The organism is Cupriavidus sp. 05N40, from assembly GCF_056397305.1.
In genome coordinates this window covers 1-51,645 of sequence record NZ_JBFTND010000015.1, presented here as the reverse complement: position 1 = coordinate 51,645, position 51,645 = coordinate 1, and the positions used below count along the sequence as shown (strand labels likewise).

48 protein-coding genes are annotated in these 51,645 nt (G+C 68.8%); 24 read left to right on the top strand and 24 right to left on the bottom strand.

The window, feature by feature from the left end; genetic code table 11:
- The 4 genes from minC to AC1DO7_RS05990 form a co-directional block, all read left to right on the top strand.
- Nucleotides 1–437, top strand: a 437-nt coding sequence (minC, locus tag AC1DO7_RS06005; protein ID WP_477115881.1) for a septum site-determining protein MinC, incomplete at its 5' end; no start/stop codon positions are given.
- Between the two features lie 61 nt (nucleotides 438–498).
- Nucleotides 499–1,314 (top strand): septum site-determining protein MinD, encoded by an 816-nt coding sequence (gene minD / locus AC1DO7_RS06000; RefSeq protein WP_477115880.1) that lies wholly within the window; start codon nucleotides 499–501, stop codon nucleotides 1,312–1,314.
- 15 nt (nucleotides 1,315–1,329) lie between these two features.
- Nucleotides 1,330–1,584, top strand: coding sequence for a cell division topological specificity factor MinE (minE, locus tag AC1DO7_RS05995; RefSeq protein ID WP_006164360.1), 255 nt, complete (start codon nucleotides 1,330–1,332; stop codon nucleotides 1,582–1,584).
- A gap of 269 nt (nucleotides 1,585–1,853) precedes the next feature.
- Nucleotides 1,854–2,936, top strand: a complete 1,083-nt coding sequence (locus tag AC1DO7_RS05990; RefSeq protein WP_441620049.1) for a porin — start codon at nucleotides 1,854–1,856, stop codon at nucleotides 2,934–2,936.
- Between the two features lie 94 nt (nucleotides 2,937–3,030).
- Here the strand turns inward: AC1DO7_RS05990 and AC1DO7_RS05985 are convergent, their stop codons facing one another.
- Nucleotides 3,031–3,786 (bottom strand): histidine kinase, encoded by a 756-nt coding sequence (locus tag AC1DO7_RS05985; RefSeq protein ID WP_441650281.1) that lies wholly within the window; start codon nucleotides 3,784–3,786, stop codon nucleotides 3,031–3,033.
- Nucleotides 3,783–4,481, bottom strand: coding sequence for a response regulator transcription factor (locus tag AC1DO7_RS05980; protein ID WP_441650285.1), 699 nt, complete (start codon nucleotides 4,479–4,481; stop codon nucleotides 3,783–3,785). Before AC1DO7_RS05980 ends, AC1DO7_RS05985 begins: the two co-directional genes overlap by 4 nt.
- Before the next feature lie 253 nt (nucleotides 4,482–4,734).
- Here AC1DO7_RS05980 and AC1DO7_RS05975 point away from each other — a divergent pair, with 253 nt between their 5' ends.
- Nucleotides 4,735–5,424 carry a response regulator transcription factor gene (locus AC1DO7_RS05975; protein ID WP_441650280.1) on the top strand — a complete coding sequence of 230 codons (690 nt, stop codon included), beginning with the start codon at nucleotides 4,735–4,737 and terminating at the stop codon, nucleotides 5,422–5,424.
- A gap of 126 nt (nucleotides 5,425–5,550) precedes the next feature.
- Here AC1DO7_RS05975 and AC1DO7_RS05970 read toward each other — a convergent pair whose 3' ends face one another.
- Genes AC1DO7_RS05970 through AC1DO7_RS05960 form a run of 3 tightly spaced genes read right to left on the bottom strand, consistent with a single transcriptional unit; the run spans nucleotide 5,551 to nucleotide 7,850 of the window.
- Entirely contained in the window at nucleotides 5,551–6,546 is a 996-nt protein-coding gene (locus AC1DO7_RS05970) for a Bug family tripartite tricarboxylate transporter substrate binding protein (RefSeq protein ID WP_441650279.1), read from the bottom strand.
- Between the two features lie 42 nt (nucleotides 6,547–6,588).
- Nucleotides 6,589–6,921: a hypothetical protein gene (locus AC1DO7_RS05965; protein ID WP_441650284.1), complete on the bottom strand. Its 333-nt coding sequence runs from the start codon at nucleotides 6,919–6,921 to the stop codon at nucleotides 6,589–6,591.
- A 38-nt stretch (nucleotides 6,922–6,959) separates the two neighbouring features.
- The gene (locus tag AC1DO7_RS05960; RefSeq protein ID WP_441650278.1) at nucleotides 6,960–7,850 is read right to left on the bottom strand and encodes an EamA family transporter; all 891 of its coding nucleotides are present in this window, start codon (nucleotides 7,848–7,850) and stop codon (nucleotides 6,960–6,962) included.
- Between the two features lie 329 nt (nucleotides 7,851–8,179).
- Here AC1DO7_RS05960 and AC1DO7_RS05955 point away from each other — a divergent pair, with 329 nt between their 5' ends.
- Both AC1DO7_RS05955 and AC1DO7_RS05950 read left to right on the top strand, forming a co-directional pair.
- Nucleotides 8,180–8,701 (top strand): MarR family winged helix-turn-helix transcriptional regulator, encoded by a 522-nt coding sequence (locus AC1DO7_RS05955; protein WP_441650283.1) that lies wholly within the window; start codon nucleotides 8,180–8,182, stop codon nucleotides 8,699–8,701.
- Nucleotides 8,702–8,844: 143 nt separating this feature from the next.
- Entirely contained in the window at nucleotides 8,845–10,134 is a 1,290-nt protein-coding gene (locus AC1DO7_RS05950; protein ID WP_441620058.1) for a M20/M25/M40 family metallo-hydrolase, read from the top strand.
- Nucleotides 10,135–10,409: 275 nt separating this feature from the next.
- On the opposite strand, the gene AC1DO7_RS05945 is transcribed toward AC1DO7_RS05950, so the two are convergent.
- Complete coding sequence (locus AC1DO7_RS05945; protein WP_441620060.1) at nucleotides 10,410–11,666, bottom strand: MFS transporter; 1,257 nt, start codon at nucleotides 11,664–11,666, stop codon at nucleotides 10,410–10,412.
- A 110-nt stretch (nucleotides 11,667–11,776) separates the two neighbouring features.
- On the opposite strand from AC1DO7_RS05945, the gene AC1DO7_RS05940 reads away from it, so the two are divergent.
- On the top strand, nucleotides 11,777–12,673 hold the full coding sequence (locus AC1DO7_RS05940; protein WP_441650277.1) for an AraC family transcriptional regulator: 897 nt from the start codon (nucleotides 11,777–11,779) through the stop codon (nucleotides 12,671–12,673).
- 291 nt (nucleotides 12,674–12,964) lie between these two features.
- On the opposite strand, the gene AC1DO7_RS05935 is transcribed toward AC1DO7_RS05940, so the two are convergent.
- From AC1DO7_RS05935 to AC1DO7_RS05925, 3 genes are all read right to left on the bottom strand, one after another.
- Nucleotides 12,965–14,221, bottom strand: coding sequence for a M20 aminoacylase family protein (locus AC1DO7_RS05935; RefSeq protein ID WP_477115879.1), 1,257 nt, complete (start codon nucleotides 14,219–14,221; stop codon nucleotides 12,965–12,967).
- 306 nt (nucleotides 14,222–14,527) lie between these two features.
- Nucleotides 14,528–15,376, bottom strand: a complete 849-nt coding sequence (locus AC1DO7_RS05930) for a fumarylacetoacetate hydrolase family protein (protein ID WP_477115878.1) — start codon at nucleotides 15,374–15,376, stop codon at nucleotides 14,528–14,530.
- Entirely contained in the window at nucleotides 15,373–16,101 is a 729-nt protein-coding gene (locus AC1DO7_RS05925; RefSeq protein WP_441650275.1) for a GntR family transcriptional regulator, read from the bottom strand. Before AC1DO7_RS05925 ends, AC1DO7_RS05930 begins: the two co-directional genes overlap by 4 nt.
- A 262-nt stretch (nucleotides 16,102–16,363) precedes the next feature.
- On the opposite strand from AC1DO7_RS05925, the gene AC1DO7_RS05920 reads away from it, so the two are divergent.
- The 4 genes from AC1DO7_RS05920 (at nucleotide 16,364) to AC1DO7_RS05905 (ending at nucleotide 20,737) form a co-directional block, all read left to right on the top strand.
- Nucleotides 16,364–17,662 (top strand): MFS transporter, encoded by a 1,299-nt coding sequence (locus tag AC1DO7_RS05920; protein ID WP_441650274.1) that lies wholly within the window; start codon nucleotides 16,364–16,366, stop codon nucleotides 17,660–17,662.
- Between the two features lie 98 nt (nucleotides 17,663–17,760).
- Nucleotides 17,761–18,489 (top strand): maleate cis-trans isomerase family protein, encoded by a 729-nt coding sequence (locus tag AC1DO7_RS05915; protein ID WP_441620071.1) that lies wholly within the window; start codon nucleotides 17,761–17,763, stop codon nucleotides 18,487–18,489.
- Nucleotides 18,490–18,502: 13 nt separating this feature from the next.
- Nucleotides 18,503–19,918, top strand: coding sequence for a dihydropyrimidinase (gene hydA / locus AC1DO7_RS05910; protein ID WP_441650273.1), 1,416 nt, complete (start codon nucleotides 18,503–18,505; stop codon nucleotides 19,916–19,918).
- Nucleotides 19,919–19,999: 81 nt separating this feature from the next.
- The gene (locus AC1DO7_RS05905; protein ID WP_441650272.1) at nucleotides 20,000–20,737 is read left to right on the top strand and encodes an aspartate/glutamate racemase family protein; all 738 of its coding nucleotides are present in this window, start codon (nucleotides 20,000–20,002) and stop codon (nucleotides 20,735–20,737) included.
- 16 nt (nucleotides 20,738–20,753) lie between these two features.
- Here the strand turns inward: AC1DO7_RS05905 and AC1DO7_RS05900 are convergent, their stop codons facing one another.
- Nucleotides 20,754–21,617, bottom strand: coding sequence for a Rossmann-fold NAD(P)-binding domain-containing protein (locus tag AC1DO7_RS05900; RefSeq protein WP_441650271.1), 864 nt, complete (start codon nucleotides 21,615–21,617; stop codon nucleotides 20,754–20,756).
- A 246-nt stretch (nucleotides 21,618–21,863) separates the two neighbouring features.
- Here AC1DO7_RS05900 and AC1DO7_RS05895 point away from each other — a divergent pair, with 246 nt between their 5' ends.
- Nucleotides 21,864–22,757 (top strand): LysR family transcriptional regulator, encoded by an 894-nt coding sequence (locus tag AC1DO7_RS05895; RefSeq protein WP_441650270.1) that lies wholly within the window; start codon nucleotides 21,864–21,866, stop codon nucleotides 22,755–22,757.
- Nucleotides 22,758–22,784: 27 nt separating this feature from the next.
- On the opposite strand, the gene AC1DO7_RS05890 is transcribed toward AC1DO7_RS05895, so the two are convergent.
- Nucleotides 22,785–23,696, bottom strand: a complete 912-nt coding sequence (locus tag AC1DO7_RS05890) for a LysR family transcriptional regulator (RefSeq protein ID WP_441650269.1) — start codon at nucleotides 23,694–23,696, stop codon at nucleotides 22,785–22,787.
- A 153-nt stretch (nucleotides 23,697–23,849) separates the two neighbouring features.
- Here AC1DO7_RS05890 and gstA point away from each other — a divergent pair, with 153 nt between their 5' ends.
- Nucleotides 23,850–24,476 (top strand): glutathione transferase GstA, encoded by a 627-nt coding sequence (gene gstA / locus AC1DO7_RS05885; protein ID WP_441650268.1) that lies wholly within the window; start codon nucleotides 23,850–23,852, stop codon nucleotides 24,474–24,476.
- Nucleotides 24,477–24,560: 84 nt separating this feature from the next.
- Here the strand turns inward: gstA and AC1DO7_RS05880 are convergent, their stop codons facing one another.
- The gene (locus tag AC1DO7_RS05880; RefSeq protein ID WP_441650267.1) at nucleotides 24,561–25,505 is read right to left on the bottom strand and encodes a LysR family transcriptional regulator; all 945 of its coding nucleotides are present in this window, start codon (nucleotides 25,503–25,505) and stop codon (nucleotides 24,561–24,563) included.
- 216 nt (nucleotides 25,506–25,721) lie between these two features.
- Between AC1DO7_RS05880 and AC1DO7_RS05875 the strand changes: the two genes are divergently transcribed.
- Nucleotides 25,722–27,008, top strand: coding sequence for an MFS transporter (locus AC1DO7_RS05875; RefSeq protein WP_477115877.1), 1,287 nt, complete (start codon nucleotides 25,722–25,724; stop codon nucleotides 27,006–27,008).
- Here AC1DO7_RS05875 and AC1DO7_RS05870 read toward each other — a convergent pair.
- The 4 genes from AC1DO7_RS05870 to AC1DO7_RS05855 all read right to left on the bottom strand — a co-directional run bounded on the left by AC1DO7_RS05870 (nucleotide 26,992) and on the right by AC1DO7_RS05855 (nucleotide 30,981).
- Nucleotides 26,992–27,624, bottom strand: a complete 633-nt coding sequence (locus AC1DO7_RS05870; protein WP_477115876.1) for a glutathione peroxidase — start codon at nucleotides 27,622–27,624, stop codon at nucleotides 26,992–26,994. The two genes, AC1DO7_RS05875 and AC1DO7_RS05870, sit on opposite strands and share 17 nt — an antisense overlap.
- Before the next feature lie 94 nt (nucleotides 27,625–27,718).
- On the bottom strand, nucleotides 27,719–29,209 hold the full coding sequence (locus AC1DO7_RS05865; protein WP_441650004.1) for an MDR family MFS transporter: 1,491 nt from the start codon (nucleotides 29,207–29,209) through the stop codon (nucleotides 27,719–27,721).
- Between the two features lie 563 nt (nucleotides 29,210–29,772).
- Nucleotides 29,773–30,216 (bottom strand): CBS domain-containing protein, encoded by a 444-nt coding sequence (locus AC1DO7_RS05860; protein ID WP_441620087.1) that lies wholly within the window; start codon nucleotides 30,214–30,216, stop codon nucleotides 29,773–29,775.
- A gap of 204 nt (nucleotides 30,217–30,420) precedes the next feature.
- Nucleotides 30,421–30,981, bottom strand: coding sequence for a TetR/AcrR family transcriptional regulator (locus AC1DO7_RS05855; protein WP_441650003.1), 561 nt, complete (start codon nucleotides 30,979–30,981; stop codon nucleotides 30,421–30,423).
- A gap of 153 nt (nucleotides 30,982–31,134) precedes the next feature.
- Here AC1DO7_RS05855 and AC1DO7_RS05850 point away from each other — a divergent pair, with 153 nt between their 5' ends.
- Entirely contained in the window at nucleotides 31,135–32,253 is a 1,119-nt protein-coding gene (locus tag AC1DO7_RS05850) for a DUF2855 family protein (protein WP_441650002.1), read from the top strand.
- 113 nt (nucleotides 32,254–32,366) lie between these two features.
- Here the strand turns inward: AC1DO7_RS05850 and AC1DO7_RS05845 are convergent, their stop codons facing one another.
- The 6 genes from AC1DO7_RS05845 to AC1DO7_RS05820 all read right to left on the bottom strand — a co-directional run bounded on the left by AC1DO7_RS05845 (nucleotide 32,367) and on the right by AC1DO7_RS05820 (nucleotide 38,867).
- Nucleotides 32,367–33,215 (bottom strand): PA4780 family RIO1-like protein kinase, encoded by an 849-nt coding sequence (locus tag AC1DO7_RS05845; protein WP_441650001.1) that lies wholly within the window; start codon nucleotides 33,213–33,215, stop codon nucleotides 32,367–32,369.
- 67 nt (nucleotides 33,216–33,282) lie between these two features.
- The gene (gene dbpA / locus AC1DO7_RS05840) at nucleotides 33,283–34,713 is read right to left on the bottom strand and encodes an ATP-dependent RNA helicase DbpA (RefSeq protein ID WP_477115875.1); all 1,431 of its coding nucleotides are present in this window, start codon (nucleotides 34,711–34,713) and stop codon (nucleotides 33,283–33,285) included.
- A 38-nt stretch (nucleotides 34,714–34,751) separates the two neighbouring features.
- Complete coding sequence (locus AC1DO7_RS05835) at nucleotides 34,752–35,702, bottom strand: DUF72 domain-containing protein (protein WP_441649999.1); 951 nt, start codon at nucleotides 35,700–35,702, stop codon at nucleotides 34,752–34,754.
- A 55-nt stretch (nucleotides 35,703–35,757) separates the two neighbouring features.
- On the bottom strand, nucleotides 35,758–36,828 hold the full coding sequence (locus AC1DO7_RS05830; protein WP_441649998.1) for a WD40/YVTN/BNR-like repeat-containing protein: 1,071 nt from the start codon (nucleotides 36,826–36,828) through the stop codon (nucleotides 35,758–35,760).
- A gap of 152 nt (nucleotides 36,829–36,980) precedes the next feature.
- Complete coding sequence (locus AC1DO7_RS05825; RefSeq protein ID WP_441649997.1) at nucleotides 36,981–38,459, bottom strand: M81 family metallopeptidase; 1,479 nt, start codon at nucleotides 38,457–38,459, stop codon at nucleotides 36,981–36,983.
- 81 nt (nucleotides 38,460–38,540) lie between these two features.
- On the bottom strand, nucleotides 38,541–38,867 hold the full coding sequence (locus tag AC1DO7_RS05820) for a nucleotide pyrophosphohydrolase (protein WP_441643451.1): 327 nt from the start codon (nucleotides 38,865–38,867) through the stop codon (nucleotides 38,541–38,543).
- A 166-nt stretch (nucleotides 38,868–39,033) separates the two neighbouring features.
- On the opposite strand from AC1DO7_RS05820, the gene AC1DO7_RS05815 reads away from it, so the two are divergent.
- Nucleotides 39,034–40,098: a helix-turn-helix transcriptional regulator gene (locus tag AC1DO7_RS05815; protein ID WP_441649996.1), complete on the top strand. Its 1,065-nt coding sequence runs from the start codon at nucleotides 39,034–39,036 to the stop codon at nucleotides 40,096–40,098.
- Nucleotides 40,099–40,107: 9 nt separating this feature from the next.
- Here the strand turns inward: AC1DO7_RS05815 and AC1DO7_RS05810 are convergent, their stop codons facing one another.
- Nucleotides 40,108–40,872 (bottom strand): hypothetical protein, encoded by a 765-nt coding sequence (locus AC1DO7_RS05810; protein WP_441649995.1) that lies wholly within the window; start codon nucleotides 40,870–40,872, stop codon nucleotides 40,108–40,110.
- Nucleotides 40,873–40,875: 3 nt separating this feature from the next.
- Between AC1DO7_RS05810 and AC1DO7_RS05805 the strand changes: the two genes are divergently transcribed.
- Nucleotides 40,876–41,199: a hypothetical protein gene (locus tag AC1DO7_RS05805; RefSeq protein WP_441649994.1), complete on the top strand. Its 324-nt coding sequence runs from the start codon at nucleotides 40,876–40,878 to the stop codon at nucleotides 41,197–41,199.
- Here the strand turns inward: AC1DO7_RS05805 and AC1DO7_RS05800 are convergent.
- Nucleotides 41,100–42,902: an NERD domain-containing protein gene (locus tag AC1DO7_RS05800; RefSeq protein ID WP_477115874.1), complete on the bottom strand. Its 1,803-nt coding sequence runs from the start codon at nucleotides 42,900–42,902 to the stop codon at nucleotides 41,100–41,102. The genes AC1DO7_RS05805 and AC1DO7_RS05800 overlap by 100 nt on opposite strands.
- Before the next feature lie 216 nt (nucleotides 42,903–43,118).
- Here AC1DO7_RS05800 and AC1DO7_RS05795 point away from each other — a divergent pair, with 216 nt between their 5' ends.
- From AC1DO7_RS05795 to AC1DO7_RS05770, 6 genes are all read left to right on the top strand, one after another.
- Nucleotides 43,119–45,212, top strand: a complete 2,094-nt coding sequence (locus AC1DO7_RS05795; RefSeq protein WP_477115873.1) for an AAA family ATPase — start codon at nucleotides 43,119–43,121, stop codon at nucleotides 45,210–45,212.
- Nucleotides 45,213–45,383: 171 nt separating this feature from the next.
- Entirely contained in the window at nucleotides 45,384–46,355 is a 972-nt protein-coding gene (locus tag AC1DO7_RS05790) for a helix-turn-helix transcriptional regulator (protein WP_441649991.1), read from the top strand.
- Nucleotides 46,352–47,890 (top strand): DUF262 domain-containing protein, encoded by a 1,539-nt coding sequence (locus AC1DO7_RS05785; RefSeq protein ID WP_441649990.1) that lies wholly within the window; start codon nucleotides 46,352–46,354, stop codon nucleotides 47,888–47,890. Before AC1DO7_RS05790 ends, AC1DO7_RS05785 begins: the two co-directional genes overlap by 4 nt.
- Entirely contained in the window at nucleotides 47,887–50,067 is a 2,181-nt protein-coding gene (locus AC1DO7_RS05780; protein WP_441649989.1) for a DUF262 domain-containing protein, read from the top strand. Before AC1DO7_RS05785 ends, AC1DO7_RS05780 begins: the two co-directional genes overlap by 4 nt.
- A 29-nt stretch (nucleotides 50,068–50,096) precedes the next feature.
- A complete protein-coding gene (locus tag AC1DO7_RS05775; protein WP_441649988.1) occupies nucleotides 50,097–50,924 on the top strand; it encodes an SIR2 family NAD-dependent protein deacylase in 828 nt (275 codons plus the stop codon).
- Nucleotides 50,925–51,078: 154 nt separating this feature from the next.
- On the top strand, nucleotides 51,079–51,645 hold a 567-nt coding region (locus tag AC1DO7_RS05770), incomplete at its 3' end, for a hypothetical protein (protein ID WP_477115872.1).

Sequence of the window (51,645 nt, the reverse complement as noted above, 5' to 3'; positions counted from 1 at the left end):
GGCAGGCGCAAGCCCCGGCCGAGCCGGCTCCCGGGGCGGCCCCGGCGGCGGCTACGGCCGAGGCGGTGGCCGCCACCGTGGCGCAAGCCGCCGCGCGCAGCGTGCCCACCCTGCTGATCGACAAGCCGCTGCGGTCGGGCCAGCAGATCTACGCCGCCGGCGACGTGGTGATCCTCGACCTGGTCAGCTACGGCGCCGAGGTCATCGCCGAAGGCAACATCCATATCTATGCCCCGCTGCGCGGCCGCGCGCTGGCGGGCGTCAAGGGCGACGCGCAGGCGCGCATCTTCTGCACCTGCCTGGAGCCCGAACTGCTTTCCATCGCCGGCATCTACCGCACCGGCGAACTGTCCTTGCCCGCCGATGTGCTGGGCAAGCCCGCCCAGGTAAGGCTGGCCGGGGAAAAACTGATCCTCGAACCGCTMCGGATGAAGTAACACCGCCGCAGAGCACCGACCACAGCAGCGCAAGCTTCAACCATTACTGGATCCAAGAGCCATGGCAAAAATCATCGTTGTGACCTCCGGCAAGGGGGGCGTAGGCAAGACCACCACCAGCGCCAGCTTCTCTGCCGGCCTGGCCCTGCGTGGCCACAAGACTGCCGTGATCGAYTTCGACGTCGGCCTGCGCAACCTAGACCTGATCATGGGKTGCGAGCGCCGCGTGGTCTACGACCTGRTCAACGTSGTACAGGGCGAAGCCAACCTGAACCAGGCCCTGATCAAGGACAAGAAGTGCGAGAACCTGTTCATCCTGCCGGCCTCGCAGACGCGTGACAAGGACGCCCTGACCAAGGAAGGCGTGGAGAAGGTCATCAACGGCCTGATCGACATGGGCTTCGAGTTCATCGTGTGCGACTCGCCCGCCGGCATCGAGTCGGGCGCCCTGCTGGCCATGTATTTCGCCGACGAAGCGCTGGTCGTGACCAATCCGGAAGTCTCCTCGGTGCGAGACTCTGACCGCATCCTCGGCATCCTGGCCTCGAAGACCAAGCGCGCCAGCGAAGGCGGCGAGCCGATCAAGGAACACCTGCTGATCACGCGCTACAACCCGAAGCGCGTGCATGGCGGCGAAATGCTGTCGCTGACCGATATCCAGGAGATCCTGCGCATCAAGCTGATCGGCGTGGTGCCGGAATCGGAAGCGGTGCTGCATGCGYCCAACCAGGGCACGCCGGCCATCCACCTGGAAGGCAGCGACGTGGCCGACGCCTATGGCGACGTGGTCGACCGCTTCCTCGGCAAGGACAAGCCGATGCGTTTCACCGACTACCAGAAGCCGGGGCTGCTCTCCCGCATCTTCGGCAACAAGTAAGGAGGGCCTGCCATCATGTCGATTCTGTCCTTCCTGCTCGGCGAGAAAAAGAAATCCGCCTCCGTTGCCAAGGAGCGGCTCCAGATCATCCTCGCCCATGAACGCACCGGCCATTCGGCGCCGGCCGACTATCTGCCCGCCCTGCAACGCGAACTGGTCGCGGTGATTTCGAAATACGTGAAAATCAGTGACCAGGACCTGCGCGTGAGCCTGGAGCGCCAGGACAACCTGGAGGTCCTCGAAGTCAAGATCGAGATCCCGCAGGGCTAGGCGAAGCGCCGCTCCGGGGCTTGCGCGCGCCCCTTTGGCGGTAGGGTTGACAGGTAGCGCCAACGTCATGCGGCGACGCACTAAATTGAGAAATTGTCGCGGCGCCACAACGCTTTATGCACCATTTGCAAGTCTGTGGGCGTTCTGCAACGTTGATTAGTGTCTTAATCTTTTCTGTTTTGTTAAATTTTCGCGGCGTTTACACGAAACGTAAACTCGTCCGCCGCCGCGATCCGGCCGCGGACACGACAGAACAGAAAAGGAGCACTATGAAGAAATCAGCCCTGACCCTTGCAATTGGCACGCTGCTGGCCGGCAGCGCGTACGCACAATCCTCCGTCACCCTGTACGGTATCGTTGACCAGAGCATCCGCTACACCAGCAACTCGAACGGCGCCAACGATAACCTGTTCCAGCTGACCAACGGCGCCATCACCAACAGCCGCTGGGGTATCAAGGGCAGCGAAGCCCTGGGTAACAACCTGAAGGCGATCTTCCAGCTGGAAAACGGCTTCGATCCTGATACCGGCCGCGCCAACCAGAGCAACCGCCTGTTCGGCCGTCAAGCCTACGTCGGCCTGGCCGGCGATTTCGGCACCATCAAGCTGGGCCGCCAGTACACCGAAGGCTTTACGCTGTTCGGCGACTTCGACCCGCTGACCATCGGCAACTACACGGGCAACGCCTGGCCGTTCTTCCTGACCAACTTCCGTAACGACAACGTCGTCAGCTACGACGGCAAGTTCGGCGGCCTGAACGTGGGCGCCAGCTACGGCTTCGGTGAAAAGGCAGGCAGCTTCACGACGTCGCAATACTGGGGCACGCGCGCTGCGTACGCCTTCGGTCCGTTCGGTATCGGCGGCGTGTACCAGGAAACCCGCGACGCCAACGGCAACAAGCAGCAAATGTGGGGCGCAGCCGGTAAGTACAGTTTCGGCGCAGCCAAGGTGTTCCTCGGCTACGTTGGCGGCAAGGACCGTACCGGTTCGGTCGACGCCAGCCTGAACGGCGACGCACTCGCTGCCGGCTCCATCAACGCGGTGCCGGCCGGCAACTTCACTGCCAACCCGCGCAAGGACATCATCGGCTACCTCGGCATGACCTATCAGGTCTCCCCGGCGCTGGCGCTGACCGGCGTGTTCTACGGCGATCACGTCAAGGACGTGAACGGCGTTGCCAACAGTTCGGGCAACCGCTACACCGGCGTGCTGCTGGCCGAGTACTCGCTGTCCAAGCGCACCCAGGTCTACGGCACCGTGGACTACAACAAGCTGACCGGCGGCACGAAGACCGAACTGCCGGGCAAGAACAATCAGACCGGCGCAGCTGTCGGTATCCGCCACATTTTCTGATTGCGCTTGATCTGATCGCCTTCACGGGCACGTCCCCGCCCACGCGGGGGCGCTTCAGACCGCAAGAAAGCCCCTTCGGGGGCTTTCTTGCTTTCTACGGCAGCATGGGCAGCTCGATATGCCAGGCGTCGGTTTCCGTGCGCAGCAGGCCGCCGTGGCGCAGCAGCACCCGCTTGCAGAACTGCATGGCACCGGCATCCGCTGCACCGGCACCGCCAGCGTCACCGGCCTCGGCGATGCGCGTCCCGGACAGCCGGCAGACGCCCCCGCAGATGCGCTGGTGCAGCCGCGCCGGCGAGCCCTCGCGGGCGGCATCCAGCGACAGTGCCATCAGCACGCGCAGCAGTTCGGACAGCATGGCAGGGTCGCCATGCACCGCAACCTCCTGCGGCAGCGGCGAGAGCACGATATGCCGGCCGGGCTGTTCCGCGTTCCAGGCCGCCTGCGCCGCCGGGCCCGCCAGCGCATTCCACTCCAGCCGCTCCATGCGGTAGTCATGCTGCAGCTCGCGCAGCAGCCGCGCGAGATCGTCGACCAGGCGCAGCGAGGCCCTGGCGCAGCCGGCGGCCTGCGCGGCGAATTCCCCGGATGTCAGCAGCGGCGGCGCAGCGAGCCTGAGCTCCACGAGCGCCAGGATCGCGCTGTGCGGCGTGCGCAGGTCGTGCGACAGGCCGTGCCGGATGATCTGCCAGGATGCCTGCGCCGCTTCGTCGTACCGGGCCTGCGCGGATTTTGCGGGCGTGCCTCCCGCCCTCCCGGAGACAAGCTCCCCGAGCCGTTCGAGACGGTGCGCGGCCGCCAGCAGGCAGCGCGCCATGCGCACGGCCTCCCGGCCCAGCCAGGCCATCATGCGGCCGCCGGCGTCAGTTCGAGCCGGTAGCCATGCGTGTAGACGGGCAGCAGGCGCAGCCCGTGCTCCGGGGTCAGGCCCAGCTTGCTGCGCACGCGCGACATGTGGGTATCGATGGTGCGCGACAGCGGCGAGATCTCGCGCCCCCACACCGCCGCCACGATATGGTCGCGCGACACGATGCGCCCTTCGTTGCGGAACAGCAGCACGGCGAGGTCGAACTCCTTGGGCGTAAGCCTGAGCGGCGTGGCCCGGTGGACCACCGTGCGCGCGGCGCAATCGAACAGGTAGCCGGCCAGCGCGACGCGCGCGCCACCGCCGCCGGGCTCCGGATAGGCGCGCCGCAGCAGCGACTCGGTGCGCGCCAGCAGCTCGCCGCGCCGCACCGGCTTGAGCATGTAGTCGTCGGCGCCGGTGGCGAGGCCGTCGACGATGTCTTCCTCGGCCGTGCGGCCGGTCACGAACATCACCGGCACGCGGCGGTCCAGGTTGGCCCGCACCCAGGTCAGCACCTCCTTGCCGGAGAGATCGGGCATGTGCCAGTCGAGCAGCAGCAGGTCGAAGTTTTCCTCGCGCAGGCGCAGCAGCATCTCGCGGCTGCGCGAGAAGGTCATGCACTCATGGCCCGCCTCGCCGAGGATCTGCCGGATCAGGGCTGCCTCGGCGGGCTGGTCTTCCAGTGAAGCGATCTTCATTCCCATGGTATTTGGCCGGTCTCGCGTTGTTTCGGGGGGATTTCACCCCGGGGGACGACCCGACGATGCGGGGCTTCCGGAATTAGATGCCCCGGCCGCGCGCGGGCACGTGAGAGTTTTCGCATTCGACGGCGGGCAACGCGCCGGCACATCCGCCGCGCCCCGGGGCGACGCTAAGATTTCCCGCACGGCCTTCGCCGCGCAAGCCCGCGGCGGCGGCCATCACCGCACATCACCACGAGGAGAGGACTGCATGCGAATCGCCGTACTGGAGGACGATCCGGCCCGGGCCATCCTGCTGGAGCAGGCACTCACGCTGAGCGGGCATGATTCGCGGCGCTTTCGCGAGGGCGGCGCGCTGATGCAGGCGCTGCGCAGCGAGCCTTACGCGCTGCTGCTGATGACGTGGGAGATCCCCGGCATCTCGGCGCGGGATGTCCTGCTGTGGGTGCGGCGCACCCTGGGCGAGGAACTGCCGGTGATGCTGCTGAGCGCTCAGGACGGCGATGCGCATATCGCCGACTGCTTTGCGCTCGGCGCCGATGCCGTGCTGCCGGCGCCGGTCCGCCGCGCGGAGCTGGCGGCGCGCGTGCGGGCGCTGCTGCGCCGCGTGCCGGTGGTGCAGGCCCGCAGCGAGTTGACGCTGGGGCCCTACCGCCTGGCGCTGGCCGAGCGGCGCGTCTTCGTCAACGAGCGCCAGGTCAGGCTGGCGCCCAAGGAATTCGAGCTGGCGGCACTGCTGTTCCGGCATGCCGGGCAGTTGCTGCTGCGCCAGACCATCGAGCAGGCCGTGTGGCGGCGTGCGATGCCGCCGGCGTCGCGCACGCTGGACAGCCATCTGTCGCGCGTGCGCACCAAGCTGGCGCTGGAGCCGCGCAATGGCGTGCGGCTGTCATCGGTCTACGCCACCGGCTGCCGGCTCGACCTGGTCGAGCCGGGCTGAGCGGACGCGCCCGGCGGGCGCCCGGGACGGCGCGAGGCGGTCCTGGCCAGTCACGCGGCCGCGGGCGGCACGCGCATGCCGCGCGCCGCGCAACGACGCCAGGACCGGTCGTCCCGATATGGCTGCTTACTCGGCCTTGATGCCGGCTTCCTTCACGATGCGGGCGTTGTCGTCGTACTCAGCGCGGATTGCCGCGGCGAATTGCGCGGCGGTGCCGCCGGTGGGCACCTCGCCGCCCTTGAGCAGGCGCTCGCGCACCTCGGGCTCGGCCAGGGCCTTGTTCAGCTCGGTATTCAGCCTGGCGATGATGGCCGGCGGCGTGTGCGCCGGCGCGAAGATGCCGAAGGTCGAGGTCAGGTTGGCCTTGGGATAGCCCAGCTCGGCCAGTGTCGGCACATTGGCCATCGAGGCGATGCGCTTGGGCGCGCCCACCGCCAGCGCACGCAGGCGGCCAGCCTGCATGTGCTGGGTCAGCACCGGGCTGGCGTTGGTGCTCATCACCTCGAACTGCCCGCCGAGCGCGTCGTTCATCTGCTGGCCCGCGCCCTTGTAGGGAATCAGCGTCAGGTCGGCCTGGGCCCTGGACTTGACCTGCTCCAGCATCACGTGGCCGACCGTGCCGAGGCCGGAGGTGGCCCAGCGCACCGAGCCGGGCCGGGCCTTGGCCTGCGCCAGCAGGTCCTGGAAAGTCTTGCCGGCGAAGCTTTGGGTGGCCACCAGCAGCACCGGCGAGTACATCACGCTCATCACCGGCGCGATATCGCGCTGCGGGTCGTAGTTGACGTGGCCCACGTGCGGGTTGAGCGTGAGCGGGCTGGTCGAGGCGAAGCCCAGCGTGTAGCCGTCCGGCGCGGCCTTGGCCACGGCGTCGATGCCGATGCTGCCGCCGGCGCCGGCCTTGTTCTCCACCACCACCGAGCCGCCCATCTGCGCCGACAGGCGCTCGCCGAGCGCGCGCGCCACGGCGTCGCTGATGCCGCCGGTGGGGTAGGCCACGATCAGGCGGATCGGACGCGAGGGATATGCGTCGGCGGCGCGGGCGGGCACGGCAGACAGGCTCGCCACGGCGGCGGCAAACACGGGCGCGGCGGCCAGCAAGGGAAATCGGCGGGAAACGGACATTGGCGGGGAAACGGCAGGGACGGTAAGAGACGAAGGCGGAGTTTATCCGATCGGGGATGCGTCACCGCCCGTGCCTGGTCCCGCCACCAGGGCACATTCGGGCACCCACGACACGAACAGCTCGTTGGCGCGGTCATAGAGGTGCCACACGGTGCCGCACTCGCGGCAGGTGAAGGTAAGCATGCTGAATGGCACGCCGGCGGCGCTCTGGCTTACCAGCGGCGCGGTGTGCTTGAGCGCCAGGCGCTCGTGCGGCTCGCGGCGGCGCGAATCCGCGGCCAGCGCCAGGCAGTGGCCGCAGGCGGCCCGGGCGGGGCGCGCGGGCGGGGGCCGGGAAGGGAGGGGGGGAGGCACAACAGACGTCATGCCCGCCATGATGCCGCAAAAACGGCGCGCCATTCATCCCGGCGCGTTCACCGCGGCTGCGCGGACGGCGCGCGCTGGCCCAGCCACACGCTGGCCAGCACCAGCAGCGCGCCCGCCATCTGCGCCGCGCTCAAGGTCTGGCCGAGCACCGCGAAGCCGAGCACGGTCGCGCTCACYGGGCTCAGCAGGCCGAGCGCCGACACCGCCGCCGTGGGCAGCCGCCCGATGCCGCGGAACCACAGCGCGTAGCTGATACCGGCGCCGGCGATGCACAGCCACGCGTAGCCCAGCACATTGGGCAGCGTCAGCCGTGCCGGCAGCGTCTCGAACGCCAGTGCGAAGGGCAGCAGGAACAGCGCGCCGGCGGTCAGCTGCCACGCGGTCAGCACCAGCGGCGAGACCGGCGGGCGCCAGCGCTTGGCCAGCACCGTGCCGAGCGCCATCGACACCGCCCCGGCAGCTGCCGCCGCCACGCCCACCGCATCGAGCCTGGCGGCCGGCCCGAGCACCAGCAGGGCCACGCCGCCGATGCCGCCAAACCCCGCCAGCCACGCCGCCAGGTGCGGCCGCGCGCCGAGCAGCAGCCATGCCAGCGCCACCACCAGCAGCGGCTGGATCGCGCCCACGGTGGCCGCCACCCCGCCCGGCAGGCGATAGGCCGCGATAAACAGCATGGCCTGGAACAAGCCGATATTGAGCACGCCCAGCACCGCCGCCTTCCACCACCAGCCGCCGGACGGCAGTTGCCGGCCCCAGGCCAGCATGGCCAGCCCCGCCGGCAGCGCGCGGATGACGCCGGACAGCAGTGGCTGGCCGGGCGGCAGCCACTGGCTGGTGATGAGGTAGGTGCTGCCCCAGACCAGCGGGGCGGAAGCGGTCAGCAGCACGTCGGCCGCGCGTACCCGCCCCTGCCGGGAAATCGCGGCGAGTGCCGGCATGGCAGGCGCCGCGGGGGATGCCGCCTGCGCCGGTGGGACGGGCGGGGCTATCGGAGTGATCGGAGTGATCGGAGTGATCGGAAGGGGCGGTGCGTCGGGCTTCATGCGGCTGGCCTCCGTGGCAACTCTTCTTCACAAGAAGAATCTTGATATCAAGATAAAATCCACTTTACGAAGTGAAAGGCTTGATGTCAAGATTCTTGCCATCCGCATCAATCGCAAATCGCAATACACATCCCATGGCCACCCGCGGCAAACCCAAGGCCACACCCCCTGCCGCGCCTCGCAGCGCCGGCAAGGAAGACGCGCCCGCGCTGCATCCCGCAAGCATGGGCGAGCCGGACCCTGCCGCGGACGGCGACCGCGTCGACCGCATCCTCGCCCAGTGGGCACGCGAGCGCCCCGATCTCGACGCCTCGCCGATGGGCATCATCGGCCGTGTCTGGCGCCTGGCGCGCCATACCGACCGCGCCGTGGAAGCCGCGCTGGCGCCCGTCGGCCTGAACAGCTGGGAGTTCGACGTGCTGGCCACGCTGCGCCGCTCGGGACCGCCCCATGCGCTCTCGCCGGGCGCGCTGATCGACTCGCTGATGATCACCTCGGGCACCATGACCAACCGCATCGACCATCTCGAACGCGCCGGCCTGGTGCGCCGCTGCCCGAATCCGGACGACAGGCGCGGGCTGCTGATCGAGCTGACAGGCGAGGGCCGCGGCCGCATCGACCACGCGGTGGAGGTCCACGTGGCCAACGAGCACCGCCTGCTGGCGCGCCTCACGGCCGCCGAGCGCAAGCAGCTCGCCGGCCTGCTGCGGCGCTGGCTGCAGGGCTTCGAGCCGCCCGGCGAATAGGGTATCCGCCGCATCGGCGCCGGCACTGGCACGAAGCCTGCGATCCACACTGCCCTTTGACCGCATCGCCACCGCTTTCCATCGCCCTCCATCGCTTTCGATCCATTTCACCTTCCCCCCACCGTATTTCCGGAGACACCCGCATGCCCCCGCATTTCCGCCCGCGCGCCAGCGCACCCGCCCTCATGCTCGCCGCCCTCCTCTGCGCCGGTGCCGCGCAGGCCGCGCCGGTCGAGCCGGCCTACCAGTTGTCGCAGCAGGAAAAGCCCGCGCTGATCGCCACGCTCAAGGACCTGGTCTCGATCGAGTCCGGCAGCAAGGACATCGAAGGCCTGGACCGCATCGCCACGCTGATCCGCGACCGGCTCTCGGCCATGGGCGGCGACGCGAAGCTGATCGAGCCCACCGAGGTCTACCGCATGGAAGACACGCCCAAGCAGGTGGGCAAGATGGTGATGGCGCAGTTCAAGGGCACGGGAAAGCGCAACATCATGCTGATCGGCCACATGGACACGGTCTACCTGCGCGGCATGCTGGCGCAGCAGCCGTTCCGCATCGACGGCGAGCGCGCCTACGGCCTGGGCATCGCCGACGACAAGAACGGCGTGGCGGTGATCCTGCACACCGTGGCCATCCTGCAGAAGATGGGCTTCAAGGACTACGGCACCCTGACGGTGCTGATCAACGGCGACGAGGAAATCAGCTCGCCGGGCGCGCGCGCCATGCTGACCAAGATGGGCAGCCAGCAGGACGCGGTGTTCTCGTGCGAGGCCACGCGCGTGACCGGCGACCGCCTGTCGCTGGCCACCAGCGGCATCGGCGCGATCTCGCTGACCGTGCACGGCAAGTCCTCGCACGCCGGCAGCTCGCCCGAGCAGGGCCGCAACGCGCTGTACGAACTCTCCCACCAGATCCTGCAGATGCGCGACCTGTCCAACCCGGACACCGGTCTCAAGGTGAACTGGACGATCTCCTCGGCCGGCTCCAACCGCAACGTGATTCCCGCCATTGCCACGGCGCAGGCCGACGTGCGCGTGCTGCGCACCGCCGACTACGACGGCCTGGAGCGCACGCTGCAGGAGCGCGTCAAGAAGCAACTGATCCACGACACCAAGGTCGAGGTCAAGTTCGAGCGCCGCCGCCCGCCGCTCGAGGTCACCGATGCGGCACGCAAGCTGGCCGCCCACGCGCAAGGCGTGTATGCCGAGATCGGCGAGAAGCTGGCGGTCTACGACACCGCCGAAGGCGGCGGCACCGATGCCGCCTTCGCCGCGGCCGCCACCAAGGCGCCGGTGATCGAGCGCTTCGGCCTGCGCGGCTTCGGCGCGCACTCGAACGACGCCGAATACGTCGACCTCAACTCGGTCACGCCGCGCCTGTACCTGCTGACGCGCATGATCATGGACGTCTCGCAGGACAAGACCGGGAACTGAGCCGGCGCGCCGGTCCACGCGCCGGCCTTGCCGCGGATGCCGGCCCCCGCAAGGGGCTGGCACGTTTCTCGCCTGCATCTCCCGCAGGCAGGAGCGCGGCAGGACAACCGGTGCGGCCGGGGTGCAACCTGCACGACCGGCCCGAATCTCCGCCCGTATCCCCGCGCATGCGCATGCCAGTGTAGGAAGTGCAGCGTGCGCAGTGAAGCCCGCGCTGCGTGGCGTCGGCCACGCAGCGGCCGGCCCGGTGGGAACCGGACCCCGGCCGGCTAGCGTCAGGCCGGTTTCTTGCGCCCGCCCAGGTCGGGCAGGAAGACCGCCAGCAGCCCCAGCAGCGGCAGGAAGGCGCACAGCCGGTAGACGGCCTGGATGCCTTGCGCGTCCGCCAGCGTGCCCAGCACCGCGGCGCCGATGCCGCCCATGCCGAAGGCAAAGCCGAAGAACAGGCCGGACACCATGCCCACCTTGCCGGGGATCAGCTCCTGCGCGAACACCAGGATGGCCGAGAACGCCGAGGCCAGGATAAAGCCGATGATGAACGACAGCACGCCGGTCCAGAACAGGTTGGCATGCGGCAGCATCAGCGTGAACGGCGCCACGCCCAGGATCGACGCCCAGATCACGCGCTTGCGGCCGATGCGGTCGCCGATCGGGCCGCCCAGGATGGTGCCGGCCGCCACCGCGAACAGGAAGGCGAACAGGTAGATCTGCGCGCTCTGGCGCTCCAGGCCGAAGCGCTCCATCAGGTAGAAGGTGTAGTAGGTGTTCAGGCTCGCCATGTAGAAGTACTTGGAGAACACCAGCACCATCAGCACGATCATGGCGCGCACCACGGTGCTGCGCGGCAGCGGCGCGGCGGTGGAGACGGCCTTGCGCTTGCGCGCGGTGTGGGCCAGCTCGCGGCCGTACCAGCCGCCGATCTGCCACAGCACGGCGATCGCCAGCAGCGCGGCCAGCGAGAACCACGCCACGCTGCTCTGCTGGTGCACGATCCACGCCGCCAGCAGCGGCCCGGCCGCGCTGCCGGCATTGCCGCCGACCTGGAAGATCGACTGCGCCAGGCCGTGCTGGCCACCCGAGGCCATGCGCGCCACCCGCGATGATTCCGGGTGGAAGATCGACGAACCCGTGCCCACCAGCGCGGCCGCCACCAGCAGCACGCCGTAAGTGGGCGCCACCGACAGCAGYAACAGGCCGCACAGCGTGAAGCCCATGCCGATCGGCAGCGACTTCGGCTTGGGATGCTTGTCGGTGTACAGGCCGACCACCGGCTGCAGCAGCGACGCCGTGATCTGGTACGTCAGCGTCAGCAGGCCGATCTGCGTGAAACTAAGGTTGAAGCCGCCCTTGAGCATCGGATAGATGGCCAGGATCAGCGACTGGATCATGTCGTTGAGGAAATGCGAAAAGCTGATCGCCGACAGTACGCGGAAACCGGTCCGCTCCGCGGACTGGGTACTGTGTAGAGGCTGCGCCTGGCCCTGCGGCGAGGCGGTCGCGCCGCCTGGCGCGGTGTCGATGCGGCTGCTCATGATGGAATCGGGGGCTGGAAGAAAAACAATACGGGAATCTGGCAGCCATGCTAATTGGCGCGACTGCGCCTGTCCTGCGAGAATAGGGCCGGAACCTTGGAGAAAAGGACATGCCACGTCCCGCCACCGGCCAGCCTCCCCGCCCGCCCCGCGCCGCGTCCCCCGCTCGCCCGCGTACAGGTGGCGCACCGGCCATACCACCCCTCGTCCCGGCCCACGCCGAAGACCGCGCCGACACCTACAGCGCCGCGCCGGCCTACCTGCGCTACGACCGCGGCCCCATGCCCGTCACCGCCATGGCGGCCGACTACCTGCCGAGCCATGTCACCAAGCCGCACCAGCATCCCCACGCGCAGCTGATCCACGCCGTGCACGGCGTGATGGTGGTCGCCACCGCCGAGGGCCAGTGGATCGTCCCGCCCACGCGCGGCATGTGGATGCCTGGCGGCACCGTGCACTGGATCCGCATGGTGGGCCACGTACGCATGCGCACCGCCTATATCCGGCCCGACGCGGCCGCCAACCTGCCCACGCGCTGCACCGTGCTCGGCATCAGCCCGCTGCTGCGGGAACTGATCCTCGCTGCCATCGACATTCCCACCCCCTACGCGGCCGAATCGCGCGATGGCCGCCTGATGCGCCTGCTGCTGGACGAAGTGATGCTGGTGCCCACCCTGCCCCTGCACCTGCCGCGCCCGGCCGATCCCGGCCTGCGCGAGATCTGCGATGCCATCGTCGGCGCGCCGGATACGGCGCTCACGCTGGCGGAATGGGGCGGGCGGCTGGGCCTCGACCCCAAGACCATCCAGCGCAAGTTCGCGCGCGAGACCGGGATGACGTTCGGGCAATGGCGGCAGCAGGCCCGGCTGCTGGCGGCGCTGGAGGGGCTGGCCGCAGGGGCCAAGGTGGTGGATGTGGCGCTGGACCTGGGCTATGACAGCCCGAGCGCGTTCTCGACGATGTTCCGCAAGCAGTTCGGCGTGCCACCGAGCACCTTCTTCAGATAGGCGGCTGCGGTTGCGGTTGCGGCTGCGGCTGCGGTTGCGGTTGCGGTTGCGGTTGCGGTTGCGGTTGCGGTTGCGGTTGCGGTTGCGGTTGCGGTTGCGGTTGCGGTTGCGGCTGTGCTCCCGGCGGCCGCTGATGCAGGTACGGCCGTTAATTGCGAAATTGGCCGAAACCGGTCAAAGCTCGCGCGGCGCAATGCCGCCGGGATGCCAGCCCAGGCCGGGCCGGGCCGCTACCGATACCGACACCGATACCGCGCCCCGACCAGCGCCCCGGCACCGGACATGCCGCCGTCAGGCCAGATACCGCTCCACCAGCCGSGTCCAGTACGCCGCGCCGACSGTCAGRTTCTCGTCGTTGAAGTCGTAGCCGGCGTTRTGCAGCAGCGGCTGCCCCACGCCATTGCCCATGCGCACGAAGCAGCCCGGGCGCTGCTGCAGGAAATAGGCAAAGTCCTCGCTGCCGGCGATCTGCGGGAAGTGCCCCACCACCTTGTCCGGGCCGACCAGTTCCTCGGCGACCTGGCGCGCGAACTCGGTCTCGCGCTCGCTGTTGACCAGTACCGGGTAGCCGCGGATGTAGTCAATCTCCACGGTGGCGCCGTAGCCGTCCACGTGGGAGGTCACCAGTTTGGTGATGCGCGCCTCCAGAGTGYGGCGCACGTCCGGGCTGAAGGAGCGCACGCTCAGTTCCAGCTTGGCGCTTTCGGGGATCACGTTGGGCGCGTGGCCGGCGTGCAGCGTGCCGATGGTGACCACCGCGGTTTCGTTCGGGTCGATATTGCGCGCCACGATGCTCTGCAGCGCCATCACCAGGCTGCCGGCCACCAGGATCGGGTCGATCGCCTGGTGCGGGCGCGCGGCATGGCCGCCCTTGCCGCGGATGGTGATGGAGACCGTATCGCAGGCGGCCATGAAGGGGCCGGTGCGGAACATGAAGGTGCCGGCCTCCACGCCCGGGTGGTTGTGCAGGCCGAAGATCGCATCGCACGGAAAGCGCTCGAACAGGCCGTCGGCCAGCATGCGCTCGGCGCCGCCGCCCGCGCCGATCTCCTCGGCGGGCTGGAAGATCAGGTGCACGGTGCCGTTGAAGTTGCGCGTGCGCGCCAGTTGGCGCGCCGCGCCCAGCAGCACGGTGGTGTGGCCGTCGTGCCCGCACGCGTGCATCTTGCCGGCGTTGAGGCTCGCATAAGGCAGGCCGGTGCGCTCGTGGATGGGCAGCGCATCCATGTCGGCGCGCACGCCGACGGTGCGCGGGCTGTCGCCCTGGCGCAGGCGGCCGACCACGCCGGTGCCGCCCACATGGCGCGTCACCTCGTAGCCCCAGCCCTCGAGCTGGCTGGCGACCAGTTCGGCGGTGCGCACTTCGTCGAAGGCGAGTTCCGGATGCTGGTGGATGGTGTGACGGATGGCTTCCAGCTCGGCGCGGCTGTCGGCCGTATCGGCCAGCTCGCACAAGCGCGCAAGGCGGAAGGCAAAAGGCTTGAGAGAAGGACTTGCGGGGGAGTCTGAAAGCAACGACTCCATCAATTCGGGGGCGTGTTCTGACATGGCAGTGCTCGTTTTTTCTAAGCGTATAGAAAACAGTATTTCACGCTAAGCACTGAGCGCAAACGGTTTAACCCTTTGTAGCGAAATCGGGCAACAAGTGTTGCGAACGGGGGACGGTCCGCGCACGCCGGGATCACAGGGGGAACTCGACGCGGCGACGGGGATCACAGTCCCCCGCCTTCTGCGCGCTTCGCCGCATTCGTGCCGGCAGGTATCGCCCGCGGTACAAGCCGCGTCCGGGCGGAGCCCGGGCGMAAAAAAAAGCGGCCGTTGCCGGCCGCCTTTTCCTCGCACTTCGCGTGACGCTTACCCCTTGGCGTACGCCACCACCGCCTGGGTCTGCTCGCCCAGCCCGTCGATGCCCAGCCGCATGGTGTCGCCAGCCTTGAGAAAGCGCGGCGGCTTGAAGCCCATGCCCACGCCCGGCGGCGTGCCGGTGCAGATCAGGTCGCCGGGATGCAGCGTCATGAAGCGGCTGACATAGCTCACCAGCGTGGCCAYGTCGAACACCATGGTGGCGGTGCTGCCCTTCTGCACGCGCTCGCCGTTGACGTCCAGCCACAGGCCGAGCGCCTGCGGGTCGGCCACTTCGTCGCGCGTGACCAGCCACGGGCCGACCGGGCAGAAGGTATCGCAGCCCTTGCCCTTGTCCCAGGTGCCGCCGCGTTCGAGCTGGAACTCGCGCTCGGAGACATCGTTGACCACGCAGTAGCCGGCCACGTGGGACAGCGCCTGCTCGCGCGAGACGTCGCGCGCGGCCGTGCCGATCACCACGCCCAGTTCCACTTCCCAGTCGCTCTTCTCGGAGCCGCGCGGCAGCATCACCGCATCGTCGGGGCCGTTGAGCGAGCTGTTGGCCTTGAGGAAGACGATGGGCTCGGCCGGCAGCGGCATGCCGGCCTCGGCGGCGTGGTCGGCGTAGTTCAGGCCGATGGCCACGATCTTGCCGATGCCGGTCCAGGGCACGCCGAAGCGCCCGCCCTGCACCACCGGCAGCGTGGCCGGGTCCAGCGCGGCCAGCCTGGCCAGCGCCTCGGCCGACAGTTGCTGCGGCCCCACGCCGTCGATCACGCCGGACAGGTCGCGCACGCGGCCTTCCTTGTCGATCAGTCCCGGACGTTCTGCGCCCGGCTTGCCTACACGTACTAGTTTCATCGTTTCCCCTTGGCTTCGGTGGCTAAGCGGTGCGCGGGCTCGGACAGGGTCCGCGCGACCACGGTCAGGACTTCTTTGGCGGTGTTCTCGGAATGCCCGCGCAGCACCTGCGCCAGCCGTGGGCGGCCGGGTTCGCGCAGCGCGGACATGATGGCCTCGTGCTCCTCGTGCGATTCCTGCCAGCGCAGCATATCCGCATTGGCGGCGCCGCGCGCGCGGTGGACCTTGCTCATCAGCATGGCGTAGATGCCGGCCAGCACCGGGTTGGCGGCGCCGTCGATGATGAGCTGGTGGATCTCCTGGTTGGTGCGGAAGTACTCGGTGCGCCGGCCCGCTGCGTGCGCGTCGAGCATGGCCTGGTGCTTGCGCTCCAGGCGCGCCATCGTGGCATCCGACAGCCGCGTCGCGGCGAGTTCGCCGGCGGTGGCCTCGAGCCCGTGCAGCGTCTCGAAGGTGGCGCGCAGTTCGTCCAGGTCCAGCGCCGCCACGCGGTAGCCGATGTATTGCCGGTGCAGCACCAGCCCTTCCGACACCAGCACCTTGAGCGCCTCGCGCAGTGGCGTCTTGGAGACATCGAACATCTCGCAGAAGGCGCGCTCGTCGATGCGCGCACCCGGCGGCATCTCCCCTTCTTCGATCATGGTGCGCAGGCGGGCAGCAATTTCGGCCGACATGCCGAGCGTGCGCAGGCGCGTGGATTTAGGCAGCGTTTGAGTCACAGACATCACCGGGATGGGGAACATGCACCACAACAAGGCTATCACACACCGAAATTGTGCGTTTGCATCATAATAAAATCAACGACTTACAAGAGTTGTAATTACAGATTACGTATCCTATACTCCAGCCGGTTGCGCGACACACGAATTCAAACCGCCTCGGAGGTCGTTTCGGAAAGCAGCGGAGCAAGCCCCGGCCACGCGCCGGGCACGCTCGCCGGACGCTTTCCGGAACGACTTCTAAAATTCCTCAAAGGAGACACGCGTCATGCAAACGACAAGCCGGGCCGCGGCGCTAACGGAGACGAAGAGCTCCGTGCGCTGGAAGATTTTCCTGATGATGCTGTTCCTCATCGCCATCAACTACATCGACCGCGCGTCGCTGTCGGTGGCGATGCCGCTGATCGCCAAGGAGTTCGACCTCAGCCCCACCATGCAGGGCCTGATCCTCAGCTCCTTCTTCTGGACCTACGCGCTCATGCAGATCCCCGGCGGCATGCTGGCGGACAAGTACAAGCCGCGCATCGTGATCGCCATCGCCACCGTGTTCTGGGGCCTGTCCCAGGCGGCCGCGGCGTTCTGCACCAGTGCCACCTCGCTGCTGCTGACCCGCCTGGGCCTGGGCGCGGCCGAAGCGCCGATCTACCCGGCCGGCGGCAAGCTCAACGCGATCTGGATGACGCAGAACGAACGCGGCCGCGGCGCCACCCTGCTCGACGGCGGCGCGCCGCTGGGCGCCGCGCTCGGTGCCGTCATCATCACGTGGCTGATCACCGTGCTTGGCTCGTGGCGGCTGTCCTTCATCGTGGCCGGCGTAGGCACCGTGCTGGCCGGCCTGTGGGCTTGGCACTACGTGCGCAACTCGCCGCGCGAGCATCGTGGCGTCAATGAACTGGAAGCGCGCTATATCGAGGAGGCCCAGGCCGCCGAACATCGCGCCGAGCCGGCCAACCTGTCGGGCCGTTCGCTGGACTTCTTCAAGTACCGCTCCGTGTGGTGCATGGCGATCGGCTGGATGTGCTTCAACAGCGTGTTCTACGGCCTGCTGACCTGGATGCCGAACTACCTGAACAAGGTGCACGGCTTCGACATCAAGCAGATGGGCGGCGCCAGCTTCATCATCTTCTTCTCGGGCTTCGTCGGCGAGCTGGTCGGCGGCTGGATCGCCGACAAGTGGAAAGCCGCGGGCGGCAGGCCCAACCGCGTGATGCGCACGCTGTTCGGCATCGCCGCGGTGGTCGCCACGGTCTCGATCTTCTCCGTGGCCTACGTGAAGGACCCGGTCGTCGTCGTGGCGCTGCTCTCCTCCACCCTGTTCTTCCTGCGCTGGTGCGGCCTGTTCTGGTGCATCCCGTCGATCCTGGGCACCCGCGACAAGGTGGGCGTGCTGGGCGGCATCATGAACCTGGGCGGCAATATCGGCGGCATCTCCGTGCCCATCATCGTCGGCATGATCGTGCAGTTCACCGGCTCCTACTTCCTGGCGCTGATGTTCTTCGCCGCCGCCGGCGTGGGCCTGCTGCTGTCGTCCACCGCGATCGACTACGAGAAGAAGCTGCCGGTCTGAGCAGCGCGCCCGCCATCCATCCACGATAACGAGCTTGGCCCGGCGCGCCGCATCGACGCGCGCCAGGGCCGCGCCAACTCCTGAAGCGAAAACCCGACATGACCAAACGTACCCTGCTCGGCATGCTCACGCCGTCCTCCAACACGGCGCTCGAACCCATCACCAGCGCGATGGTGAGCGGCCTGCCCAACGTCAGCGCGCATTTCTCGCGCTTCACCGTCACCGAGATCTCGCTGCGCGACCAGGCGCTGGGCCAGTTCGATCTCGACAAGATCATCGGCGCGGCCAGGCTGCTGGCGGACGCGCGCGTCGACGTGATCGCCTGGAACGGCACCTCGTCCGGCTGGCTCGGCTTCGACAAGGACGAAGCGCTGTGCCGCCAGATCACCGAAGCCACCGGCATCCCCGCCACCACCTCGGTGCTGGCGCTCAACGAAATCCTGAAGAAGACCGGCGCGCAGGACTTTGGCCTGGTCACGCCGTATCTCGACGACGTGCAGCAGCGCATCAGGCAGAACTACGAGCGCCACGGACTGCGCTGCACCGCCGAGCGGCACCTGGACCTGCACGTGAACTACAGCTTCGCCGAGGTCGAGGAGGACACCATCCGCCGCATGGTGCGCGAAGTGGCGCAGCACAAGCCCGCYGCCATCACCACGTTCTGCACCAATCTGCGCGCCGCGCACCTGGCGCAGGAACTGGAAGCCGAGACCGGCATCCCCGTCTACGACACCATCTCCACCGTCGTGTGGAAATCGCTGCGGCTGGCCGGCGTGGATACGCGCGAGCTGCGCGGATGGGGTCGCCTGTTCGCCGAAGTCCAGTAAGACAGGAGAAACCATGGAAACCGCACTCGACCTGGTCATCCGCAACGCCGACGTGGTCACGGCCGCCGACCGCTTCACCTGCGACATCGGCGTGCGCGACGGCCGCATCGCCATGCTCGGCAGCGGCCTGCCGCGCGGCGCGCGCGAACTGGATGCGAGCGGCCTGCTCGCGCTGCCCGGCGGCGTGGACGGCCATTGCCACCTCGACCAGCCGATGCCCGACGGCATGCGCATGGCCGACGATTTCTTCACCGGCACGCGCGCCGCCGTATGCGGCGGCACCACCACCGTGATCCCGTTCGCGGCGCAGGAGAAGGGCGGCTCGCTCAAGGCCGCGGTGGCCGACTACCACCGCCGCGCCGAAGGCCGCGCCGTGGCCGACTACGGCTTCCACCTGATCGTGGCCGATCCCACCCCGCACGTGCTGCAGCACGAACTGCCCGCGCTGATCCGCCAGGGCTACACCTCGTTCAAGGTCTACATGACCTACGACGACCTCAAGCTCTCCGACCGCGAGATGCTCGATGTGCTAGACGTGGCCAAGCAGAACAATGCCCTGGTGATGGTGCACGCCGAGAACGCGGACTGCATCTCGTGGCTGACCGAGAAGCTGGTCGGGGAAGGGCGCATCTCGCCGCGCTTCCACGGCATGGCGCGCCCGGCGCTGGTCGAGCGCGAAGCCACGCACCGCGCCATCACCTTCGCCGAACTGGTCGACGTGCCGATCCTGATCGTGCACGTGTCCGGCAAGGAAGCGATCGAGCAGATCCGCTGGGCACAGGGCAGGGGACTGCAGATCCTGGCCGAGACCTGCCCGCAGTACCTGTACCTCACCGCCGAGGACATGGGCCTGCCGGGCGACGATGGCTACGAGGGCGCCAAGTGCGTGTGCAGCCCGCCGCCGCGCGACCCCGAGAACCAGGCCGCGGTATGGCGCGCGCTGGTCAACGGCGTGTTCAGCGTGTTTTCCTCGGACCACGCACCGTTCAGCTACGACGATCCGCAGGGCAAGAAGCTCGGCGGGCAGGCGCAGCCGTTCGACCACATCCCCAACGGCGTGCCCGGCATCGAAACGCGCCTGCCGCTGCTGTTCGACGGCGTGGCCAGGGGCAAGCTCTCGCTGCACCAGTTCGTCGAACTCACCTCCTACCGGCCGGCGCGCCTGTACGGCCTGTATCCGCGCAAGGGAACGATCGCGGTGGGGGCCGATGCGGATATCGCGCTGTGGGATCCGCAACGCAAGGTGCGCATCGCCAACAGCGCCTTGCACCACGCGGTGGACTACACACCGTACGAAGGCATCGAGGTGACCGGCTGGCCGGTGCATTGCCTGTCGCGCGGCGAGATGCTGGTCGAGGACGGCGTCTATCTCGAGCCGCAACCCGGCCGCGGCCGCTTCCTCGAAGCCGGCGCGCCGCTGCTGGACTGAGCCGTCGCCGGCCGCGCACCCGAGGTCGTGCCGACGCCCCTGGCGGCGTCGGATCTTCGTATTCCCTGTTCGAGCATCATCATGCGAATTCTTGTTGTGAACCCGAATATCTCCGAGAGCGTGACGTCGCTGATCCATGCGGAGGCTTCGCGCTCGGCGTCGCCCGGCACGGCCCTGGCGATGGCCACGGCGCAGTTCGGCGTGGCCTATATCGAGACGCGCTTCGAAGCGCTGGTGGGCGGCTACGCCACCGCATGCGCAGTCGCCGCGCACCAGGGCCAGTTCGACGGCGTGGTGGTGGCGGCCTTCGGCGATCCTGGCCTGGCGGGGCTGAAGGAGTTGTGCAATGTGCCGGTGGTGGGCATGACCGAAGCGGCGCTTGCCAGCGCCTGCCTGCTCGGGCAGCGCTTCTCCATCATCGCGATCTCGCACCGTATCGAGGCGTGGTACCGCGAGTGCGTCGCGGCCAATGGCCTGTCCTCGCGGCTGGCCAGCGTGCGTTCGCTGCAGCAACCGCTGCGCGATATCGGCAGCGTGCAGGAGGACCACGCCGCGCGGCTGGAAGAACTGAGCCTGCAGGCCGTGCGCGAGGACGGCGCCGACGTGATCATCGTGGCCGGCGCGCCGCTGGCGGGGCTGGCGCGCACGCTCAAGGACCGCATCCCGGTGCCGGTGGTGGACGGCGTATCGAGCGCGATCCGGCATTGCGAAAGCCTGGTCGCACTGGCGCCGGCCGGCGCCACCGAAGGCAGCTTCGCGCGCCCGCCGCGCAAGCCCAACCGCGGACTGCCGCCGACGCTGGCGGCAATGCTGGACTGAGCCCGCGTCGCTTGCGCTACGCCGCCGCGCGCAGGCCGAGCTGGTCCAGGCTCGTGCGCAGTGCCTGCCTGAGCGGGGTGCGCGGCAGCGCGCCCACCAGCGCGTCCAGCGCGCTGCCGTCCATGGCATGCGGCACCTTCCACAGGTAGGCCATCTCGGCAAGCTCGCGCCACATCGGCACCAGCGCGGCGCCGGCGCGGATCAGCCACCACGGCATGCCGCCCACGCGCGGCGGCTGCCGCAGGCCGCCGGCATCGCCCAACGCGGCCACCAGTTCGTCGCCCGTCAAGGTATGCCCCGCGAAATGCAGCACCGTGTGGCCGCGCAGCGTCGCGTGGCGCGTGGCCACGGCGACAAAGGCCTGCGCCAGGTCCGGCAGGTAGGCCCAGGCATGTGCGCGGTCGCGCGGACCCGGGTAGACCACCTTGCCCTGGCCGAGCGACCTGGCGATCGCCAGGTCCATCCATGATCCGCGACCCGGGCCGCCGAAATAATCGCCGGCGCGGATGACCACGCTGCGCAACGCCGGCGTGCGTTCGCGCATGGCCGCCTCGATGTCGTGGCGGATCTTGCTCTTGCGTGCGGTGGGCCGCTGCGCGGTGTCCGGGCGCAGCAGCGGCGGCATCGATTCTCCAAAGTTGTAGACATTGCCGGGAAACATCAGCAGGGCGTCGAGCGCCAGCGCCACTTCCTCGGCGGCGCGTGCCAGCGCGGCAGCGTGCCGCGCCCATTCGGTATAGGCCGGGTTGAGCGCGTTGATCACCACGCTGGCGCCGTGCGCCGCCGCTGCCAGTCGCGCGGTCTGCGTCACGTCGAAGTCCAGCGCCCGCACCGCCGGCGGCACCGGTCCCGCCAGCGGCCGGCGCGCCTGCGCCAGCACCTGGCGGGACCGGCGAAGGCGTCCACCAGGGTCCGGCCCAGCCGGCCGTTGGCGCCAAGGATCAGCACGGTCTTGCTCATGACGTTCTCCATGTTGCGCCGGTCGCATCGTGCTCCCGCCGGGTCCGATGCAGGCTATTGTGCGCGGGGTGCGATGACTCCACAATTGCATGACTTCGCAATCCGCGAATGCAATTTTGAATAGCGTCGCCGGGCGCGGCGCGGCATCGCTCAAGGAGCAAACCGGGTGGCGGATGAATTCGACTGGACGCTGATGCGCTCCTTCCTGGCGGTGATGGAATGCGGCAGCCTGCTGGGCGCGGCGCGCCGGCTCGCCAGCAGCCAGCCCACGCTCGGGCGCCATGTGGCGCAACTGGAGGCGCAGCTCGGCGTGCCGCTGTTCGAGCGCACGGGCCACGGCCTGCGGCCCACCGATGCGGCGCGCGCCATTGCCGGACACGCGCGCGCCATGCAGGAAGGCGCCGACGCGGTGGCGCGCGCGCTGGCCGGCAGCGATGCGGGCATCGCCGGCACCATACGCGTATCGGCCAGCCGCGTGGTGGCCAGCTACCTGCTGCCGCCGCTGCTGGCGGACCTGCGCCTGCGCGAGCCGCAACTGGCCATCGAGGTGGTGTCGTCCAACGAAGTCAGCAACCTGCTGCGGCGCGAGGCCGACATTGCCATCCGCATGGTGCGGCCCAGCCAGGCCTCGCTGATCGCGCGCAAGGTTGCGTCGCTGGCGCTGTGCGCCTGCGCGCATGAAGACTATCTGCGCCGCAAGGGCGTGCCGCGCACGGCGCGCGACCTGCTGCGCCACGAACTGATCGGCTACGACCGCGACGACACCATCGTGCGCGGCCTGCGCGGCACGGGCCTGGAGATCACCCGCGACGCGTTCAGCGTGCGCAGCGACGACGATATCGTGCTGTGGCAATCGATACGCGCCGGCCTCGGGGTGGGCTTCGCCGCGCGCTATCTCGTCGCCGGCGATGCGCGCGTGCGCACCGTGCTGCCGGCGCTGCCGATCCCGCCGCTACCGGTCTGGCTCACCGTGCACCGCGAGATCCGCGGCAGCGCGCGCATCCGCACCGTCTACGATTTCCTGGCCAGCGCCATTCCTGCCGCGGTGGCGGCATCGTAGGCCTGCAGGGCTTGCGCTGCGCGGCGCCTATTCGTCCAGCCTCACATGCTCCGCCAGGTGGCTGACCACGGTGGCAATGCGGCGCAGGTGGCGCGATTCGGGATGGGTCAGCAGCCACAGGTCGGTCTCGCATTCGTCGAGCGGGCCGCTGAGTGCCACCAGCTTGCCGCTGCGCCGCCCGATCATCAGCGAGACGATGCCGGCGCCGAGCCCGCCTTCGATGGCCTCGACCACGCCGGCGATGCTGTTGACGCGGTACTGCGGCGCCACGCGCGGCAGGTGCTTGCGGCGCCAGCGCACGGAAGGATGATCGGGCATGGCTTCGTCGGGCGCGACCCAGGGCAAGGTGGCGAGCGCCGCGAGATCGACGCCCGCGCCGTCCTCCGGCACGCTCACGCCCGCCGCCGCGAGCAGGTCGCGCGAGGCGAACACCGCCACGCGCAGGGGACCAAGGCGCCTGCCGATCAGGTGGTCGGGCGGCTGGCGCGTGGCGCGCACGGCGATGTCGGCATCGCGCCGGGTCAGGCTGACCAGCTCGTTGGTGGCGATCAGCTCGAAGCTCAGCCCGGGATGGGCGCGTCCGAGCGGCGCCAGCGCGGGCAGCACCATGCCGTGCAGCACGGTGTCGGTGGTGGTGATGCGCACCAGCCCAGACACCGTGCCCGCGGTCACCGAGGCATGCGCGCGGGCCGCTTCCAGCTCGGCCTCGATGCGCTCGGCGTGCTGGGCGAACTGCTGCGCCAGCTCGGTGGCGAGGTAGCCCGCGCGGCTGCGCTCGAACAGGCGCCGGCCCAGGCCCTTTTCGATGCGCTGCAAGGCGCGGAACACGGTGGAGGCATCGAGCCCGAGCCGGCGGCCGGCCTCGGCCAGGGTCGAGCAGCGCACCAGCGCCAGCACGATGTCGAGATCGGGGGAAGACAGCTGATAGGGAGTGGGCATAAGCACCGCCATTGCAATCCTGCAGTCATGACTTGCAGTCGCGCGCATTGCGATTGCACATGCGCAATCCTAGACTGCCTGCACGGTCGCGACAAGTTGTGGCGCCAGAACCTGAGAAACCCGAAGGCAACCCGAAGACCCAAAGGAAACCCGATGAAGCTCTACTACACTCCCGGCGCCTGCTCGCTCGCCGTCCATATCGCGCTGCGCGAAGCCGGCCTGCCTTTCACGCTCGCCAGGGTGGACCTGGCCACGCACAAGCTGGCCGAGCCGGAGAATGGCAACACCGATTTCTACGCGGTCAGCCCGCGCGGCTACGTGCCGGTGCTGCAACTGGACGACGGCTCGCGCCACACCGAAGCCACCTCGCTGCTGCAATACGTGGCGGACCTCGCGCCGGCCAGCGCGCTGCTGCCGGCCGCCGGCACGCAGGCGCGGCTGGAGGCGACAGGCTGGCTCACGCTGATCTCCACCGAGCTGCACAAGGTCTTCAGCCCGTGGCTGTGGCACAAGGAAACCGCCGACAGCACGCGCGAAGCGTGCAAGGCCAAGCTGGCGCTGCGCTTCGCCGAGCTGGACCGCCACCTGGCGACGCGCGACTACCTCGCCGGCAAGCAGTTCGGCGTGGCGGACGCGTACTGCTTTGCCATCGTCAACTGGGCCAGCATCCTGCACATGCCACTCAACCCGTATCCCGCGCTGCAGGCCTACCTGTCGCGCGTGGCGGCGCGGCCCGGGGTGCATGAGGCGCTGGTGGCCGAAGGGCTGGCGCGCGACTGAGCCGCTTCGGCGCTACAGCGGCGCTACATCAGCGCTACATCAGGCCGCATCAGGCTGCCGCCGCGGGGAGGGGCGGCAGGCCGGTCAGGCGGCGCCGGAATCGTGCCCGCTTTCCTCGTGCGCCACTGCCGTGGCTGCCGCGGCGATCTCCTCGCGCAAGGCGTCGAACAGCAGCCCCACGGGCGCGCCCAGCCGGCGCGGCAACGGCGCGTGCAGCAGCCACGCGGTCAGGCCGGCCTGGAAGTCGCGCACGCCGATCACCTGCACCGCGTCGCGATGCGCGCTGCGCGCCAGCACCTCCGGCGTAACCGCGCCGATGCCGATGCCGCGCGCCACCAGCGACAGCTGCAACTCCGCGCCGAACGCTTCCACCGCCACGTTGAAGGGCAGGTGCGCGGCGTCCAGCGCGTGGCGCAGCGCCGAGCGCATGCCGCAGCCGTCCTGGTTGAGCACCCACGCATGCGCGGACAACTCGCGCAGGCTCACGCCGCCCGCGGGCACCGCCACGTCGCGCGCGGCCACCACCAGCGTGGTGTAGCGGCCCAGTTCGCGCGCCGTGAGATGGGCCGGCGGCATCACGCCTTCGGGCAGCAGCAGCGCGGCGGCATCGATGCGCGCAGCTTCCACCTGCTCCAGCAAACCCGGCGACCAACCCGCCGTCACGCGCACGGTGAGCCGGGGAAACTGCTCGCGCAGGCGGTCGATGGGGCGGTCCAGCGCCATGTCCGAGAGGAAGGGCGGCACCCCCAGGCGCAGTTCGCCCACGACCTCGGCGCCACGCGCGGCGCGCGACATCAGGTCATCGGTGGCCAGCATTACGCGCTTGCCGAGTTCGTAGACTTCCTCTCCGGCGGCCGTCGGCCGCAGCGGCTTGGCCTGGCGGTCCAGCAGGGCCACGCCGATCAGGGCCTCCAGGCTCTGCACGCGGCGCGTCAGGCCCGGCTGGGTCAGGTGCAGGCGGGTGGCGGCCCGGACCATCGAGCCCGCTTCCACCACGGCGATAAAGGCTTCTATGTCACGCGTGTTCATGGCGGGGTCCAGGACGAGGCGAGCGAGGAGGACGGAGAGGGCAAGGAACGTGGTCCGGCGCGCAATACCGGATGCCCAAACAAATTCGCATAAAGATTATCCAGATATTTCAATTGCCGCATGGATGCCGTGATCCTAGCATTGGCTGCTCGAGCTTGCCGACCGCCCGGCGCCACGCCGGATGGCGCGCTGGCAAGCGCCACCGCCGGAGATGTCATGTCTTGCCCCGCCTCCATGATCGAATCGCCCGACGCGCCGGCCACGGCGACCGCCACCCCCGCCTTGCCCCGGCTGACCGGCCCGCTGACGCTGTTCTTTGCCGCCGCCGTCGGCGTGATGGTCATCAACCTGTTCGCCGCCCAGCCGCTGACCGGCCCGGTCGGCGCCGCGCTCGGCCTGCCGCCCGCGTGGCGCGGGCTGGTGGCGACGCTGCCGCAGCTCGGCTACGCCACGGGCCTGCTGCTGGTGGTGCCGCTGGCGGACCTGTTCGAGAACCGCCGCCTGGTGGCCGGCACCCTGCTGCTGTGCGCGGCGATGCTGGCGCTGGCGGCATCGGCCTGGTCAGGCACGGTGTTCTTCGTGGCGGTGTGGGCGGCCGGCGCGGCATCCTGCGCCATCCAGATGCTGGTGCCGCTGGCCGCGCTGATGGCGCCCGAGGCGCAGCGCGGGCGCGCGGTGGGCAATGTGATKAGCGGGCTGATGCTGGGCATCCTGCTATCGCGCCCGCTGGCCAGCCTGCTGGCCGGCGCCGGCGGCTGGCGCACGTGCTACGCCGTGCTGGCGGGCCTGGACGCGTTGCTGGCGGCGGTGCTGCTGCGCTGGCTGCCGCGCCGCCAGCCGGATGGCGGCCACCGTTACGCCGCCCTGATCGGCTCGATGTGGCATCTGCTGCGCGGCCAGCGCGTGCTGCGCCAGCACGCGCTGACGGCGGCGCTGTCGATGGCGGCGTTCAGCGCGTTCTGGACCGCGGTGGCGCTGCGGCTGGCCCAGCCGCCGTTCGCGCTGGACAGCCACGGCCTCGCGCTGTTCGCGCTGGCCGGCGCGACGGGAGCGGTGGCGGCGCCGCTGGCCGGCCGCCTCGCCGACCGCGGCCATGGCCACGCCGGCACCCGCGCGGCGCAACTGGCGGTGCTGGCCGCGCTGCTGCTGGCGGGTGCCGCCGGCGGTGGCTGGTTCGGCTTCGATGCCGGCAGCCATGCCGTCGCCGCCATCGGCATGCTGGTGATTGCCGCCATGGTGCTGGACGCCGGCGTGACCGCCGACCAGACCTTCGGCCGCCGCGAGATCAATCTGCTGGACGCGTCCGCGCGCGGGCGCCTCAACGGCCTGTTCGTCGGGATTTTCTTCGTGGGCGGGGCAAGCGGCGCGCTGGCGGCCGGCGCCGCCTGGGCCGCGGGGGGCTGGAGCGCGGTGTGCCTGGCCGCCATCGGCTTTGCCGTGCTCAACCTGCTGGCCCACGCCGCGCTGACCCGCGGGCTGGCCGACGCTAGCGCGTGGCGCTGAGCAGTTGCTCGATCTTGCCGACGAATTCCCTGTCGTCGGGCTTGGTCATGCTGTTGAAGCTGGCCACCACCTGGCCGTTGCGGTCGATCAGGTATTTGTAGAAATTCCACTTCGGCGTGGTGCCGGACTGCCTGGCCAGCAGCGCGTACATGGGATTGACCTCGCYGCCGCGCACGTGCGACTTGCCCAGCATCGGGAATTTCACGCCGTAGGTGTTGTAGCAGAAGTCCGCGATCTCCTTGGCGGAGCCGGGCTCCTGCGAGAAATCGTTGGAGGGGAAGCCCAGCACCACCAGGCCGCGCTCGCGGTACTTCGCGTAGAGCGCCTCCAGCCCTTCGTATTGCGGGGTGAAGCCGCAGTAGCTGGCGGTGTTGACCACCACCACCACCTTGCCGGCGTACTGGCAGAGATTCTGCGGCGCTTCGTCCTGCAGGCGCGGGAACTTGAAATTGAGCGAAGCCGGGCAGGCGCCCGCCGGCTGGGTTGCGGCCGCGGGCGCATCGGCAGCGCGCGCGGGGCGCGGGCTCACGACGGCCGCGGCGGCGGCCAGGGCCAGCGCGCCGGACACGGCGGTGAATCGCAGGGCGCGCTGGCGCTGGGCGGAAGAACGGCGCATGGAGGACACTCCGGAGTGGGTTGTCCGTAGTTTACGCCGTCGGCAACGGAATGGATGCGCAGGCCCGGAGCGGCGGCTGCGCGGATAGCACTTTTTACTCCATCGCCAGCGTGGCCGCGTGCTCGGTCACGCTGCTGCGCAGTTCCACGTCCGGCATGCGCCGCACGATGACCAGCGCCAGCAGCGCGGCCAGCGTGCCCACCGCAAAGATCAGCCGGAAGCCGGACTCGACACCGTCCGTCAGCATGCCGCGCACGGCGGGCGACAGGCGGGCCAGCGCCTCGCTGCCATGCCGCAGCGCGCCAAGGTCCAGCGCCTGCGTCACGCCGGATGCGTGCAGCGCGTTGTGGAACGAAAGCGTCAGCAGGGTGCCCGCCAGCGCGCCGCCAAAGGCGCTGCCCAGCGAGCGCAGCACCAGCAGCGCGCCGGTGCCGGCGCCGGTATCGCGGCGTTCCAGCACGTTCTGCACGGTCATCAGCGTGCCGACCATGGCCATGCCCAGGCCCACGCCGGCCACCATCATCGCCAGCAGCACCATCGCCAGCGGCGTGGCGGGCGAGACCGCCACCAGTCCCAGCAGGCCCAGCGCCGCCGCGATATAGCCGCCGGTCAGGATGCCGCGCATGCGGCCCAGGCGCGGCGCCAGCGCGGCCACGATAAAGTTGCCGCCCACCGTGGCAAGCAGGAAGGGCACCACCAGCAGGCCCGACTGCGAGGCATCGGCGCCGCGCACCAGCTGGAAATGCAGCGGCAGCGCAAAGATGCACAGGAAGATATTGAGCGCCGCCATGGCGGAAGCCGCCACGCCCAGCACATAGGCCCGGTTGCCGAACAGGCGCGGCGGCAGCATCGGATCCGCCGCGCGGCGCTCTTGCCACACCAGCCCGGCCAGCGCGGCCGCCACCAGCAGCGCCAGCCCGGCTATCTGCGGCGATATCCAGTCATAGACGTCGCCGCCCCAGCTCATCGCCAGCAGGAAGGCCACGATGGATACCGTCAGCAGCAGCGCGCCACCCCAGTCCACCCGCGCCGACCCGCCGCGCGCCTGCAGCTGGCTCAGGCCCCGGTGGCACATGAACATCGCCAGCACGCCGAGCGGTACATTGATCCAGAACAGCCAGCGCCAGGACAAGTGATCCGAGGTCCAGCCGCCCACCAGCGGCCCGGCGATCGACGCCACCGCCCACACCGTGGCCAGGTAGCCCTGGTAGCGTCCGCGCTGGCGCGGCGCCACCACATCCGCGATCGCCGCCTGCGCCAGCGACATCAGGCCGCCGCCGCCGATGCCCTGCAAGGCGCGGAACAGGATCAGCTGCTCCAGCGAAGCCGCCATCGCGCAGGCCACCGAAGCCAGGATAAAGAGCCCGATCGCCAGCATCAGCAGGCGCCGCCGGCCGTAGTTGTCGGACAGCTTGCCGTAGAGCGGCGTGGACACCGTAGACGTGATCAGGTACGCGGTGACGATCCACGACAAATGCCCGAAGCCGTTCAGGTCACTGGCGATGGCCGGCACCGCCGGAATCACCACGGTCTGGTCGAGCGCGGCCAGCAGGATGCACAGGATGATTCCGCCGATGACGCGCATGATGTCCTGATGGCTCAGGGCGGGGGTGGCGGTCGCAGAAGCGGATGCAGATGAAGAAGCGGAAGCGGACATCGGGAGCGGCGGGGGCACGTAGGCTTGAGCGGCCAACGTTGCACCAAACGACAGGCAACTCACGCGATTTGCCAGCGTACAGCGGGAAACATGACCACAAAATCGGATACAACTGAGATTTTTGCGTACCCGGTGCTGCGCGCTGGATGAAGAAGGCCGCAAGCAAGATCCGGCCGCCCTGCACGGCCCGGGGCTGGCCGAATTCAGTGAACGCATAATTATATGCGGATACTGAATATCGAGTGCGCCGCTAAGTCGGAATTTGAGCCAGGAAAAGCGGGAAGTAGGCGGTCGCGGCGGCTCGTTATGGAACGATAAATGCCGGTTGGCCGGAATTGGAGGGTTTTTCGCGCATGAACGCGGCGTACTCACTTCAGCGTGGCGCCGATGCGTGGCCGCTCCGGATGTGGCCTCGGGCGGACGGGTCCGGGCGGTTCAGCCGGCGGCGACCGCTTCGCAGCGGCCGCCCGGCTGAACAGGAAGGCGCCGGCCTATGGATGCACGCTTCCGGAGATGTAGTGCTCGAGCTGCTCGATGATGAATTTCTGCTCGGAGATGATGTCCTTCACCAGGTCGCCGATGGACAGCATGCCCACCAGGTGGCTGCCGTCCATGACCGGCAGGTGACGCATGCGATGCTGGGTCATCAGCGCCATGCATTCGTCGGTGCTCTGGTCGGCGCGCACATAGATCACGGCCGACGTCATGATGTCCCGCACAAAGGTTTCGCGCGACGTACGCTGCATCAGGATCACCTTCCGCGCATAGTCACGTTCGCTGAGAATGCCAACGATATCGCCACGCTCTATCACCAGCAGCGCGCCGATGCCTTTCTCCGCCATCAGCTGCAGCGCAGCATAAACAGTGGCGTTGGGAGCAATGCTGAAGATAGCCTGGGTCGGCTTTGATTCCAGAACCTGACGTGCAGATTTCATCACCCACTCCTTGTTCCGTCCGAAGGATTTGCAACTCCGCCCGCGCGCTGGCGGGAGTGTTCGGCCGGGCGCTGGTGCACCGCGGCGTCTCGCCTTCAGATTAGCACTAGCGGCGCGCGGCTTACAGGGTGACGCACACGAATCTTTGTAAAAACTATGCAGACCAGAATGTGGTCTCGTGAGGCACGGGCACGGCCGCGCCCGCTACGGCGCATCACCCAGCGCAAGCAGGCAAAGCCGCTCCATCTGGGCTGCCCACGCGGTYTGCGCGGGCGCGCATGCACCCAGGAGCAGGCGATAACGGCGCGCTCCCCAGAGCGCCTGCAGCAGGCTTTGCACGGTGGCGGCATCCGGCTGGCGCGGCAGGTCCTGGCACGCCGCCAGCGCGCGCAGCCATGCCGCGTTCAACTCGTCGAACACGCGGCGATGGTGCTTGGGCTCGGCGATGCGCGCCTCGAGCATCAGCATCTCGTGGTCGAAGGCATCCGGCACGGCATCGTCCGCGCCACACGTCAGGCGCGCCAGCCGGGCCACCCGCGCGCGCCAGTCCAGCCCCGGCGCGCTGGCTGCCTCCGCGTCGATGCGGGCCAGCAGCAGCTCGATGGTGTGCCGCACAAAGCCGGACAGCAGGGCCTCCTTGTTGGGGAAATACTCGTACAGCGTGCCGACCGAACAGCCCGCCTCCAGCGCCACCGCGCGCGTGGTCACGCCATCCCAGCCGCGCGCGCGCCATATCCGAACAAAAGCCTCGTAAATGGCATTCACGGTAAAGCGCGCACGCTGCTGGGACGGGCGTTTCAGCGGCCGGGCGGGCGCCTGCGCCGGGCCGGGTGCCGCATCCGCGTTTCCGAACCCGGCCGCCGGCTTGCGGCGATACATTGATGTCATCGGCCTCGAAGGAACAAGAAAGGAGACAAGATGCAAGACAACACGGACCAGGCGCTCAAGGTGACCCGCCTGCTGACACGCAAGGATGCCCTAAACGAAAGCCGCCTGGAAGCGCGGCAGGAAAGCGCCGCCGCCGCGCCGGGCGAAGTGCTGCTGAAGATCGACCGCTTCGCGCTCACCACCAACAACATCACCTACGCCGCCTTCGGCGAGGCCATGAACTACTGGCAGTTCTTCCCGACCGGACAGCAGGACTGGGGCCACATGCCGGTCTGGGGCTTCGCGGATGTGGTGGACTCGCAAGTGCCGGGCGTGGCGGCCGGCGAGCGCTTCTACGGCTACTTTCCCATCGCCAGCCATATCCGCATGCAGCCCGAGCGCGTCACCGCGCGCGGCTTCTACGATGCCAGCGAACACCGCAGGACGCTGACCTCCGCGTACAACCAGTACACCCGCGTGAGCAACGACGCCGCCTACGCGCCCGAACTGGAAAACCACCAGATGCTGTACCGGCCGCTGTTCATCACATCCTTCATGCTGGCGGACTTCCTCGAGGACAACCGCTTCTTCGGCGCCACGCGGCTGGTGGTATCCAGCGCCTCCAGCAAGACCGCCTACGGTACCGCCTTCTGCCTGCGCGATATCCCCGGCATCTCGCTGGCGGCGATCACCTCCGGGCGCAACCGCGCCTTCGTCGAGGGGCTCGGCTGCTACCGGGAGGTGGTCGGCTACGACGCGCTGGAAACATTGCCGGCCGACGCGCCGACGCTCTACGTGGATTTCTCCGGCGACGAGGCATTGCGCGCACGCGTGCACCGTCACTTCGGCAGCGCGCTGGCCTACGACTGCTTCGCCGGCTCCGCGCAGAACACCGGCTTCCTGCGCGATACCGGGCTGCCCGGCCCCAAACCCGAGTTCTACTTCGCGCCGGTGCAGATCCGCAAGCGCAATGCCGAGTGGGGACCCGAAGGCGTGAACCAGCGCTTCAACGCCGCGCAGCGCAAGTTCATCGACCACGTGAAGGCACCGGCGAACGGCTGGCTGACGCTGGTCGAGGAGCAGGGCTTCGGCGCCGCGCAGGAGAGGATCGCGAGCCTGGTGGCGGGGGCCAGCGAGCCGCGGGCGGGGTATGTGGTGCGGCTGGCTTGATGCCGGGCTTGATGCCGGGCTGATGCCGGGCTGATGCTGGCTTGATGCCGGTTGACGGACCGTGCGCGCCGGGCCAGGCCTGCCGGCCTGGTTTATCGCGCGCGCCCTTGTCCTTACTCGGCGCTCTGCAGATAACGCTGCCGCGCCTCTTCTTCGAGGCGCACGTCTTCCACTTCCTGCAGCACGGCTTCCACGTCTACCGGACTGTCATCGATCGCCACGCGCCCGGTCAGCTTGATGCCCGGATGCAGCAAGCCGGCCTGGTAGAGCGCCCAGATCTCCTTGCCGTATTGCGTGTCGCCGAGCGCCGGCGCGAACTGGCTGAAATAGAACGCGAGGTTGTCCACGTCGCGCTCCAGCATCACGCTGGCATCGTTGTTGCCGGCGGCGTCCACCGCCTGCGGCAGGTCGATGATGACCGGGCCCTCGGCATCCACCAGGATATTGAATTCGGACAGGTCGCCGTGCACCACGCCGGCGCACAACATGCGCACCACCTGCTCGATCAGCGCGGCGTGGAACGCCAGCGCCATGTCTTCGCTCAGCGCCACGTCGTTCAGCCGCGGCGCGGCGTTGCCGCCGGCATCCACCACCAGCTCCATCAGCAGCACGCCCTCGAAGCACAGGTGCGGCTTCGGCACGCGCACGCCGGCGGCGGCGAGCCGGTACAGCGCGTCGACTTCGGCGTTGTGCCAGGCCTCCTCGGCTACCTTGCGCCCATAGCGCGTGCCCTTTTCCATCGCGCGCGCCTGGCGGCTGTTCTTGACCTTGCGCCCTTCCTGGTAGGTCGCGGCCTGGCGGAAGCTGCGCTGCGCGGCGTCCTTGTAGACCTTGGCGCAACGGATCTCCTGGCCGCAGCGCACCACGTAGACGGTGGCTTCCTTGCCGCTCATCAACTGGCGCACCACCTCGTCGATGAGGCCGTCCTCGACCAGCGGCTGCAGCCGCTTCGGGGTCTTCATCGGGACGGGCCTCGCTGGCCGGGCGGGCCGTCGGCGTGCAGCGCGCAGCGCAATGCCGGCGCCGCGCTCAATCGGTCAGCATGCGCACTTTCACGCGCTTGCCCTTGACCTTCCCGTCGTTCAGCTTGCGCATCGCCTCGCGGCCGATGCTGCGCTCGACCGCAACGTAGGTGGACATCTCCATCACGTTGATCTTGCCGATCTGTTCCTTGGTGTAGCCAGCGTCGCCGGTGAGCGCGCCGAGGATGTCGCCGGGGCGCATCTTCTCCTTGCGCCCGCCGAGGATCTGCAGCGTGACCATGGGCGGCAGCAGGCGCTCGTTGCTGGCCRGCGTGAGCGCGGACAGCGGCTGCCATTCCATCTCGATGCTGAGCTGCTGTTCGATATTGCCCACGCGGCCCATCTCGTTCATGCTCGCCAGGCTCAGCGCCATGCCGTCCTGGTCGGCGCGTCCGGTGCGGCCGATGCGGTGCACGTAGACTTCGGGATCGGGCGTGACGTCGACATTGATCACTGCTTCGAGCTGGGCGATGTCGAGGCCGCGCGCGGCCACGTCGGTGGCGACCAGCACCGAGCAGCTGCGGTTGGCGAACTGCACCAGCACCTGGTCGCGCTCGCGCTGTTCCAGCTCGCCGTGCAGCGCCAGCGCTTCGAAGCCCTGCGCGCGCAGCAGCTCCACCAGGTCGCGGCAGCGCGCCTTGGTGTTGCAGAAGGCCAGCGTGCTGACCGGGCGATAGTGATTGAGCAGCAGCGCCACCGCGTTGAGGCGCTCGCTGTCGTCCACCTCGTAGAAGCGCTGGCGGATCTTGCTGTCGTCGTGCTGCTCCTTGAGCTTGATCTCGTGCGGCTTGCGCAGGAACTGCTGGCTGAGCCTGGCGATGCCTTCGGGATAGGTGGCCGAGAACAGCAGCGTCTGGCGCTCCTTGGGGCACTGGCGCGCCACGTGCGCGATGTCGTCGAAGAAGCCCATGTCGAGCATGCGGTCGGCTTCGTCGAGCACCAGCGTGTTGAGCGCGCCCAGCTGCAGCGTGCCACGCTCCAGGTGATCCATGATGCGGCCCGGGGTGCCCACGGCGATATGTGCGCCATGCGCCAGGCTGTCGACCTGCGGGCGCATCGGCGAGCCGCCGCACAGCGTCAGGATCTTGATGTTCTCCTCGGCGCGCGCCAGGCGGCGGATCTCCTGCGTGACCTGGTCGGCCAGCTCGCGCGTGGGGCACAGCACCAGTGCCTGCACGTCGAAGCGGCGCGCGTCGAGCCGGTTGAGCAGCGCCAGCGCGAAGGCGGCGGTCTTGCCGCTGCCCGTCTTGGCCTGCGCGATCAGGTCCTGGCCGGCCAGCGCGACCGGCAGGCTGGCAGCCTGGATCGGGGTCATGGTCTGGTAGCCAAGTTGCTCAAGCGTCGCCAGCGTGGCAGGCGAGAGAGGCAAGCGGGAGAAAGAGGCGCCGGCAGCGGCGGACGGCGCGGCCGCTGCGGAAGAGTTGGGGCTTGAGTTCATGCCGGATTATAGCGGGCTGGCGCCCTCCCTCATGTGACCTAGCCGCCGGCCTTGCCTGCAGCCTTCGTGGCGGGCTTCGTGGCAGGCTTCGTGGTGGCCTTCGCGGTGGGCTTCGTGCCGGCCTTCGCATCCGCCTTGCCGCCTTCATCCCACGGCGGTGGCGCCCACCCCAGGCGGGCCAGCAGCGCACCGGCCGCCGCGGGGGCCCGTTCCTTGGCGCCATTGATAAAGAAGACAAAGACCTCGCGCTTGCGCTTGGCCGGCGCCGTCTCCTCCACGCGCGGCAGGTCGTCGGGCATGCCGCCCGCCGCCCAGGCCGCCACGCGCCCGGCCCACGCATCGAGCGCGCCGGGCGCGTAGCCGGTCTCGAGCGTCTCGCTGCTGCACATCAGCCGCGCGTAGACGAAATCGGCGGTCAGGTCGGCGAACGAGGGAAACTTGCCGGCGTCCGTAAACACGGTGGCTGCCTTGTATTTGCGCGCCAGCCTGAGATAGTCCGGCGCCATGAAGCTTTCATGCCGCACCTCGAGCACGTGGCGCAGCTTGCGCCCCTCCACCGCATCCGGCAGCAACGCGAGGAAGGCCTCGAAATCCCCGGCGTCGAACTGCTTGGTCGGCGCGAACTGCCACACGACGGGCCCGAGCTTGTCGCCCAGCTCCGCGATGCCGCTGTCGAGGAAGCGCTCGATGGACTCGCCGGCTTCCGCCAGCACGCGGCGGTTGGTGGCGAACCGCGACGCCTTGACCGAGAACACGAAACCGTCGGGCGTCTCGTCGCGCCATTTGGCGAACGACGTGCGCTTCTGCGTGCCGTGGTACGTGCTGTTGATCTCGATGGCGGTGAGGTGGCGGCTGGCGTACGCAAGCTCGCGGCTCTGCACCAGCTTCGCCGGATAGAAGTTGTCGCGCCACGGCGCGAAGTTCCAGCCACCGATGCCGACCCGGGCGAGGCCGTCCGTATTCCTTTTCTTTGCGCTTGCTTCCGCCATGCGTGGGCATCCTTGTGAGGAAAGGCAATCAAGAAGAACGAATCAGGGGCAGCAATCAGAAAAACCGCAGGCAATGCACCGGCGGCAGATGCGCCGTCAACAGCTTCCAGCGATCGCCGCCATTCTCCGACAGCCACAGGTTGCCGGTGGTGGAACCCATAGCCAGGCGCTCGCCGCCGGCGTCCACCGCCAGGCCGTGCCGGTCCACCATGTCGTAGACCGGCGCCTCGGGCAGGCCATCGTCGCAGGCCTCGAAACTGCGCCCGCCGTCGCGCGTACGGTTGACCACCAGCCTGCCCTCCACCGGCACGCGGCAATTGTCCGCGGCCAGCGGCACGAACCACGCGGTGTTGGGACGGCGCGGATGCGCCGCCACGGCAAGCCCGAAGCTTGACGGCCGCGCGGACAAGCGCTGCCACGTCACGCCCGCATCGCCGGAGCGATACATGCCGCCCCGGTGCTGCACCCATACGGCATGCGCATGACCCGCGCACTGCGCCATGCGCAGCGGGTCCTGGTGCACGCCATGCTCGTCCTGCGCCGCCGCCATGCCGCTGATGGTGCAGATCCAGCCGAGCCCGCCGTCCCGGGTCTGCCATACGCCGCCGCACGACACCGCAATCGTCACATGGCGGCTGTCATGCGGATCCACGCAAATGGAATGGATGCCGGGCACCTCGCAGCCGTGGCCGGCCCACGCCCGGCGCTCGGGGCGCCCCCAAAGCGGCTGGTTCAACACCCAGGTGCCGCCGCCGTCGGCGGACCGGAACAAGCCGCCGGGCATGGTGCCGGCCCACAGCACGCCCGGCTGGTCGGCACCGCCTGCCTCGATCGACCAGATGCGCTGCAGGGCAAGGCCGCCCGGACCGGCACCCGACACCAGCTGCGGCGGATAGACCGGCAACGCGCAGCCATTCCAGTCGGGGTCGCGCAACCGGCGCCGCCACAGCCGCACGCCCCGCCCGCGCCCGAGTGCGGCATAGAGCGTGCCGTTGCGCGGATCGGCCATCGCCATGCTGACCGGCGCGCCGAGAAAATGCACGGCATCCTGCCGCCACACGCCGGTACCGTCGCGCCGCCACATGAACAGGCCCTTGCCGGTGCCAACGAGAAGCCGGTCGCTCATGCTGGACTCCTCACAAGGGCCGGCAAACGCCAGCGGTTGCGCCGTCACGTTCGCTGCGGGCAGCGGTTGCCAATGTCTTGGAGTTTAGGAAATCCTGGGCAAAATGCGTGGTCGATTGCACTTTGTAACGGCCGCGGCGGCGCCGGGTGCACCTATGGCTGCCAGTGCGTGGCCATATCCATCGGATACACCGGCCGCGCCAGCCGCGCGAACGGAAACTGCGCATAGCGCGAACTGGTGACGCCGCCGCCGTCGCACTCCACCACCGCGCGGGCGATCGGCACGAACACCGGCCGGCAGTACATGCGCGATTTCAGCAGCAGGAAGCGCTGCGCATGCGGGTCCACGCCGATATGCGTGAAGATGCCCAGGTCCCAGTGCTCCTGCGGGGTTTCGGTCACCATCACCTGCGCCGCGCCGGTATCGAGCAGCACCGTGCGGCCCATGCGGATGCGCTGGCCGGTATAGGTGGGACCCGAGATGACGTACTCGCCATCGCTGATCGCGGCCACGCGGCCATCCAGCGCCAGCGGCTCGCCCACGATGCCAAGCTGGTCCAGCGGCACCTTGTTGCCTACCGCCAGCGACACGCTGGCGCCCACGCCGGCCGCAAGCAGCGCGGCCACCGCCTGCGGATCGCACACCGGCCCGGCCGCGATGCCGGACAAGCCCTGGCGCAGCGCCTCGCGCAGCACCGCCATGTCGTCGCAAGTGCCGCCCGACATGCAGTTGTCGCCGTGATCGAGCAGCAGGACCGGCCCGCTGCCACCGGCCGCGGCAAGCTGCGCCGCACGCGCGATCGAAGCGGCCAGCGGCTCGCTCTCGTAGACGAAGCCCGCGCGCTCCTGCCAGATCTGCGCCGCGATCCGGTCCGCCGCGGCCTGCGCGCCGGCGGCGTCGTCGCCGACCACCAGCACGCTCAGGCACGGCGCGGCAATGTCCGACAGCCCGAAGCCCGCCAGCACGGACACCGCCAGCATGCCGTGCGCCTCTGCCTGGCGTGCCGCCGCCACGGCGCGCTGCATGGCGCCTTCGCCGGTATTGCTGCGCAGCGTGTGCGTGACCAGCGGCAGGCGGCGCCATGCCAGGGCGGGGCGCGTCTTCTCCCGCAGCATGCGCAGCAGCAGGCGGCCGGCATGCTCGCCGGTCTCGTACATGTCCACGTGCGGATAGGTCTTGAAGCTGACCGCGATATCGGCGTGGTCGATCATCTTCTGCGTCACGTTGCCATGCAGGTCCAGCGCCACCGCGACCGGCGCATGCGGCAGCACCTCGCGCAGCCGCGCCAGCAGGTCGCCTTCGCCGTCGTCGCTGTTCTGCGCCACCATCGCGCCGTGCAGGTCAAGCATCACGGCATCGCACCCCCGCGCCGCGCCGACGATGGCGTCGCACAAGGCCGTATACGCGTCTGCCGCCACGCGCCCGCTCGGGTTGGCGCCCGCCGACACCGGCACCACGATCTCCGCGCCCGCCGCCTCGGCCAGGTCGATGAACGCGCCGATGGCCGTGCGCGTGCCCTTGCTGGCCCGGTAAGCCGCCTCGCCATAGTGCGGATGGAACGACGACAGCGGCGTCGGCACCGGCGAAAAGGTGTTGGTCTCGTGGTTCAGGCGTGCAATCAGGATCTTCATGGCGTTGCGCTGCTCCGGCCGGGCTGAGGGAGGTACGGGAGATAAGGGAGATAAAGGAGAAGAGGGCGACGAAAGGTTGCCCTATTGTTCCTTCGCCGGATACTTCAGTGCATTCATCTCCATCTTTTTCTTCACCGCGGCATCCAGGTCCACGTTGAGCGCGTTCAGCAACTGCGACAGGTAGATCGCGATATCCGCCAGTTCCTGCTCCACGTGTTCGCGCTCGTCGGTGGACATGATCTCGCGCGACTCGGCTTCGGTCTTCCACTGGAAGATCTCGACCAGCTCGGCCGCTTCCACGCTCAGCGCCATCGCCAGGTTCTTGGGGCTGTGGTACTTGCCCCAGCCCCGCGCCTCGCCGAATTCGCGGGCGGCCTGCTGGAGGTTCTTGGTATCGATCAGGATCATGGTGGTCTGCTGCATGCGATGAAGTCGAACGGTATTGAACCACGCCTGCGCGGCACGGCCCCGCCCGCCCCGGAAAGCCCGAGTGCCCTAGCATGGCATCTGCGCAAATCATGCGCAGATCCGCTACGATAGCGCCTCCCCAAAAAGTGAATAGGCGGTAGCTCAGATGGCGACCTCGGCGAACTGGCCCCGGCTCGAAAGCGATATCCTGTCCTGCATGCCTGCCCGGCCGGAAGAAAGGATCTTCTCCGGGGAGCTGATCGCCAGGGTGCAGAATCTCCACGGACAGCAGGCCCCGCAGCGCGACACGATCATCCGGGCGCTGGACCGGATGTGCGACGACGGCCTGGTCGGCAAGGAAGGGCGCTCGCGCGACAAGAAGTGGTGGCGCACMGGAAGGAAGGCGATCCCGGGCACGGCGCGGCGCCCGCCGCTGGAACTGGCCATCGCCCTGCTGACATTGCAGCGGCATGCGCCCAATCACCTTCCCAGCCATGTCACCAGCCAGCTCGAGGACTATTTCGCGGGCGCCGCCAAGGTCTTGCAGGAGAGCCCGGTGGATCCCACGCTGGCGGTCGCGCGCGCCTGGGCAACCAAGACGGTCCGCATCGACGCCGGCTATCCGCTCAGGTCGCCTCCCATCCGCGAAGAGATCCTCGACGCCATCCGCCAGGCGCTGTATGCCACCCGCGTGCTGACGGTCTGCTACCAGAACTCCCGCCTGGACAGCGACAAGCCCGCCGAGTATCCGGTCGTGCCGCTGGCGCTGGTCGAGCGCGGGCCGGTGCTCTACCTCGTCGCGAGCCGCATGCGCAGCAACCGCAGCTTCAAGCGCTACCAGCTCCGGCTCGACCGCTTCGTGTCCGCCGTCTGCACCGACATGCCCGGCGAGCCCGACCCCGACTTCGACCTGGATGCCTATGTCCGGCACAACCAGTTCTTTTCCTTTTTCCCGGAAGCGCCGGTGCAAGTCGAGCTCCGCGTCAGGGAGGATGACGAGATCAAGAGCCTGTTCCGCGAGCAAAAGCTGGCCGATGACCAGGAGATCCTCGAGGAGGAAGGCGGCTTCCGCCTCACCGCCACGGTCATTCCTTCCGTCGAATTCCGCAACCTGCTGATGGAGCGCTCGGCCCGGGTCGAGATCCTGTCGCCCCTGCACCTGCGCCGTGAGATCGCCGAGAACCTCCGCCAGGCATGCCTCGCCTATGCGGACGTGCCTGGCGCGGACTAGCGGCCGCGCTTACAGCGCCGGCACGCAGTCCGCCGGCCACGGATAGGCGATGGTGATGTCGGCCGCCAGGTCGAGCGAGCCGGTGTTGCGCCGGTACGCGCGGATGCGCTGCAGCAGGTGCGGGTTGAACGAGTCCACGTGGTCCATCACGTGCGCCTGCGCCGCCACCAGCAGCCGCGCCGGCGCCGAGTAGGAGCGGTTGACCGCCGCCCACACCACCGAGACGATGCGCTTGCACAGCGCCTCGCGGTTCTGGTCCAGTTCCCTGGCAAGCACGCACAGCGCGTTCATGGACGCCAGCTCGTGGAAGCCGGAGCGCTTGCCGGCGTCGGGCTCGAGCAGCGGTTCGATCGAGGTCCGCGCCACGATGCCGAGCGCGGCCGCAAGGCTGCGCTCGCCGGCCAGCACCCAGCAGCCGACGCGGTCGGCCGGCAGATGAAGGGTCGACCCCAGCACCACGGCGATCTCGCTGGTTCCGCGCCTGCGCGCCCGGCGCATGGCATCGACCGGACCCATCGCATTCCAGCGGGCACCGCCGAACACGCCGCTCAGGCGGGTCGCATCCACCAGGTGGATGACGAGGTCGGGACGCGGCCTGGCCTGCTCGTCCACCGTCCACTCGAGCCGGCCTTCCAGCGAGGGCAGGTCGGGCAGGAGCCCCGCGGCTTCCTGCGCGGAGAATCCCCAGCGGCGCAGCAGCACGCGCTGCGGCTTGGCTTGCGGTCTGGCGATGATGTTCCCAAGTGCCGAACCCGGAATCGTGACGACTTGCATGGCTTGCTCTCCAAAGCTGCTGAGGAGTGCAGTTTCGCCACGCATCTGCGCATCCGGTGCGCAGATCCGCAATCAATATGCATTCTGTTCCAACCCACCGAGAGAACGGAGAACAGCATGAGCCGGGAAACCCTGAGAGACGCCCACTCCCATGTCATGGGCTACATCGATACGGATGCCAGCGGCGCGCAGACCGCGCGCGACAGCCACATGCATTTGCTCGGACGCTACGACCCGCAGCGCGACGTCACGCGCGACGCGCATGCCCGGCTGACCGGCAGCGGCAACCAGCTGGCCGCACTGATCGCCCGCGCGGCGCACCGCTGAGGGGCCGCCGGCATGTCAGCTCGCGCGGCCCGGCCAGCGGTATTCGCAGCGGTTCGCAGCGGTATTCGCAGCGCTACAGCCGCTCGTACAGCAAGCCCGCCGCGCGCTCCGACAACACCAGCACCAGCTTCATCGTCGCCCGCGTCGCACCCACGAACAGCCGCCGGATCTCCTTCTCGCCCATCGGATTCGAAGTCGATCTCGGCGAACACGATGGCCGGCGCGGACTGCCCCTTGAAGCGGAAGACGGATTCCGCCAGCACATCGCCCTGCGAGTACACCGGCTGGCCCTGCGCGTCATAGCCGCCGGTAAACGAGCGCAGCTTGTTCGGGCCGAGCTGGTCGTAGCAGAGCAGCCGGGACGTCTCGCGGCCCCGGTAGCTCAGCAGCACCACGTCCTGCTGCCGGAAGCCCGCGGAGTAGCACATGCGCATGCCGTCTTTCACACGATCGAGCAGCTCATGATCCTGGTAGACCAGGAATTCCACGTCGGCCGTGGAGATGGGCGCCGTGGCTTCGATCTCCACCTCGGGCGGCAACAGCGGCTGCAGCAGCTTCACCACGGGGCGCGGGCTGCGGAAGTTGCTGCGCGCACGCAGCCGCACCCAGCCGGGCAGCTCCGCCGGCGGGTGCCCGTACAGGTTCTGCATCGGGTCTTCCAGCCAGATCGCGCGCGCCGCCGGCGCGGCGTGGCGCAAGACCAGGTCGCGCCACTGGGGCGCGAAGTCCTGGCCTTCATCGACGATCACCGTGTCGAAGACAAAGCCGGGTGGCACCACGAGCCGCTCCACATCGGCGACGAGCCTGGCGAATGCATCCGRCTGCGTGAAATCCGGCACGCCGCCGTGGTGCCTGAACACCAGTTCGCACAGCATGTGGAACGTGCAGGCGAGCCCGCCCGCCGGCGCGATGCGCGCGAAGTGATCGGCCAGCGGACGGTTGAAGCAGACATAGAGCGGACGCTGCCCGCGCGCGATCGCATCGCGGTATTCGGCCAGCGCCAGCTGCGTCTTGCCCGAGCCTGCCGTGCCGGTCACGCGCAGCCGGAACGGCTCGATATCGAGCTGCCGCGCCCAGTGCGCCAGGCCACCCGAAACCCGCGTCACCAGCGAGCGTGCCTGGCCGATCAGGGCGCTCACGTCGGTCTCGAGCTGGATGGTGTCGCACAGGAAACGATGGACCCGCTCCGCCCCGGGCTCGGCCTCGCCCTCCGGCAGGATCGCTTGGATGATCTGGCAGAGTTGCGCGCGCCGGTCCGCGTCCACGATGCGCTGCGGCGACAGGCCCGCCGTCACCGGATTGCGCACCGTGTAGTCCGGGCAATACAGCAGATGCTCGATGAACACCGGCTGCCCGTTCAGGCTGCGCATCAGCTTGCTGCGCAGGCCATCGGCCGTGCGGCCCATCTGCACCGAGACCACCTTCGAACGGGTGCCGTAGTTCTTGACCAGCCCCTCGGCGGTCTCCTCGAGGAAGCCGCTCTTTTGCTCGATGATGAGCAGTTGCCCCGCGCGGTTGACCACGACGAAGTCGATCTCGCCGTAGATCGCATGCACGTTCGCCACGTTGGTCCAGTGCACCGAATGGTAGATCGTGTAGCCGTCGGGAAGCCCGGCCGCGAGCACCGCAAGCGTCTCGAGCTCGCGCTGGACCGGGCCGCTCGCCTCCATGGTTTCCCAGCCGTCTGGAATCACGCGTGCCACTGGACTTCTCCCCTGTCTCTAAAGCGCACGAGGATAACCCACCGCCGCTGGCGGCGCGCGACGCCGCCTGCCCGCTCTGCCTCATTGCGGCTGGCAGCGCGGCTTGCGTGCGGCGGGCGTTCGCAATCCGCCCTTGCGACAACTTGCGTCGCCGCAGCGATGCGACACAATCTGACGCACCCCTGCCGACAATGACCCCATTCGACAGGAGAACCCATGATTCTGCGCCGCCGCCCGTCCCGTTACTCCCGCATGACCATCGAACTCGCGCCTTCGGTGCGGCTCTGGCTGCTGCGCGTGCTGGTGCCGCTCGGCGGCCACCGGGAATTCGTCCAGCGCGGCGGCTTCAGCAACGACACGCTGGCCGAGATCCTCGGGCTCGACAAGTGGATCGATCCGGAACAGGGCGACTTCGATCCCAAGGCCGTGCGCGCGGCGCTGCGCAAGCAACACCAGGAGGCCGAAGACCAGTGCCGCGACGCCAGTCTTCCCGCCTGCCTGAACGGCAATATCGCGCGGCTGGCCGAGCTGGTCGGCCTGTCCGAAACGGACTGCCGGATCCTGGCCTTTGCCGTCATGCTAAAGAACGAACGCCTGCTCGACGACACCGCGGACCTGCTCGGACAACTCTCGTCGGCCAAGGTGGTCCACGTGCTGGCCGCGCYGCTGGACCTGCCGGATGCGGAAGTCCGCGCGGCGTTGAGCACGCAGGGGGTGCTGGCGCAGTCCGGCCTGGTTTCGGTCGACCGCGGCAGCAGCTCCACGCTGAGCGGCAAGCTGGACCTGCTTTCGGGCAGCTTCGCCGACCATATTGTCTCGTCCGACGCGGACCCGATCGGCCTGTTGCGCGACACCGTTGCCCTGTCCGAGCCCGCGCAGCTGCAGCTCGGCGACTACGCGCACCTCGATGCATCGCTCGCGGTGCTRCGGCCTTACCTGCGCCATGCCCTGGCGTCGGGCCGCAAGGGCGTGAACATCTTCGTGCACGGCGCGCCCGGCACCGGCAAGAGCCAGCTCGCCCGCGCGCTTGCCGCGGACCTCGGCGGCGAGCTGTTCGAAGTGGCGAGCGAGGACGAGGACGGCGACCCCATCACCGGCGAGCGCAGGCTGCGCGCCTTCCGCGCCGCCCAGAGCTTCTTCGGCCAGCGCCGGGCCATGATCCTGTTCGACGAGGTGGAAGACGTCTTCAACGATGGCGAGGCCCTGTTCGGACGCAAGAGCACCGCGCAGGAGCGCAAGGCCTGGATCAACCGGATGCTGGAGGCGAACCCGGTGCCCACCGTGTGGCTGTCCAACTCGGGGGGACTCGATGCCGCCTTTATCCGGCGCTTCGACATGGTGTTCGAGCTGCCGGTGCCGCCCAGGAAGCAACGCGCCCGCATTATCGAGACCGCCTGCGCCGGCCTGCTGGATGGCCTCGCCGTTGCGCGCCTGGCCGAATCCGAGGCGCTGGCGCCCGCCGTCGTGACCCGCGCGGCCTCGGTGGTGCGCGCCATCCATGAAGACCTTGGGCCCCAGGGCGCGGCCACTGCCATGGAACTGCTGATCGGCAATACGCTGGAGGCGCAGGGACATGCCCCGCTGCGCCGGTCCGCCGCCGACCGGCTGCCGCAGACCTACGACCCGGCACTGGTCAGCGCCGACGCCGACTTGCTGGAGATCGGCGCCGGGCTGGCGCGCGCCGGTGGCGGGCGGCTGTGCCTGTATGGGCCGCCGGGCACCGGCAAGACCGCCTACGGACGCTGGCTGGCCGAGCAGATGGGCGTGCCGCTGCACGTCAGGCGGGCGTCCGACCTGATGTCCAAATGGGTGGGGGAGAACGAGCAGAACATCGCGCGGGCGTTCCGGCAGGCGGCCCAGGACGGCGCGGTATTGCTCATCGACGAAGTCGACAGCTTCCTGCAGGACCGGCGCGGCGCCAGGGCCAGCTGGGAAGTGACGCTGGTCAACGAGATGCTGACGCAGATGGAATCCTTCCCCGGCGTGTTCGTGGCCTCGACGAACCTGGTCGAAGGGCTGGACCAGGCGGCATTGCGGCGCTTCGACCTGAAGGTCAGGTTCGACTACCTCGCGCCGGCTCAAGCCTGGGCCCTGTTGTGCCGACAATGCAGTGTGCTCGCACTGGATGCGCCGGGCCCGGACCTGCAAGGCCGGCTCGCACGCCTGGGCAAGCTCACGCCGGGGGACTTCGCCGCGGCCGCGCGGCAGCACCGTTTCCGGCCGCTGGGCTCGCCCGCCGGGCTGGTCCGCGCCCTCGAGGCGGAATGCGCCATCAAAGGGGGCGCGAGGGGTGCGCTCGGCTTCCTGTGAAGCCGGTCCACGCATGGAATAATCCGCCTGCCCGCGCGGGCACGACAACAAGAAAAGAGATGCGCTCACTATCGAAGTCGAAGCTGATGGCCTTCCGGCAATGCCCGAAACGGCTCTGGCAATGCTTCACCGGCCGCAACGTGCCGGCAATCTGATCAAGCATACGAACCCATGCCGAAACGTTCCGATACGATCGAAACCGTGCTGCTGGCGCTGGAGCTGCTGCGCCGCATTCCGCGCGGGCGCAAGATATCCGCGCCGGAGCTGCACGAGCAACTCAGCAATACAGGGCACGCGCGCGACCTGCGCACCATCCAGCGCCAGCTCGAGACGCTCAGCGAGCATTTCGAGATCGAGCGCGACGAGCGTAGCAAGCCCTACGGCTACCGCTGGAAGGAGCGCGCCAGCGGGCTGGCGCTGCCGGTGCTCAACGAGCAGGAATCGCTCATGCTGGCGCTGGCCGAGCAGCACCTGCGCCACCTGCTGCCCGCCAGCCTGATGAAGTCCATGGACGGCTTCTTCCAGCAGGCGCGCGCCAACCTGGGCACCGGCGCCGCGGGCAAGCGCGGGCGCGAGTGGCTGTCCAAGGTCAGGGTGATCAGCACCACCCAGCCGCTGCTGCCGCCGAAGATCAGGCCGGGCGTGTTCGAGGCGGTCAGCAACGCGCTGTACGGCAACTGCTGGCTGGACGTGGACTACAAGAACGCCGCGGGCAAGGCCAAGGCCGCGCGCGTGATGCCCCTTGGCCTGGCCCAGCAAGGCGCGCGCCTGTACCTGGTATGCCGCTACGAAGGCTATGACAACGAGCGCACCCTGGCGCTGCACCGCATCGTCCGCGCGCTGGCCTCGCCGCACACCTTCGACAGGCCCCGCGAATTCAACCTGGAGAAATACGACGCCGACGGCCGCTTCGGCTTCGGCGAGGGCAAGCGCATCCGCCTGACCTTCCGCATCGACAAGGACGCCGGGCTGCACCTGCTCGAATCGCCGCTGTCGGCGGACCAGGTGGTCACCGAGCTGGACACGCAGTTCGAGATCAGCGCCACCGTGGTGGAGACCGCGCAGCTGGAATGGTGGCTGCGGGGCTTCGGGGAGCAGGTCGGCGATATCCGCCGCACCCAGTGCAAGGACAAGCAGGCATGAGCGAAAAAGACAGACTCACCGAACCCAGCGTACTGCGCTTCGCCGAACTGATCGGCGCGCCCGGCGACGCGCCGCTGGCGATCGACCATTACCAGCGCGGCTTTGTCTGGGGCGAGGAAAAGGTCCGCCAGCTGATCGCCGATCTCCGTGCGTACTGGCATGGCGCCAGGGACACCGCGTACTACATGGGCACAATGCTCCTGCACCGGAACGCCGGCGAGAACAAGCGCTACATCATCGACGGCCAGCAGCGCTTCACGGCATTGTGCACCCTGTACTTTTCCCTGCATGGCGAACTCCCGCCCAACACCGACCTGAACTACCGCTCGGTCGATTCGGCAACGCATATCCGCCAGGCCCTGGCGAGCTTTCGCGAGGCCAGCGACCTGCCCAAGGCGCTGTTCGACCACCTCTGCTTTACCGTGATCGAAGTGCCTGCGCAGGACCTGGCCTTCGCCTTCTTCGACACACAGAACAACCGCGGCGTGCCGCTCGGCGCGACCGACCTGCTCAAGGCCTTTCATCTGCGCGCGATCCGCGCCGACGGCCCGCAAGCCAGCGACGACAAGCGCCAGGCGCTGGAGCATGCCTGCGCCAAACGCTGGGAGACCATGCAGGTGGCCGCACCGGTCCCGCACCTGCCCGGCAAGCTCACGCCGGCGCTGTTCAACCTCGTGCTGTGGCGGGCGCGGCGCTGGCGCGGGCGCCATATCGGCGTCGAATCCCACGATGCGCTGCTGCGCGAATTCCAGCAGCGCGCGCAGCCGGCCGGCGCGGACCCGGCCCGTGTCCCGCTCTATCCGGGCCGGCACAACCGGCGCGCCGCGGCGCTGCTCACCTACCCGTCGCACAGCTGCCAGCCGGACCACCTGCCCGACGCGCCGGCAAGCCGCCCCGCCGACCTGCCGTTCTCGATGCGCCAGCCGATCCATGCCGGCACGGGCTTTTTCCTCTATGCCGACAAGTACGCCGCGCTGGTTGGCGAGCTGATGCTGGACAAGCATGCCGACGCCGAGGTTCGCGGGTTCCGCGCGCTGTATGACACGGTCGTCAGTACGCTCTCGGTGTACCTGCGCGAAGTGTTCCTGCTCGGCACCGTCATGTACGTGGATCGTTTCGGCTTCGAAAAGCTGGTGGCGTTTGCCACGTATTTCGAACACCTGCTCGGCGGCATCCGCCTGGGCCAGAAGAGCGTCGTGCGGGAAACCGCGAGGAATATCTTCCGCGACGGCCACCTGAACCTGCTCGATGTCATCGCGGGCGCGTTCGAGCCCGAGGAGGTGATCGCGTACCTGCGCGCCGATCCGCATATCGACGAAGCCTATCGCAAATATGAGAAAGAGCCGGCCGAACGCAACACGGTGCGCGGCCGCTACAAGGCGGCAGTCCTGAAACACTACACCTGCGGGCAGCAGTGCGCTGCCGATCTGACGGAGAAGCGCACATGGATGCACGCCCACATCGGATGGGACGACAGGGCCGGAGCATGGGCCGGGACATGGACCGAGACGGGGACCAAGGCGCAAGCACGATGATGAACAAAGACATGATGCCGGATTCGAAGCTGCTGACCCTCGGGAAGATCATCGAGCAACGGCTCTGCTTCGAGGTACCGATCTACCAGCGGCTCTACGTCTGGGGCACCGACCAGGTGCGTACGCTGATGGAGGACCTGCTCAGCGCCTGCGAGCGCGACACGCCGATCTACTATCTCGGCGGTACGCTGGTGATGCGCCGCGGCGACACTGACGGCGCGCCCCCGGTGCTGGAACTGATCGACGGCCAGCAACGCTTCACCACGCTGTGGCTGATCGCGCAGGTATGGGGGGAGGGCGACAGCCTGCAGTCCTTCCTCTCGGTGGAGCAGGCCGGCGTGGTCCGGCCTCGCCTGTCGTTTGCGATCCGCGATTCGGTCAATCGCTACCTGGAACAGTGTCTTCGACAGCATCAGCACGAGGCTGCGCCCGAAGGCCTGTCGCGCGCGGACGCGGATGGCCTGGCATCCCTGCTCGATGCGCAGCGCGAAATCCGCCGCTTCCGGGATGCGCTGCCCACGGGTGGCCAGGCGACTGCGCCGCACTCCGGCAATGTGGGCGGAGACGACCGGAGGCACTACCGGGTCACGCGCGAGCAATTCAACCGCTTCCTGCTTGGCAACGTCAGCATCGTCCAGACCGAGATCCCCGCCAGGACCGACCTCAACAAGCTGTTCGAGGTAATCAACAACCGCGGCATTCAACTCCAGCACCACGAGATCCTCAAGGCGCGCATGCTGCGCGTGCTCGAGACCGCCGGCGCGGCCGGCTCGCAGTCTTACGCCTGGCTATGGGATGCGTGCGCCGGCATGAACGGCTACGTGGAACGCAACCTCGCGCAGCTGACGAACCACCCGGTGACGGCGCTCTTCGCAGGTGAAATGCCCAGCGGCAAAGGCGAGGCCCTCGCGAACGCTCACCGCGTGATCGCACATCTGGACCAGATCGCAAGGCGTACCCCTGGCGGTCCCGGGGTCCAGCTGCGCTCGCTGGCCGATATCCTGCGCCCGCAAGCCACGGACGCCGCGCAGGGCCGCCCTGCCGGCACGGACGACAAGGCGGGCGCCGCCGGCGACCCGCCTGCGCAAGCCATGGACGAAGGCCGCGCCGTGCGTTCCATCTTCGGCTTCTCCGTGCTGCTGCAGCATGTACTGCGCATCTGGCTGCAGCAGGAGTCGGAGCGCCGGCACGAGGCCGTGGAAGACATCGACCGCATCGCCGACAAGGATCTGCTGGCGATCTTCCATCAGCACTTCTTCGGGCGGGAGCCGGGTCCGGATGACGTCAGGCGCTTTATCTGCCTGTTGTGGGAGGTGCGGTACCTGTTCGACAAATTCATCATCAAATGGGTGACGCCCGACAATGAAGGCGAGGTACACCTGATCCGCAAGCTCCGCCTCAACACCAGCCTGGTGCGCGACTGGGAGGAGCCCGAGTCGCTGCGCGCGTTTTCGCTGCTGCAGAGCATGCTCTACCACTCGCAGCAGATCACCACCCAATACTGGGTCACGCCGCTGCTGGCCTTCCTGCACCGGCAACAGAGCGTCACGCCGGAAACCTGCACCGGCTTCCTGCAGCACCTGGACAATTTCCTGCTGTGCACGGAGGACACCCGGCCCCTGATCGAACGCTCGCGCGATTTCCTCGGAGCCAATGCCCCCGCCGCGGGCAAGCCGCACTGCGATCTCCTGCGCGGCAGCCTGGGCGTGGGCTTTCCGCACTACTGGTTCTACAAGCTGGAATACGTGCTTTGGCATCGCTTCTCGCAAAAGGCAGGCGAGGCAGCGCTGCCGCCCGGTACGGTCATCACCGCGGAGAAGCTCAGGCACTTCCGGATCACGGCCCGCAATTCGGTCGAGCATGTGTTCCCGCAGACCCCGCCGCCCGGCAGGGAGATCACTGTCACGAAGACATGGCTGGACGCCTTCGGCAATCTCACGCTGGTTTCGCGCAGCATCAACTCGGAGTTCGGCAACAAGTCTTTCGAGGAAAAGCGGGCTCGCTTCAACGAAATGAACCAGGTAAAGCTGGATTCGCTCAAATCCGCGCTGGTGTATGCGCAGGCACACTGGCGCGACACGGACGTCGAAGAACATCAGGAATCGATGAAAGACATCCTTTCGGCCTACCTCGCAACCGACTGGCGCAAGGACGCGGGCCAGCAGGCCGCCCGATAAGCGGCTGCGCCCTGTCCACAGGAACACGCATGAATACCGAAGACGAAAACATCGAACTGGCCGCCGGCTGGATCCGCAACGCACGCGCGCTGCTGATCACCGCCGGCGCGGGCATGGGCGTGGATTCCGGCCTGCCGGATTTCCGCGGGCCGGAGGGCTTCTGGCGCGCCTACCCTGCCCTCGGCGATGCCGGCCTGGGCTTCGAGGACATCGCCGCGCCGCGCGCCTTCAAGACGCGCCCGGCAATGGCCTGGGGCTTCTACGGCCACCGGCTGGCGCTCTACCGGCGCACCGTGCCGCATGCCGGCTTCGGCATCCTGCGCCGCTGGGCCGAGAGCATGCCGGACGGCTACCGGGTCTTCACCTCGAATGTCGACGGGCATTTCCAGCGCGCGGGCTTCGACGCCGCCAAGGTGCACGAATGCCACGGTTCGATCCACGTCCTGCAGTGCACGCTCCCGTGCGCCGCGCAGACCTGGAGCGCGGACGACTTCCAGCCCGAGGTGGACGAGGCGCGCTGCCTGCTGCTCAACACGCCGCCGCACTGCCCGCATTGCGGCAGCATGGCACGGCCCAACATCCTGATGTTCGGCGACTACTCGTGGGTCGAAGAGCGCGAGGCCCTGTCGCGCGCCAGGCTCAACGCCTGGACCCAGGGGCGCGGCGACATCGTGGTCATCGAACTGGGCGCGGGCACCGACATCGCCACGGCGAGACGCTTCGGCGAACGCCACGCCGCGCGGCTCATCCGCATCAATGCCCGCCAGGCCGGCGTGCGCGACACCGGCTCGGGCATCGGCCTGCAGGGCACCGCGCTGGGCGTGCTGACGGCACTGGACCAGGCCGTTGGCCGCTGACCCTGCGCGGGCAGGAGCGCGCAGCGGTCCATCGCCCGCGGCGCCCCTGGCGACGGGCCGCCCCACACGCGCAGGGGGTAGCCGGACGGGGCGACTTCATGAATCATCGCCGGGCTCGTCGAACACCGCGCCAGGCGCAATGCAGGAGGAAAGGATGTTGAAAGAAGGCGATCGCCGGACAGTGATCGTGCAGGGCCGGCTGGCCACGCGCGAGTGGCGGCTGAAGGCTGCGCGCGAGCGCATCCACGGCCTGCAGATCATGGGCATGGAGCAGATGGCGGCGCGCCTGGCCGGCGGCTTCCTCGTGCCGGTGAATGACGAAAGCCTGCGCGCGGCCATCCAGGGCGCGCTGCCGCTCACGCCGCTGGGCGAGCTGGACGGCATCAAGGACCTGCCCGGCATGGTCGACGCCGCCGCCGACTCGCTGCGCAAGGCCTGGCGTGCCGGCATCGACCTGCAGGAACGCGCCGCCCGGCATGCCCGCCTCGCTTCCATGGCCAGGCTGGAGGCCGCGGTGCTGGCGCGGCTGCCCGCCGGCATGAAGCGGCCGACCGACCTGGCGCAGGCCGCCCTGGCACGGCTCGCGCACGCGCCGGCGCTGCTCGGCCCGGTCGACCTGGCTGGCCTGGCCGATGTGCCGCCGTGCTGGCGCGCCCTGCTGGCAGCGCTCGCCACGCGCGTGCCGCTGCGCTGGCTCGCCGGGCCGCACGCCGTGCCGGCG

What these genes read in the sequence shown, in the direction of transcription:
- minE (WP_006164360.1), top strand. Translation starts at nt 1,330, where the DNA reads ATGTCGATTCTGTCCTTCCTGCTCGGCGAGAAAAAGAAATCCGCCTCC.
- AC1DO7_RS05990 (WP_441620049.1), top strand. Translation starts at nt 1,854, where the DNA reads ATGAAGAAATCAGCCCTGACCCTTGCAATTGGCACGCTGCTGGCCGGC.
- AC1DO7_RS05985 (WP_441650281.1), bottom strand. Translation starts at nt 3,786, where the DNA reads ATGATGGCCTGGCTGGGCCGGGAGGCCGTGCGCATGGCGCGCTGCCTG.
- AC1DO7_RS05980 (WP_441650285.1), bottom strand. Translation starts at nt 4,481, where the DNA reads ATGAAGATCGCTTCACTGGAAGACCAGCCCGCCGAGGCAGCCCTGATC.
- AC1DO7_RS05975 (WP_441650280.1), top strand. Translation starts at nt 4,735, where the DNA reads ATGCGAATCGCCGTACTGGAGGACGATCCGGCCCGGGCCATCCTGCTG.
- AC1DO7_RS05970 (WP_441650279.1), bottom strand. Translation starts at nt 6,546, where the DNA reads ATGTCCGTTTCCCGCCGATTTCCCTTGCTGGCCGCCGCGCCCGTGTTT.
- AC1DO7_RS05965 (WP_441650284.1), bottom strand. Translation starts at nt 6,921, where the DNA reads ATGGCGGGCATGACGTCTGTTGTGCCTCCCCCCCTCCCTTCCCGGCCC.
- AC1DO7_RS05955 (WP_441650283.1), top strand. Translation starts at nt 8,180, where the DNA reads ATGGGCGAGCCGGACCCTGCCGCGGACGGCGACCGCGTCGACCGCATC.
- AC1DO7_RS05950 (WP_441620058.1), top strand. Translation starts at nt 8,845, where the DNA reads ATGCCCCCGCATTTCCGCCCGCGCGCCAGCGCACCCGCCCTCATGCTC.
- AC1DO7_RS05940 (WP_441650277.1), top strand. Translation starts at nt 11,777, where the DNA reads ATGCCACGTCCCGCCACCGGCCAGCCTCCCCGCCCGCCCCGCGCCGCG.
- AC1DO7_RS05925 (WP_441650275.1), bottom strand. Translation starts at nt 16,101, where the DNA reads ATGTCTGTGACTCAAACGCTGCCTAAATCCACGCGCCTGCGCACGCTC.
- AC1DO7_RS05920 (WP_441650274.1), top strand. Translation starts at nt 16,364, where the DNA reads ATGCAAACGACAAGCCGGGCCGCGGCGCTAACGGAGACGAAGAGCTCC.
- hydA (WP_441650273.1), top strand. Translation starts at nt 18,503, where the DNA reads ATGGAAACCGCACTCGACCTGGTCATCCGCAACGCCGACGTGGTCACG.
- AC1DO7_RS05905 (WP_441650272.1), top strand. Translation starts at nt 20,000, where the DNA reads ATGCGAATTCTTGTTGTGAACCCGAATATCTCCGAGAGCGTGACGTCG.
- AC1DO7_RS05890 (WP_441650269.1), bottom strand. Translation starts at nt 23,696, where the DNA reads ATGCCCACTCCCTATCAGCTGTCTTCCCCCGATCTCGACATCGTGCTG.
- gstA (WP_441650268.1), top strand. Translation starts at nt 23,850, where the DNA reads ATGAAGCTCTACTACACTCCCGGCGCCTGCTCGCTCGCCGTCCATATC.
- AC1DO7_RS05880 (WP_441650267.1), bottom strand. Translation starts at nt 25,505, where the DNA reads ATGAACACGCGTGACATAGAAGCCTTTATCGCCGTGGTGGAAGCGGGC.
- AC1DO7_RS05865 (WP_441650004.1), bottom strand. Translation starts at nt 29,209, where the DNA reads ATGCGCGTCATCGGCGGAATCATCCTGTGCATCCTGCTGGCCGCGCTC.
- AC1DO7_RS05860 (WP_441620087.1), bottom strand. Translation starts at nt 30,216, where the DNA reads ATGAAATCTGCACGTCAGGTTCTGGAATCAAAGCCGACCCAGGCTATC.
- AC1DO7_RS05850 (WP_441650002.1), top strand. Translation starts at nt 31,135, where the DNA reads ATGCAAGACAACACGGACCAGGCGCTCAAGGTGACCCGCCTGCTGACA.
- AC1DO7_RS05845 (WP_441650001.1), bottom strand. Translation starts at nt 33,215, where the DNA reads ATGAAGACCCCGAAGCGGCTGCAGCCGCTGGTCGAGGACGGCCTCATC.
- AC1DO7_RS05835 (WP_441649999.1), bottom strand. Translation starts at nt 35,702, where the DNA reads ATGGCGGAAGCAAGCGCAAAGAAAAGGAATACGGACGGCCTCGCCCGG.
- AC1DO7_RS05830 (WP_441649998.1), bottom strand. Translation starts at nt 36,828, where the DNA reads ATGAGCGACCGGCTTCTCGTTGGCACCGGCAAGGGCCTGTTCATGTGG.
- AC1DO7_RS05825 (WP_441649997.1), bottom strand. Translation starts at nt 38,459, where the DNA reads ATGAAGATCCTGATTGCACGCCTGAACCACGAGACCAACACCTTTTCG.
- AC1DO7_RS05820 (WP_441643451.1), bottom strand. Translation starts at nt 38,867, where the DNA reads ATGATCCTGATCGATACCAAGAACCTCCAGCAGGCCGCCCGCGAATTC.
- AC1DO7_RS05810 (WP_441649995.1), bottom strand. Translation starts at nt 40,872, where the DNA reads ATGCAAGTCGTCACGATTCCGGGTTCGGCACTTGGGAACATCATCGCC.
- AC1DO7_RS05790 (WP_441649991.1), top strand. Translation starts at nt 45,384, where the DNA reads ATGCCGAAACGTTCCGATACGATCGAAACCGTGCTGCTGGCGCTGGAG.
- AC1DO7_RS05785 (WP_441649990.1), top strand. Translation starts at nt 46,352, where the DNA reads ATGAGCGAAAAAGACAGACTCACCGAACCCAGCGTACTGCGCTTCGCC.
- AC1DO7_RS05780 (WP_441649989.1), top strand. Translation starts at nt 47,887, where the DNA reads ATGATGAACAAAGACATGATGCCGGATTCGAAGCTGCTGACCCTCGGG.
- AC1DO7_RS05775 (WP_441649988.1), top strand. Translation starts at nt 50,097, where the DNA reads ATGAATACCGAAGACGAAAACATCGAACTGGCCGCCGGCTGGATCCGC.